The following is a 55,563-nucleotide window of genomic DNA, read 5'->3' as shown; positions in this document are numbered from 1 at the left end:
CAACTGCTTGTCCCTGCGATAGGAGAAAGGGCCAAGATCGACAAAGCGGTCGGGCGAGAATGCCAGCCCGGTCTCTTCATGCAGTTCGCGCACCGCCGCGCCTAGCGGCGTCTCACCGGGGTCCTGGAGTCCCTTGGGAATGTCCCAGTGCTGGGTGCCGGTGACGTGACAGAGAAGAATCACTCCCCGCTTCTTGATGATCAGTGTCCCGCAGGATGTTGCAATTCTCATTCGATTCGATCCATTGTCTTGCGCGCATGAAAAAAGGCTGCATGCCTGTCAGCATACAGCCTCTTGGATCGCGCCTGTGCGACGCGAATCAGCCTGTCGATCGATGGATCAATCGATCAGTGGCGGCGGGAACCAGTCACGCGTTCAGCGCCATAGCGTACCGCATCCTTCACCTTGTCCCATTTGCTGCCCGGATGGCTGCTTTCCCAGTCGGTGCGCAGCTGCGGTTCGACATCCGACCACTGATAGTTCTTGTAGCGGTCGCTGCCTGCCATCGTCGAGCCGTAGCGATATGCGGCATCGTAGTCTTCATAACGGCCGCCTGTCGTGCCATAAGCGCTCTGCCAGTGGCGGCGGAAGTCGGTGTCGTCATCGGTCATTGCGGCACCTGTCCGCGATGTACCCAGCTGCTCGACTTCAACATCGGTGCGCCGCACGGTATCGTTGATCTGCTCGGTGCGCTGCGACACTTCCTTGCCGACCACGACTTCCTCGACCACACGCGCGCTCTTGGAAACCACTGCTTCCTCGGCGGTCTCGCGCAGCTCGACAGAACCTTCCTTGAATGCGGCCAGATCCGCAGCGGTTGCCGGCTTGTCGACCGGATGACGCTCGACCTTGACATGCTCCTCGCGCAGCTGCACGGACTCGTGCACCGGAGTCTCGCGCACACGCTGGAATACGCGCACGCCGCCGCGTTGCACCTGGCGCTTGCCGACCTTGAGTTCTTCCTCGATCACCGGGATGCGCGATGACTCGGTCGTCGCCGCGGTCTTCGAAGTGCCAAGCGCGGCGGAAGACGCGGTAGACGTATAGGCGCTGCGCTCGCTCGTGATCTGATCACGGGTATAGCGCGGCGCGCTGGCATCGTATCCGCTCCAGCCCTGCTTCTTCCAGTGGCTGGTGCGCTCGTCGACATCGACCGCATTGAAGCGGTTCATGATGTCGGCGGCGCGGTCGGTTTCATCCTGGCTGTTGACATCAACGGTCAGCACATAGCTGCCTCGGCGCACCGATTCGGCATACACGTCATGGTGTTCCTTGTAGTCGTCATTGCCGCCGAACAGCGAACGGAAGAAGCCGCCGATGCCGCCGCCGGAGCCATGGGAAGTGTCTGTCGTCGTGTCGGCGGTATCGAGATCGTTCTCGGGATTGAGCTGTATCCGGGAGCGCGGGAAGCCTGCGCTTTCGAGCGCCTGGATCGTGCTCTGCGCGTCGGCATAATTGTCATACACGCCCACCACCGTATCGCCGCTTGTTTGCGAGCTGCTGCTGCCGGGACGGTAGATATGCTCGCCCTGGTTGGTGCGCCAGTGGTTTTCGATATAAGTCGCATCATCGTCGGAGCGCGGGTTCACGCCCATCAGAATGCCGCCTTCCTTCAGGCCGCTTTCATAATGCTTGACACGCTCTTCCGGAATGCCCCAGCCGATCAGCGCACCGAGCAGTCCGCCCGTTGCCGCACCGGCGCCGGCGCCCGCGGCTGCCGCTGCCAGCGGACCGGCGATCACGAGGCCCAGTCCGGGCAGGGCGAGGCTGGTGCCGGTAGCGGTGAGTGCCGCGAGGGTTGCGCCGAGCGTGCCGCCCAACGCGCCGCCGATGCCGGCGCCTTCGGCCGCCTTGTTGCCCAGCTCCGTGCTCGTGCCGCCGGAGAAGTGTTTCTTTCTTGCTTCGTCGGACATGACGATATTGATATCGTCCTTGGTATAGCCGCGCGAGGAAAGGCCCTGGTAGGCGCGCTCTGCGCTTTCTCGGTCGCGGAAGAGGCCCGTAACCATGCCCGAATTGTCTTTCGATGTGATTGCCATGTTGTATCTCCTTTTCAGGTTGCTTAGGTATCGTTCAACTGCCGATGGGGATTCGATATCGGAAATGACAGACTCGGACCGGGAAGTTATCGGCGAGCCGCCACTTATGTTTCGTCAACTGCCTGTCACCGCATGTGGACTGCACATCGACTGCAATTGCGAAACCCGCAGGAGTTGAAGCATGTGCAAGCAAATTAATTGAATCGCAAGGCTTTGTATGAAACGCAAAAGCCTTGTTAGTTCCGTATTTTCTTGACATAGTGGCATCCCCGCTTCGCCGAGGCCATGAGCCTTTCCAGCCTTGCCTGTTAAAAACCAAGGGGGTAACATCCTGTATCTTTATACAGTGATCTTGTAGCCATGCCCAAGCAGAATGCCGGTGCAAACCATGAGAGCCTGATGCCGCAGGCGCCGACACCGCACAAGGGACGCGGAGCGGTATCGAACCTGCAGGGACGGCACCAAGTGCTGCTGCGCACGGCCGTCGACGACGGATGGCGCAGCGAAGATGACGATGCACCGCCGGGCACGCCGGGTACGCGGATTTTCGAGGAGCAGGCAAAGACAATCCTGACACGCAATGCATCGCCCGACATTCCGTTCAACGTTTCACTCAATCCGTACCGCGGCTGCGAACATGGATGCATCTATTGCTTCGCCAGGCCTTCGCACAGCTATCTCGGCCTGTCGCCCGGTCTCGACTTCGAGACGCAAGTCTTCGCCAAGGCGAACGCGCCGGAACTGCTGCGGCGCGAGCTGGCGGCGTCTTCTTACGTGCCCGAGCCGATTGCCATCGGTGTCAACACCGATGCCTATCAGCCATGCGAACGGGATTTGAAACTCACGCGGCGCATCCTGGAAGTGCTGCAGGAATGCGAGCATCCGCTGGCGCTGATCACCAAGTCCTCGCTGGTGGAGCGCGATATCGACCTGCTGGCGCCGATGGCCGCAAAGCGCCAGGCAGTGGTGGCAATGACGATCACGACGCTGGACCCGGCAATTGCGCGCACGCTGGAGCCGCGCGCGACGGTGCCCGCCAGACGGCTGCGCACGATACGCACGCTGACAGATGCCGGCATCCCGGTGGGCGTCAGCATTGCGCCGGTGATTCCCTTCATTACCGAGCCCGACCTGGAACGCATTCTGATTGCCTCTGCCGAAGCGGGCGCCGTCAGCGCAAGTTACATCGTGCTGCGCCTGCCGTGGGAAGTGAATCCGCTGTTCCAGCAATGGCTGCAGGCGCATTTCCCGGAAAGGGCGCAACGCGTGCTGAACCGCATCAGGGACATGCGCGGCGGTAAGGATTACGACGCCGATTTCAGCACTCGCATGCGCGGCGAAGGCATATGGGCGGACATGATCCGGCAGCGCTTTGACAAGCTGCTCATGCGCCTCGGCCTGGACAAGCGGGCCGACGGCTTTGCCAGGCTGGATGATTCCGCCTTCAGGCGTCCCGTGACCGTCCCGCCACGCCGCCATGCTGCCGGCGGACGCGACGGCGGACAGCTCGACCTGTTTTGAATTCAGCCAGCAAGAAACGGCGGGCGTGAAGATGCGCAAGAGCGCCCGCTCCTGCTTCCGCAGCCGGAGGCATCCACGGCTGGACTACTGCACCGCGTGCGGCTCGCCTTCCAGGATCAATTCATACATCCCGGTATCGTCAGGCCCGAAATAGGCCTTTGCGAGATAGAAAGTCTGGCTGTTGATCGGAAAAGGTTCAGCAATCGGCGGCATGTGCGTCAATTCGTAGACACCGAAGTCGGTGCGGCTGCCGTTGGGCTGTTCATGGAAGACCTGTACTCTCATTGCGATAACCCGCTTCAACATCAATGTGCTGTAGAGTCGCCGCGCTGCCGACAGTTTCACTTCATCTGGAAATATCGACAATATGGCTTCCGGGGCCTGCAGGCATGCAGCGCACCGCATCGCCGACGCGGAGCACCCCGCCGTTCAATACGCGCGCTGTCACGCCGCCATGGCCGCGCATCGCGTTGTAGCCGCCGGGACCGAGCATGTCTTCCATGCGTGAACATGGATCACAGGAACCGGTGAGCGACAGTTTCACCTCGTCTCCCAGGCAAAGCACCAGCGGCGTGTCGTTGAACAGGCTGCGCGCCGCCATCAGATTCAGCCCGGCAATCACCAGGTTCCGGCGAAGCAATGCGGGATCGACGCATGCCATGCCGGCGAGCGAGGCAATGACTGGCAGATGCTCTGCCTGCAGCAGCGTGATCTGCCGCTTGCCGCCTTTCGAGCGGGCCGCGATGTGATCATCCTGCAAGCCGCGATCGGTAATCGCAAGAGCCTGTTCCAGCCGCCGTGTTTCGCCTCGCCTTGTTGGACGCACATAAATTCCCTCTATCCTTCCAGTGTGTGGAAAGCGGCTCGACAGTTCTCTCAGGTTCACGGTCATGGGACTTGTAGCGGGTATCGGAATGCCGAATGCAAGGGGCACCGACGAAGACAGTACCGATGCAAGGCAATGAGGTGCAACGTGGCAAGCGGCATTCTAATACGCTCTTACTCCACCGGCACGGTTTCCCATGCATTGACGCTGTCCTTGTGCGCATGGTGATAGGAGCGCCCGCCCAGCCACAGGCACAATGCGATCACCGCGAATGCAAGCTGCCCGGCGGCGAGCCACAGCACCGAATGCGACAGGAACGGCGCCACCACGCCCGATACCACGGCCGCCAGCATGGTTTGAGTAAAGGACTGGCATGATGCAGTCAGTCCGCGAATGTCAGGAAACAGATCGAGTACCAGCAGCGTCACTCCGGGCGCCACCACCGACATGCCGAATGCATAAAAGAACAGCGGCATCACCGACCATGGCAATGCCGGCGGCAGGAAGGCGTGATACGCCACATTGAAGATGCCGGCGCCGATCAGGAAGGCAAAGCCGAACAATACCTGGCGCCCTACCGCAATGCTGCCCGCGAGGCGGTTGACCGTCAGCGCGCCGAGGAAGATGCCGGCCACCGTGGGCACGAACTGCCATGCGAACTGGTCGGGGCCGAGCCCGAGATGCTGCGTCAGGAAGACCGGCGCCGCCGCCACATACAGGAACAGCCCGGCGAAATTGAAGGCCACCGTGCCGGCCTTCAGATGGAACAGCGGCGAGCCGAACACGCGCCGGTAATTTGTCATCAGCACATGCGGGCTGAACGGCTGGCGCAGGTGCGCCGGCAGACTTTCCGGCAGTCTTTTGTAGCAGGCCCAGATCAGCAGCGCGGTATAGAGGAACAGGAACAGGAAAATCGAACGCCAGTCGAGGATCTTGACAATCCAGCCGCCGAGAATGGGAGCAATCGCCGGCGCGACGGAAAAGATCATCGTGACCAGCGACAGCAGGCGCGCCGCATCCGGCCCGGAATACATGTCGCGGATGATGGCCCTGCCGATCACCACGCCCGCGCCGGCCGAAATACCCTGCAGCACCCGGAATGCCCACAGGTACTCGATGCTGTGCACCGCGGCGCAACCAAGAGAAGCGACGCAGAATACGGCAAGCGATCCAAGGATGATGTTGCGCCGTCCGAAGGCGTCGGAAAGCGCGCCGTGCCACAGGATCATCACCGCAAAGGAAAACATGTAGGCCGTCAGCGTCTGCTGCACCTGGAGCGGCGTGGTGTGCAGGCTGGCTTCGATGGCGGGGAATGCGGGGAGGTAAGTGTCGACGGAAAACGGGCCGAGCATCGCCAGCGCCGCCAGCAGGAATGCCAGCCCGCCCGATGCCGGCATCGGCAGCTGCGGCGATACTGGCCGGAGATCGTTGGCAACGGTGGTGGGGCCTTGGTCTGTTGTTCTCATGGCGGGGTACGGGAAAATTATTTTGCCGGTTGCGCCGGCAGTACTACGGGTGGACCCGAACCGGCGGCGCTTGGTTCTCTCCCTCGGCGGCTCCCTCTTCAGGAAGCCCAGTTGACGCGCTCGAACTTGCGGTGGAAAGCTTCCGGCATCGGCACCACGCGGCCTTGTTTATAGTTGAAGAAAACAAAGCCGGACTTCGCCATCGCGACCAGGACATTGTCGCGCGGACGCGTGATGCGGAAGGTAATGTCGCCGCCGTACTTGTTGAAATCCATGACGCCCACTTCGAACAGCAGCTGGTCGCGCGCGTGGGCCTCCGTCTTGTAGGTGGTGGCCAGATCGGTGACGATGATGCCGACGCCGTCGTCCTGGGTTTCCTCGATGCCGAAGTCGAACAGGAAGCGGGCGCGGGCCTCGGAGATCATGGAAATCATCGAGTCGTTGCCAAGATGATTGGCGCCGTTGATGTCGGTGACGCGAACGGTAAGGTGAGTGGAATAGTAATACTGGTCTTCGGGAAATTCGAGTTTGAGGCGGGCCATGATGAGTCGGAATCGGGAACGGCGCATGCTGCGCGGTGCCCGCATTGTACCCGCTCGATTGATGCATTGCAGCAAGGGGCGCGGTACGTTCCGGCACCTTTGGCTCCCAAGCATTGATCAGCGGCCGGAAGTCGCCTGCCCTTCTTCCACCTTCTGCTGCGCCGTGGTCGGCGCTTTCTTTCCCGGCGCAGGTGCTACCGGCTTCTTGCTGGCGTCGGCAATCAGGTGGCCGCATGGCACTTCCTCGCCCGGACCGGGATTGATCAGCGCAAGCAAGGATGCCAGCGGTGCGGCAAGCGTGCCGAGCGCCACAGCTGCGCCTGCCTTCATGGCCAGCACGCCCTTGTCGAGGCCGACATCCGGCTCCTTGAATGTTCCCTGGACATACAAGGGCGTGCGCAAGGAAATGATGCGGATCCCCTTGCTCTCGGGATTGATCTTCAGATCCATTTTTTCATTGTCGAAATTGATGGTGCCGTCGACGAGTATGGTGGCATCCTGGGTATCGACCACGAAGGTGCGCGACTCCATCAGTCCGTCCTTGATGCCGAAGTCGGCAGCCATGCAGTTGAGCTGCACCTGGCGGTCGCCGAATACCTTGGCGATCACGGCGCTGCCGACATTGAGGCCCATGGCTTCGAGGATGAACTTGCTGACGCTGCCCTGGGTGATCACCGATTTGACTTCGCCGTTGGAGGAGGCAAGCAGTGTCGCGATCGAGTTGCCCGAGGCCGTCATCTGCGCATTGCCGTTGAGTTCGCCAAGGCTGGCGCGCATCGACTGGACGCCGGGGAACATCTGCTTGAGCTTGAGTCCGCGCGCGGCGACCTGCATGCGCGCCTTGGCCGGATCGTTGCGGCCGTCGATATGCAGCTCGGTGGTCAGCTTGCCGCCGGCGACGCCGAAATTGAGCGGCGCGAGACCGAGCACGCCATCCTTCATCTCGACCTTGGTGTGCAGATTGTCGATCGGCAGGTTCTTGTCCTTGATGATTTTCTTGCCAGTGAAGGTGACCTGCACATCCATCTTCCGCCAGCGCTCGGTCTTGAACGGCGATACCGGCAGCACCTTGTCCGGCGGCTGCTTGACCTCGGAAGCGTTTTCCTTCTTGTCGTTCTCGTCGGTGCCGATCAGGGCGCCGAGGTCGCTGATGTTGAGATAGTTGGAGACGACTTCGCCGCTCAGCAACGGACGCGGCTGCTGCTGCTTGTATTCCAGCGTTCCGCCGATGTCGCTGTCACCCACCTTGCCCTTGAACTTCTCGTAGCGGAACACCATGGCGCCGGGGGTGAACTTGCCGACCACCCGGCCTTCGGTGGAAAACTTCGGCGTATTGGGCAGCAGCACGCCGCTCAACGGGAACAGGTCGGCCATGCTGGCCCCGAGCACCTTCATGTTGAGGTCGAGCTCGCTCAGGGTCGACGGGTCGGTGAGAGTGCCGTCCGCCGTGACCGTGGTCTCGCCCACCTTGACGACCGCACTCACCGGATAGCGCACATTCTTCTCGCGCAGCGACAGCAGCGAGCCGGCCTTGCCGTTGCCGGTCAGCTTTTCTCCGTTGAACTTGCCTGCCGCCTTCCATACCATGCTGCCGTCCTGGTCGGTTTCGATCTGCGTGTTCACATCGGCCTTCTTGCCCGGATCGACATAGCGAACCTCGGTGCCGGCGAGGTCTAGCCCGTCGACTGCAAACTGCCATGTCGACGGCTTGTTCTTGTCTTCTTCGTTCTTGGCGAAGGTCCAGTTGTTGCGGTCGCCGTCGTCATGTTCCAGCGCGACTTTCGCATCCTTGATGGTGGCCGCGTGCAGGCTGACGGTTTTCTTCAACAGCGCCACGGGATTGAGCTGGAAATCGACTTCGCCGACAGTAGCCATGTTCTTGCCCGTGGTGGCCCAGTCGGGATTGGAGAAAGTAATGTCCTTCGCATTGACATGCGGCCACGGGATGAATCGCTGCCAGCCTTCGACCGCCTTCGGCCTCTCCCAGCTCACCGACAGATCGCCGTTGATGGCGAACTCGCGGCCGGTCGCCGCGCTGACGCGCTCGTTGATCCATGGCTTAAAACGGTTCATGTCCATGTTGGCGAGCAGCACGAGCGCAAGCACCAGCAGCGCGATGATCGCTGCAATGCTTCCGCCGAGAATTTTCAATACGCGTCCCATGCCGATATGATCAACCGGTCAACAGATAGTTCGTCAGCTTGACACATCAGGGCACGGTGCTTGCATTCGCATGCACTCAGGAAAATCCGTCAGCTTGGGTCCGCGTTGATGCACCGGTAGCGTGATTTCATGTATCAATACAATGCGGATTCATGCCTGACGGAAGCTTTGCGCACCAGTGCGTTGCAGCGCAAGAGCGCACCGGTATGCCACCTAAGTGATCTGCTGTTGCAGGTGCGAGCGAGCATCAGGGCAGATCTTGTTTTTGCATGAAAGGAAGCCGCGATGTCAAAATCCCTCCGTACCCGCAGCATTGCCGAACATCTGTGCACACTGGCAAGCCTGCTCGAGGCCGAAGCCATGAAAGCCGGCGCACTCGGCGTGCATGTCGAAAAAAGCCTGAGCAGCGAAGCGTGCAAGGTGCGCGCGATGGCCGAACAGTTATGGGAGGTCGACAGTGTCATTGACGTCTCCGCATCCCGGGACGACGCGGCGATGGCTTCCCATTTCGGTCATGAAAGACGCCGCGGTCGGGTGGGACAGGTGAAACTGGTGAGCGGCTGACGTTGTCGCGCAGTGCCCGCTTCATCAGCTTGCAAATTGAGGTAGTGCGCACCTTGCATCATGGATGATGTGCGGCGCCTCCATCGATCCGGATTTTCAGCGTATCGAAATACGTCCGATAGAGCGAGGCCAGTTTTTTCGCCGCTGCTTGCTGTTGCGGGAAGTCAACTTGTGCGCTGCGGATGCGCTCGAGGAGCACGGGGCATAGCATCGCCGGTTCAACCAGCACCTGTTGCCGGCTATCCTCCCATGTGTCGGCATAAGCGGCATGTTTGGCGAAACCGCTCCCGGTATCGCTGCGGCACAAGGTAACGCGTGGCAGCGCGCAGGCCGCCGCTACGATGCGGCCATGCAAGCTGCTGCCGGCATAGGCGCGGCAATGCGCAAGCAGCGCGCAGATATCCCAGAGATGCAGCGAGGACATGATGCGCACGGCAGGGCTTTGCATGCGCATCGCCAGCCGCCGGTATGCGTCGATGCCGTCATGCCATGGCGCGGCGCCGGCACGGAACAGGACGACGCCGCAGCCGCTCTGCCGGATGAATTGATCGAGTTCCTCGGCAAGCGTGGAAAGCGTCGCGTCGTCGCCGAAATCGACACTGAACTGCAGCGCGAGATAGCCTTCTGGAAAAGCCTGCCGGTATTGCAGCACCTCACCGGCAGCGGCATGTATGCGCATCCGGCTGCCGAACAGTTCGGCCACCATCACCGCAGGATCGGGCACCAGTTCGGCCGCCAGCCCAAAGGATTGCAGATGGGCCAGGGTACGCCGGTCGCGCACCGAAATACCGTCCGCGCCGGCCATCTTTTCCCGCACTTCCACGCGCATCGCTGCGCCTAGCGCATCCAGTTCGGCGCCGCCAACGGCATTGTGCAGGATTGCGAGGGCGCGCGGAAACAGAGAGCGTCCCACCACATAGGGGGCGAAGGCCCGCAGCTTGAGGCGTTCCCGAGCCCATGCGGCTGTTGCCTGCGCATCGCCGTCGAAGCGGCGCACAAGCGCTTGCGCCTCATCGGCCGGCAAGGACATCACCGCCGCTTCCCAGGCACCGCAGGTCAGCAATTCGCCGCCGGCATGCACGATACGCACCGGCTGATCCCGGTAACGGATGGCGAGGTCCGCGATCGCATGCACCTTGTGTCCTCCAAGCGCCACAAGGTTGCGCTCGACCAATCCGGCATGGACGATATCGGTTCCTCCCGCCAGCGCTTCCCATACATGGGGGAAGATCAGGTCGCCGAAGTTGTGGCGGTCGAAGGCGCCGAAGATGATGGTGGGAATGTTGGAGTAGGCGCTGCCGCTCATCGCAGCCAGCTGGCCACGATCAAGCCTGCACCCACATAGATGGCCAGGCGGATGCCGGGTATGCCGCGGCCATGAACACGCGCCAGGTTCAGCATGGCGAGGCTGCCCCACAGCAGAAGTTCGCCGCCGCCGCGCACGATATCCATCGCATGCACGCCATTCATCAGCAGGTACAGCCCCTGCCCCGCGAGAAAACCGCAGGCGGCGGCCAGCAGGAAGCGGACTTCCTTGCGTTCAAGCAGTTCATTGATTGATTGGTGCGCCATGGCTGGAGTCGATGGTTTGCCTGGTTCGGCATCAGCATATGCCGTACATGAAGACACCATAGACGCCTGCGCCGACCTGCTCCATGAGGCAGCACAAGCACTCGTTCCGACTTGCTTGCGTCAGCGCGCATCCGCATGAACGCAAACCTCACCCTTGCGTCCGGGAAATCGGAAGGGCCGAGGTCGACTTGATTTCGCGCATCGCCAGGCTGGACCGTATCGACGTCACGCCCGGCAGCTTGCGCAGGACATGGGTGACGAATTCGCCATACGCCTCGAGATCCCGCGTGACGACCTGCAGGTAATAATCCGCTTCGCCGCTGACGTTGTGACACGACAATATCTCCGGAATCGACTGGATGGCGCGTTCGAATTGTGCGGGCTGCTCGCCGGTGTGATTGGCGAAGTTGATCTGGACAAAGGCGATCAGTCCGAAACCAAGCTTGCGCCGGTCAAGGTTGGCCTGGTACCCGGTGATATATCCGTCGTCTTCCAGGCGGCGCAGGCGGCGCCAGACCGGTGTCTCGCTCAAATGCAAATGTTCGGCCAGCCGTGCATTGGTCAGGCGGCCTTCCTTCTGCAACAGCTCCAGGATACGAAGATCGGTGCGATCCAGCTCTTGCTGAGATTCTTTTGCCATTTTTCTGTCTTCTGGTAGGAGATTCTTGCTGAAAATAGCAGGTGTGAAAAGAAAATGGCAAGAAAATTATTGCCGCTCGCAAGCATAATTTCCGTAATTGCTGCCCCTCCCCTTTACGGAAAACTTCCCATGGAACTTGCCATCCTGCCGCTGTATCTGTCCGCGCTCGCGGCCGTTTATCTTCTCCCTGGTCCCGACATGGCCCTGGTGATTGCGACCGGGGCCGCCCGCGGCAAGCGCCTGGCACTGGTGACCAGCCTGGGTATCGCGCTGTCGCGCGGATTGCATGTGCTGATGTCGGGCGCCGGACTCGCCGCGCTGATGGCGGCGCACCCCGTGCTGCTGGACATCGTACGCTGGGTCGGGGCGGCCTATCTGTTGTATCTGGCAGCGCAGGTATTGCGCTCGGATCTGCGCCTCGCGGCGGCGGAGCGCAGCGACAGCTCCGCAAGGTCCTGTTTCCTGCGCGGATTTCTCACCAACCTGATGAACCCCAAGGCGCTGCTGTTCTGCGGCCTGTTCCTGCCGCAGTTCGTCGCGCCCGCACAGGGGTCCGTACTGACGCAATTCCTGTGGCTAGGTACGATTCTGGTACTGGTCGGTTTCGCGTTCGACTGCATGTACGCACTGGCGGCCGCACGCATCGGGCGCGGCATGCAAGGCAGGGCTTCGCCGCTGAAGAAGTGGCTGCTGCCGACGGTGCTGGTGCTGATGGCGGGGAGACTGCTGGCGAGCTGAAAGCGGAACCGGGTGCATCAATATCTGACATACCCATATCGATGCACATCATGCCTGTATCGATGCCCGCATCAGGCAGTCTCGGCTAGTCCGTGAACAGCCAATGCCAGGGCTCGTACACGAAACCCTTGTCATTATTGCGGGGATAGGACATCACGAAACCGAAGCGGCCGGCATGCACGGTGAGCCATCGGAAAGCATCGGTTTGCTCGAATGGCTCTTCCCTTTCCTCGCAACCCGGCGTGTTGATATCCACCGCACGCCCGGTGTGGTGCTCGCTGTAGCCCGGCGGCGCGCTCAATGTGAATATCTTCGCAAGCGGCATGCCGCGCTCGATCTTGGCGCGCACGATATCGGCCTGGCTGGCAAGATCGCGGAATGCCGAGACGATATACAGCTCGATGCCATCCCGCCCCGCCGCCTGGCGCATTGCCTGCCAGGCCCGCGCAGCCGCCGGAATCAGCATGTGCCCGAGGCCGTCGCCTCCGGTTTCGGCCAATGCCAGTTCGGTGGCTTGCGGGTGAAACGGCAAGCCGGTTTGCGCCGCCCGCTCCGGCGAAATGCCGAGCGCGGCAAGGATTTCAGTTGTATTGCTGTCAAGCCGGATATTTTGCATTTGTAGACGATGGTGTATCAATAAGTGCGACCTTGGTCAGAGCGATGCCTGCGGCAAGCGGTTCCTGCGGGAAGGAGACAGGTACGCGTTGCGCCGCCCGAGCGGCGCAACGCCGGGCCGGAGTAAACTATGGACATCTTCCGCATGATTCCAGATTACGATGTCCAACCCGTCCAACGATCCACGTCCCGTTCCCCCCGTCGAGCCTGCGCTCGAAGACTGCTGCGGCAATGGCTGCGACCCGTGCATATTCGACATTCACTATGCCGCAATGGACCGCTACCGCGCAGAACTCGCCGCATGGGAAGCGCGCCATCCGCAGCAGGCCGGATAAGCCCTGGGGCATTGCTCGACATTCTTATGGATTCGGCCCGAAAAATGGTTCATTTTTCGGGCCGCTGATCTCACCCTCTCCCTTTGGGAGAGGGCCGGGGTGAGGGGATCCGGACCAAGATATTTTCGGGCCGGATCTATAGGTCAGGTCAAGTCCGGGGCATGCCGGATTTCGATCGTGGTATGCACCACTTCCTCATGGACACCGATGCGCTTGCGCACCTCATCCGGCGTCAGTGCAGGATTGTCGGTAGCCAGGCTTAGCGCACAGGAGTAATGTTCCCGCCCGACCCGCCATACATGCAGGTCGGTAATGCGGATGCGCTCGCCGTCGCGATCCGTCTCCACCGCCTCGCGGATTTCCTGCACCACCGGGTGGTCCATCTCGCGGTCCAGCAGGACCTTGCCGGTTTCATGGATCAGGTTCTTCGCCCATACCGCAACCAGTACCGCGCCGACCACGCCCATTGCCGGATCCAGCCATGCCCAGCCGTACAGCCAGCCGCCGGCAAGTGCCACGATAGCCAGCACCGATGTTGCGGCATCGGTGATCACATGCACATACGCGGCTTTCAGGTTCAGGTCGGCATGATGTCCCTGCTGCTCGCCGTGCGAATGCGGGTGATGTGCATGGTGATGGTGGTCATGATGATGATGATGATCATGTCCATGACTATGACCATGACCGTGATGATGATGGGCTCCGCCGAGGATGAATGCACACACGATATTGACAAACAGGCCGAGCACGCCGACCAGCATCGCTTCCTGATAATGAATGGCCTGCGGCGACAACAGCCTCTCGACGGAACCTGCCACCATCAGGGCGGCAATGACGATCAGCAGCACGGCGCTCGTAAATCCGGCGAGTACCTCGACCTTCCAGGTACCGAAGGCGAATCTCGGATCCTGCGCATATCGCCGCGCCGCCGCGTAGGCAAAGGTGCTCAGCCCGATAGCCAGCGCATGCGAACTCATGTGCCAGCCGTCCGCCAGCAAGGCCATCGAATTGAACCACCAACCGGCGCCGATCTCGGCAAGCATCGCGAATGCCGTAATCCACATGACGATGCGCGTGCCTCGTTCCGCTGCGGGATTTCCGCCGCCGTAGACATGGACATGCACGTTGTCGCCCGTGAGCGCTGCGCCAGGTGTGGAATGGCTTGAATGCTCCGCGTGGCTTGAATGATTCGATTGACCCGGATGGGGGTGCTGCATGCCTCTTCCTTTACGATGTTTGCGCATGGCGGGTGTCCGCCGCGGTGTCTGTTGGGGTCCCTGCTGCGGTCATTTGCCGGGGGTCAGAAACCAAGGCTCTTGCCCGCGCCCAGCAGCGTCGCGACGCCGAGCACGGCAAAGATTGCGGCGGCAATGCCATGCACCAGGCGTACCGGCATGCGGTCGGCGATGCGGTCACCCATCAGCACGGCCGGGACATTGGCCAGCATCATGCCGAGCGTCGTGCCGGCAACCACGGCGAACAGGGCATTGTATTGGGCGGCCAGCGCCACTGTCGCCACCTGGGTCTTGTCGCCCATCTCGGCCAGGAAAAATGCGATCAGCGTGGCGATGAAGACACCCGACCTCGGCAGCTGCGCATCTTCCTCTTCGAACTTATCGGGGATCAGCGTCCACGCCGCCATTGCCAGAAAGGAAACGCCGAGCACCCAGCGCAGGGTTTCCGGCGCCAGGAGCGAGGTGATCCATGCGCCCAGCGCGCCGGCGAAGCCGTGGTTGACCAGTGTAGCCGCAAGGATGCCGAGAATGATGGGAACAGGCCTGCGGAATTTTGCGGCGAGGATGAATGCGAGAAGTTGGGTCTTGTCGCCGATTTCTGCCAGTGCGACGATGCCTGTGGAGACGAGGAATGCTTCCATGTAATTTTAATATTCCCTGGCCGGACATGATCCATTGACCATAAGCCCGTCCGGCCAACGGAAGGCATATGGTCAAAGGTCTTGCCAAGCGATGGAACCGCTTGCGCCATGGTCTGTGGACCAAGTGTGTTGACGCAAGCCCCTTCAGTAGCGAAGGGAGGCTACTCCCCAATGACGGTGCGGATGATACTCGACAATATTGCGGTTGTCTATGAAACGCCCCGATCGCATCGGCTGTTTCCGAACAGGCAATACCGCGCCGGGGTTCGTGTCGGATGATCGAGAACCGCCATCCCGCGCCGCAGGAAACCCTCATAGGCCGATTGCCTACCGATCCGATTGAACAATTCAAATGGCAAGGCAAACTTTAGCCAATTAATATGAATTTAAAGTCCCGACAGGTTTCCAACGCTTGGGAATACCAGAGTTTACGGTACTAGAAGGTGCTGAACGAATGGAGGTCTTTATGCAAGGCAATTCCGATGATGCGAAACACAGGCATTCATTGCGCCGTGTGAAGCTTGCGGTGGGCCTGCTGATCAATGTAGGCGGCATGCTTGCAGTTGCGCAAAATTTATTGTCCTGAGAAGTACGCGGAAGCGGCAGCGCCGACCCGGGGCTGCCGCTCCAGCCAAATCGCCGCGCCTGTGCCTGATGACACGCGCGGCGATCTGTTTTTCATGCCGCCTGCGGCATCGTTTCGGTAACGATGCGCATCTGGCCTTCCAGCGTCTTGTGCACCGGGCACTTGTTGGCGATATCCGTCAGCCTTTGCTGTTCTTCTTCGCTCAGCTTGCCGATGTAACGAATCCGGCGCGTGAATACATAAGCATCGCCCTGATGCCCATGCTCGATGCGCACGTCGATATCCTGCAGATCCATGTTCTTGCGGTTGGCATACATGCGAACCGTGATCGCGGTGCATGCGGCGAGGGAGGCGGCAAGAAGATCATGCGGCTCTGGGCCGGTCTCTTCGCCGCCGTACATGCGCGGCGCATCGGTGAGAATGCGGTGCTGTCCGATCTCGATCACGTGCTGCAGCGGACCTTCGCCGCGGTGTACCTTGATTTCCATGCTTCCCTCTTTTGAGTGTGAAACGCTGAGGCGAACTCTGTTCGGAGCACGATGACCGGCATGCGGCCATCGTACCACTTCACGACCTGCGGCGACTCTAGAGCGGATTGCAGATGGGTGTACGGTCGCCTCGGTCTGCCTCGGTCTGCCTTGGGCGCATGGCAGCGTTGTTCGTCGCCAAGGTGGCCCGCCACACGGCGCCCCCGTTGCCCCGCATCCCAGGGCAGACCGATTCTTCCATACACCCACCTACATTCTGCTCTAGTCAAACAGCTTGTTTGCGGTCTTGGCAATCAGCTGGCCCTGGTGGCGAGCCCCTTCCAGCTCGATTTCCGAAGGCTGGCGCTGGCCCTGGCCGCCGGCGATGGTGGTGGCGCCGTATGGGCTGCCGCCGACGATCTCGTCCAGCGTCATCTGGCCCTGGTGGCTGTAAGGAAGACCGACCACGGTCATGCCGAAATGCAGGAGGTTGGTGATGATGGAGAACAGCGTGGTTTCCTGGCCGCCATGCTGGGTCGCGGTCGATGTGAACGCGCCGCCCACCTTGCCGTTCAATGCGCCCTTGGCCCACAGGCCGCCCGCCTGGTCGAGGAAGCTCGCCATCTGCGAAGGCATGCGTCCGAAACGTGTCGGTGCGCCGATGACGATGGCATCGTAGTTGGCCAGTTCGGCAACGGTCGCGACCGGCGCAGTCTGGTCGAGCTTGAAATGGGCATTCTTGGCGATGTCCTGCGGTACTGTTTCCGGAACGCGCTTGATATCCACGCTGGCGCCGGTACTGCGAGCTCCTTCGGCAACTGCATTTGCCAGCGTTTCGATGTGACCGTAAGTCGAGTAATACAGGACAAGCACTTTTGACATGGTAGATCTCCGTGATAGGTGAATCAGGTTGGTTGAATTGTTGTTGGAATGGTTTCCGGCGCACTGCGCCCCGGCGGATCGGGATTGCAAGAATAACAAAGTTCGTCGGACCGGTCCGGGAGGCGCTATCCGGGCGCGCTCATGCAGATCCTGTGGCGCTCCTACGCGAACGCATACACATCCATGGCCAGCACGCCATATTCATAGCTGCTGTGAAGACGTTCGCCCCGGGCGCCGGCACCGGCCGCACCCATGGCCGCAAACAGCGGCAGCAGATGATCATCCGCAGGATGGTTGCGCTCCGCATGGGGCGCCTTGCGCCGGTAGTCGAGCAATGCCTGACGCCGTTCCTCATGCAGCTGGCCGTGGAGCCTCTCATGCATCCAGGCTCCGAACTCGCTGACCCATGGCTGCACCGGCGCATCCATGCCCTGCCCGCGGAATTCGTAGAGGTTGTGCGTCAGTGAACCGGAACCGATTACCAGCACGCCTTCTTCACGCAACCCGGACAGCGCACGGCCCAAGCTTTCATGCGCGGCGGGTGTGCCGCCGCGCAGAATCGAGACTTGCAGCACCGGAATGTCGGCATCCGGATACATCAGCCGCAGCGGCACCCACGCTCCATGGTCGAGACCGCGATCCGGACTGCGCCGCACGCCATGGCCAGCCTGCTCCAGCAGCGCGGCAACCCGCGCCGCCACGTCGGGCTCTCCAGGCGCGGGATACCGGATGTCGAACAGCGCGGCAGGAAATCCGCCGAAATCATGAATGGTTTCGGGCCGCGCGGCGAAACTGACGGCGGGATTGCCGATCGTTTCCCAATGCGCCGAAAAAACCACGACTGCCGTGGGACGCGGCAACGACTCTCCCAATTCCATCAGGAAGCGGCGTGCCGGACTGTCCTGAATGGCGAGCATCGGCGAGCCGTGCGAAATGAACAATGAGGGCAAAGTTGTCATGGTGATCCTCCTGGCAGACCTACGTTCCGGCCGTCATGCCTCTTGCGATGAATATTCAATGTTTTCACTATATTCAATCACGAGAGGTAAATAAATACCGGTTCGCTTGCCAAATTGTTTCTTATTGGTTGACAATGCGGCATGGACATTTTCGCAAGCATGAAAGCCTTTGTTACGGTGGTCGACGCCGGCAGCTTTGCCGCCGCCGCCGAGCGCATGCAGATATCGCGCGCCATGGCGTCAAAGCATGTCGCGACGCTGGAAGATCATCTCGGCACGCGCCTTTTGAATCGCACCACCCGCCGCCTGAGCCTCACCGAAGCCGGAACGGTTTTCTACGAGCGCAGTGTCCAGATCATGGCGGACCTCAGCGAAGCCGAACAGGTGGCCGGCTACATGGCGGCCGCACCGCGCGGGGTGCTGAAGATCGCCATGCCCCTTTCCTTCGGTCAGCACCGGCTGGGTCCCTTGATCGCCGGTTACGTGCGCACCTATCCGCAGGTCAAGCTCGATATTGCGCTGAGCGATCGCAAGGTCGACCTGGTGGATGAAGGCTTCGATCTCGCGATTCGCATCGGCATGACGCTCGAGCCTGGCCTGATCGCCCGCAAGCTGGGCGATGAACGAATCATCATCTGCGGCGCACCTTCGTATCTGGAACAGCATGGCATTCCGCGCACTCCGAAGGAACTGGCCGGACATGCCTGCCTCGGCTATGCGCTGGGACAGGGAGGCGATGAATGGCGACTGGAAGGACCCGGCGGCCCCGTCAGCGTGCGCTGCAGCGGGCCGATCAGGGCCGACAACGGCGACATGCTGCGCGAGGCCGCCGTTAATGGCGCCGGGCTGATCTTCCAGCCGCGCTTCATCGTCGGCGCAGACCTGCAGGCAGGCCGGCTCAAGCAGGTGCTTGAGGAATACCAGTCGGGCGAAATGGGCATTTATGCAGTGTATTCAAGCCGCAAGCATCTTTCCGCCAAGGTGCGCAGTTTCGTCGACTTTCTCGCTGCGGGACTGGGACTTGCCACGCCGCCGGCGTGACACGCTCCGGCATGATCATCCGCACCCGTGGCAGGTGAATGAAATGGCAAGTTTGTGACGGGCGAACAACAGGCTGTTCTCGACGGATTTCCTAGTGGAAACGAAATGCCGGTTTTGGGATAATGCCAGAAGAGTCATTGCGCAATGGCTTCCGGCAGCAGCGGCCGCCACGATACCAGAGCGGATGGCCGTTCCGGTCTAACGACGAATCAGGTGCGCTCATGGCACTTGTTGATCTGGTGGTGTGAGGCAGTCTGCCGATTTTCCGTACTCCTGAAGCAGGATTGTTGCCGTGACCCGGCCTTCCCTCGCATTTGTTGAAACCTTTCCACACATAGGCGCTTCATGTTCAAGAACCTCACCATCAAAACACGACTGGTCGGCGTCATTGCATTTCTTTCGCTGCAATTGATCGTCGGCGGCGTGATTGGCATCGTCAGCCTCAGTCAGGCCAACAATTCCATGCGCTCCATGTACGACGACCGCTTGGTGGCACTGGGCCAGCTCGACCGCATCATCCGTTACATCAACGACAACAATTCGGCGGTTGCCAAGGCGCTTACCGGCGAGCAGAGCGGCGTGGAGCAGGCACTCAAGGAGATCGCCGATCGCAGCAAGCAGATCGACACGGAGTGGGGCGCCTACATGCAGACCTACCTGACCCCGGAAGAAAAAAAGATCGCGGAAGAATTCGCTGCCGCCCGCAAGAACTACATGGCGGAAGGGCTGAAGCCGGCGACCGAGGCCCTGCAGGTGCTCGATACGCAGGCGGGCGTCGCGGCGCTGCACGGACCGATGAGCAAGCTGTTCATGCCGGTGCGCGACAGTATCGACCGGCTGATCAAGCTGCAGCTTGAAGTCGCGAAAGCGGATTATGAGCATTCCCAGAACATCTACCACTGGGTGCGCAATTCCTGCATCGCCGGCATCCTGTTCGGCGTCGTGCTCGCCGCCCTGGTCGGCGCATGGCTGGTGCAGGCCATTACCAAGCCCCTGAATGTCGCGGTCAAGGTAGCGGCCGGCGTGGCCGACGGCGACCTGACCCAGCAGATCGAGGTCAGGTCCAATGACGAGACCGGGCAGCTCATGCGCGCATTGAAGAACATGAACGACAGCCTGGTGCAGATCGTCAGCCAGGTCCGCACCAGCACCGAGACCATCGGCACCGCATCAACCGAAATTGCCGCCGGCAACCAGGATCTGTCGGCGCGCACCGAGCAGCAGGCCAGCTCGCTGGAAGAAACCGCGTCTTCCCTGGAAGAGCTGACATCCACCGTCAAGCAGAACGCCGACAATGCGCGCCAGGCCGACCAGCTGGCGCAGTCCGCCTCCGAAGTGGCCAACCGCGGCGGCATGGTGGTGTCCCAGGTCGTCGAAACCATGGGCTCGATCAACGAATCGTCGAAGAAGATTTCCGACATCATCAGCGTCATCGACGGCATCGCCTTCCAGACCAACATCCTGGCGCTGAATGCGGCGGTCGAAGCGGCGCGCGCCGGCGAACAGGGCCGCGGCTTCGCGGTCGTCGCATCGGAAGTCCGCAACCTTGCGCAGCGCTCCGCGGCGGCGGCCAAGGAAATCAAGTCCCTGATCGATGATTCGGTGCAGAAGGTCGATGCCGGCAGCCGGCTGGTCGGACAAGCGGGTTCGACCATGAATGAAATCGTGCAGAGCATCCAGCGCGTGACCGACATCATGGGTGAAATCACCGCGGCCACGCAGGAGCAGACTTCGGGCCTCGATCAGATCAACCAGGCGGTCAGCCAGATGGACCAGGTGACGCAGCAGAACGCTGCCCTGGTGGAAGAGGCAGCGGCAGCAGCCGAATCGATGCGCGAACAGGCGGGCGGACTGGCGCAGGCGGTTGGCGTGTTCAAGCTTGACGGCATGCACATGGCCGCGGCGGTGTCCGTGCCCGCTTTCCGCGCGGCGGCGCCCGCTGCCCGGCCCGCGGCAAACTCGCTGGCTGTCGCCAAGTCAGCAGCGCCGGTCAGGATCAAGGCTTCGGCTCCGGCTCCGGCTCCGAAGATCTCGGCCGCCGATGGCTGGGAAGAGTTTTAATACCACTCCCGCGTCACCACAAGCAGGGACGGTGACGGGCGAGCGCAGCGCCGCATGCGCAGGTCGGCCGTCGGGGCAATGTATCCATGCATTCCCGACGGATCGATGCCAACGTCCGACAGCATACATACTCCCGGTTATTGATTTCAATCAATAGCAGCGAACCGCACGCTTGCGGCGGCTTCGCTACACTTTGCTTATTCGAGCGGGAGACAACGAAAGCTTGCTCGATATCACCGCCCGGCCGGAACACCATACCAATACTGAGTCCGGGCATTTCACAATGCACATGCACGAGGATTGTTATGGCGACTGGTACTGTCAAGTGGTTCAACGACGCTAAAGGCTTTGGCTTCATCACTCCGGATCAAGGCGGCGAAGACCTGTTCGCGCACTTCTCCGCGATCAATTCATCCGGATTCAAGACGCTGAAGGAAGGCCAGCAGGTCAGCTTCGAAGTGACTCAGGGCCCCAAGGGCAAGCAAGCGTCGAACATCGTGGCCTCGCACTGATTGCCGTTGATTCCTTGGCGGATCCTTTCCGCCTGGTGCCGGAGCAGCTTCGATGGCGAAGCCTGATCCGGCAAGCATGGAAACCGCCCGACTCGTTTCCGCATTTAAATTCCCGCAGTCCCAGGCAGCCTTGAAGAAGCCGGCTCCATTCGCTTCGGCATGCCCGCACCGCGCCGCACTGATATCCGCCTGTCGACCCGTCACGGACTAGCCACACTCCCGCGACGGTCTGCCGCGGCACCGGCAAATTGACCCCGAGCACAGCAGAGGACCGCGCATTGGACTATCATGACGTCCCCTTCTCCGCAGCGGTAGCGACATGAACGATATGCCCGAAACCAACAATGATGCCGATCCGGCGACGCCGATTTACGAAGCCCGGCTTTGGCGCGACGACGGCTGGACCGCGCGCGTGATCAAGAACGAGGACGACGACGGCTGGGCGGTTGAAATGATCAAGGATGGCGAGACTGAGCCGGCGCTGGTCGGGCCGTGGACCATGGGCCGCGACAAGAAGAATCCGAAACCGCTCGATACTTCCGCATTCAACACGCTGGTCAAGACTGCCTCGGAAGTGCTGCGCAGGCATGAACAGCAATTGCATGCCTTGCTGCACAAGAGCATCACGGTGAGCACGGCCTCGGGCAACATCAATGTGCTGCTTGATATCGTGCCCGACGAAGACGACCCCTATGCGGTACTGCGCGCCTGTGAAGAATACGGCGACACCATTGCCGAAGTGCGTGTAGCGCCGACGTTCAAGCTAACCCGCGCCAGCGCCGAAGCATGGATAGAGAGCGGTTACCGAAAGCCGGGACGAAGCTGACTTGGGGCCTGTTCACACCCCATGCGGAGTGCGATTTGTGAACAGTCCTTAAAATTCGCCGGAAAACCCGCGGCTCGGCTTGATGCCGGCGCTGCGGTGCCAAATCCGCCTCATGCGCCTCACGTTTAGATGTGGTTCTTGTACCTGGCTCAAGTCCCGCCTCCGCTTTTTGAATAGACTCGAGCTAGAGCGGATTGCGGATGAGTGTACGGAAGCATCGGTTTGCCTTGGGATGCAGGGCAAGGCGGGAGAAGCGCCGTGTGGCGGGCCACACCAGCGACGACCAACGCCGCCATGCGCCCAAGACAAGCCGAGGCGACCGACCATCCATCCGTAATCCGCTCTAGGCTGTGTTTGCCAACTGTCGCGAGCGATTCGGAATTGTGCTGATGAGCGGGAGCGCACGCGTATCGACGTCCGCCAGGCACCGTCGGACCGATCCGGACCGTGCAGCAGCTTCGCAAACACGGTTTAGTGGTGTGAAGGCGAATGGTCGGGCGCCTCGTCTAGCCTGGACGCATGGCAGCGTTGGTCGTCGCTGGTGTGGCCCGGCGTATGGCGCTCCTCCCGCCCCGTCCGGCACTCCACGATAAATCGATCCTTCCAACCACCCACCCGCGACCGCTCCAGGCTGTGATCCATGTCGACAGGCGATGTTTTTAATGGAAACGAAGGAACTACTTCGTCCGGCATGCCACCCACCATAAAAGGAAAACATTCTCCATGGCATTTGCTCAAAACATTACCTTCTTCATTACCGAATATGTATTGCCCATGATGGCGTCTCTGCTTAAGTAATCCCCAACCCAAGTCGTGACATAACCAAAGGGTCGATCGGTTCTTTCGGCCGGCAAGGCCGGACTGCGCTCGTTCACCGGAAAAAGACGCGGACCCATGTTATGGAAAGGCTTGGGACTGGAATCAGCCATCTTCGGCTGGCGGGCGCACGCCGCCCGATAGAGCCCCTACGTTCCTGTCGGACGCCGCACACCCATTGCTTCACACACCTGCACCAGACGCTCGGGAAACCACTCGGGGTTGAACTCGACGGTATTCCGCGGGAACAGCATCACGACCGTGGAGCCAAGCAGGAAGCGCCCCATTTCCTGTCCGCGTTCGATGCGGATGTCCTGCTGCTCGTAGCGCCATTCGCGGATATCCGGAAGGCGCGGTGGATTGATCACGCCATGCCAGGTCGTTGCCATGCTGCCGACGATGGTTGCGCCCACCAGCACCAGTACGAAAGGCCCATCCTGCCCTTCGAAAACGCAGACAACCCGTTCATTGCGGGCAAACAGATTCGGCACGCCGCGCGCAGTGGTCGGATTGACCGAGAACAGATCCCCTGGCACATAAATCATCCGCGTCAGGCGGCCGCTGCAGGGCATGTGGATGCGGTGATAGTCCTTGGGGCTCAGATAAAGCGTGCAGAAGTCGCCATCCTCGAACTGGGCCGCCAGTTCGGGGTCGCCGCCGACCAGCGCCAGCGTCGAATAGTCATGTCCCTTGGCCTGGAAGATCCTGTCCTTGTGGATGCGGCCGAACTGGCTGACGGCGCCGTCGACCGGACACAGGAAATCCGTCGCCGCAACAGGCCGTGCGCCTTCGCGCAGCGGCCGGGTGAAAAACTCGTTGAAGCTAGCGTAGCTGCGAATGTCGGGATTCACGGCCTCCTGCATGTTGACGCCATAGAAGTTGACGAAGCCGCGGATCAGCGCGGTGGTCATTCCGCCGGCACGGGCACCGGCGATCTTGCCCGCAAGGATGGTAAGCGCCTGTTTCGGCAGGAGATATTGATGGAGAACTGCGAGTCGGTTGCGCACGTTGAGTTCAGTGTTTGATCATGGAAATGTTCGTGATTGTACCGGTGTCCGGGAGCACTTACGACTTTTGCTCAACGGGAACGCCGCTGTCGGTGATCGCTCAAGCGGATACGGATGGAACCATCGCCGGCTTACATGCCACATACGGAACATTTCGCCGCATGGCAATCTTTATCGCCAGTTGGAAATTAAGACCAAGGCAATTTAATTTCTGCACGCTGAAGTCGCCATGTTTATTTGACCCAGATTATTTAGAAAGAATGCCATGTACCGTGTCCATTCAGTTCGCACGCCCTCCACACATGCACCGAGCATTGATGAAGCATCAAAGGCACCCGGCATGGCACCATCGGAAACGAGCGCTGTGCGGCAGCGCGATTCCACTTCTCCGCGCCATTTCCATCACACCGCATCGAGTGTCGCCCAATTCAACGCATGGCGCCGATCATCCACCGCAAGCCATGCTGGCAACCTCAGCAACGGTAGCGCCAGAAGCAACGTTAGCCGCAGAACCACCCCTGGCTCCACCCACGGATACGATGAACCGGCGCATGGCACCAGAGTGCCTGGCCGAGGGCAGAGCCGGGCGCCTGCGCAGCCCGACACCATGCCCTTGCCGGCGAATTTCACGCCGCAAAATGGATATCAGATTCCCCCGCGCGGAATTCAGATGTCACACCATCAGGGTAATCGAACGGTGGGTAACAGGTTGGATAGCGCGCTGAATGATGCAACCAAGGGCTTGAAAAGAATAAAAAAAGATATCTTTCCCGCCAAGACATTGGGGATCAATCGTGCCAATTTGAAAAAAACCTGGAATAACGTCGACCGCTTTTGTTATGTAACCATCACAAGTGTGACAACCGCTTCCGTCATTTTGACCTTCCCTCTGTCCGGTCCGGCTCTCGCTCTGGGCGTGGCTACGGGGGTGGCATACGGCGCCACCTCCTGGGCCCTTCGCAAGATTGTATTGGGCAGCATCAGCTGATCTTCCGGCGGATAAGACGCCTTCGACGAAACCCGGCCTGCGCAAGCATCCCGCCTTCTATCGCGCCGCTTCCTGCAGCAACCGGGTCAGGAGATACAGGCGCGGCACGATGGAATCGATCGCGATGTATTCATCGCGCGCATGATAGCCGGCGCCGGCAAGGCCCAGGCTTTCGAGCACGGCCGCCTTGCCGGTCAGGCCCGCATAACCGGCGTCGGTCGCACCCCCGGTGCCCGGGATCAGCGTCAGCTTGCGGTCGATTTCGGCATAGATGACCTCGGCCTTGCGGGCGAGCTGCTGCGCCGCCGGCGTCGCCATGTACGGCGGGCGGCCGCGCTCGATGCGAACGATTGTTTCCGTGTCGGGTATCTGGCGCTGCTTCACTCTTTCCTGCAGGGCTTCCTGCATGCGTTCAATGCCGTCGGGCGCGGTCAGCCGCATGTCGGCCATGGCTTGCGCCTGCTCCGGTATCTGGTTGCGTACCACGCCGGCCTTGGCGCTGGTCCAGTTGAGCTGCGTGCCGGGAACGGAACGGGCGATGTCTTCCGTCTGCAGGATCTGGTGCGCAAGTTCGACCAGCGCGTTGCGCCCCATTTCCGGCGCCGCGCCCGCATGCGACGCCCGTCCGCGCACCTGCATCATCACGCTGGCCGTGCCCGCGGCGCTAAGCAGGACGCCCTCGGGCATGTCGGGCGTCGGTTCGCAGGAGAGCACAACGTCATGTTCGCCGGCCAGGGCTGCGATCAGCGAGCCGGAACCGCGCGACCCTGTTTCTTCATCGGCGTTGAAGAGCACGGTCAGGCGGGCGTAATCCTGCAGCTTCAGATCCTTCATGATTTTCAGCGCATGCAGGACCAGGCTGATGCCTCCCTTGTCGTCGGCAATGCCCGGCCCGTAGATGCGATTGCCTTCGATGCGATAAGGCTGGGTCTTGAGCGTGCCCACCGGGTAGACGGTATCCATATGGGCCATGAGCATCAGGCGCCTGCTGCCGCTGCCGTTGAAGGTGCCGATCACGATGTCTGCCGGCCCCTCGCTGCCCTTGCGCCGTTCCACGCTGGCGCCAAGCTGGCGCAGGCGCCTTTCCACGTAGTCCGCCATCCGCGCCAGCCCCGCGGCATCGTAACTGGGCGACTCGATCTGCACCATGTCCTGAAGGCTGGCAACAAGAGCCGCCTGCTCCCTGCGCGCTGCGTCGAGCAGGCGCATGTCCGGTTCCGCCGCCGTCGCGGGAGGCATTGCGAATGCGAACAGCAGCGGCAGAGCCAGTAACAGCGGCCTTACCGCGGCCTGGATTCGGGTGCCTGATCTAGGCATGAAGTCTCCTCGTTGTAGGTATCGTTACAGAGACGATTATAGGGCTGCCATCGGCCCAAGTGCCAACCTGCGTCAGATGACCGGCAATGCACGGGTTGCTTGATCTTCTTCAAGGGAGCGTCTCCCCGCCCAGCCCGTGCCGGGAAGCTCACCCCCTCATCGCCGATCGGGAGTTTGCATGAAAGGAAGCGTGGTTTGCAGTTGCCTCGCGTTTGTCGCAAAGGCCTGGTATGCGATTGCGCAGCGCGCTTGCAGGGAATAGCAGTGGCAGGCGGGGTGTATGAAACGGCGCAGCAGGCGAACCTGAAAGGGTGGTCATGGCAGCGACGGTCGCGACGGCGACGGCGGCGTTCCGGCCATGGTGCGCCATGATGGTGTTGAGCGCGCCGGCGGAACAGCTGGCCGCCAGGCCGGCATGGCGGCATGGCGGATCTCGAAGGAATGACCTTCGGGCCGAAGCTGGCCAACGCGCGGTTCGGTCATCGTCGCGGCGGATGACAATTTTCCGACCGCCGATTCGGCAACCGACCGCAACCAGATCCTGGTATTCGAGGCCATTCCGAAATAAGCGGGCGTGCCCCGCTCACCCTATCCGGCCGGCGCGTCGAGCGCCGGCCGACATCACTCCGCGTCCGGCTGGTTTTCCGGCGCAGCCTGCGCGAAGGCATCCAGCGTCATCGCATGATCGTAGATGCGGCAGATGGTGGGATAGTCATCAAGCGCGATGTTGAAACGTCGCGCATTCCATACCTGCGGCACCAGGCACAGGTCGGCCAGCGTGGGCTGGTCGCCGCATGCCAGCTTGCCGGTACGAGGATCGGCGGCAAGGCGCGCTTCCAGCGACGCGAAACCGGCAGTCACCCAGTGACGATACCATTGCTGCTTGGCCTCGTCCGATACGCCCAGCGTGCCGGTCAGGTATTTGAGCACGCGCAGGTTGTTGAGTGGATGGATGTCGCAGGCGATCTGCAGTGCCAGCGCGCGCGCATGCGCCCGGTCGGCCGGCGCGGCCGGCAACAGCGGCGGCTCCGGGTGCATCTCGTTGAGGTATTCGACGATGGCCAGCGACTGCTGCAGCAGATGGCCATCGTCCTCCAGCGCCGGCACCAGTCCGTCCGGATGAATCGCGCGATAGGCGGGCGCCAGCTGCTCGCCGCCGTTTCGCACCAGATGCACCGGCGCATACTCGCAAGGCAAGCCCTTGAGGTTCAAGGCAATCCGCACGCGGAACGATGCCGAACTGCGGAAATAAGTGTAGAGCTTCAAGCGCCCTCCTTACTTGACGGAATGAGCGGGAAGAACCACGCCGCTGCAGGCGCCGAAGCCGACGCGGTAGCCCTGGCCCTGGCACCAGCCGCGCAGCGTGAGTTCGTCGCCGTCTTCGATGAAGGCACGCTTTTCGCCGGTCTTGAGCGTGATCGGATCACGGCCGTTGAAGGTCATTTCCAGCAGCGAGCCGAGGGAATCCGGCGTGGGGCCGCTGATGGTGCCGGAGCCCATCAGGTCGCCGACGCGCGTGTTGCAGCCCGACACGGTGTGGTGCGCCAGCTGCTGCGCCATGGTCCAGTACATGTACTTGAAATTGGTGCGCGCGATGGTGGTCGGCTCTGCCGCGCCCTGCGGCCTGAGCTGCGCTTCGAGCTGGATATCGAACGCATGTTCGCCGCCATGCTGCAGGTAGGCCAGCGGCTGCGGGTCCTGCTTCGGCTGCGCGGTGCGGAACGGCGCCAGCGCATCCATCGTCACTACCCACGGCGAAATGGTGGTGGCGAAGGTCTTGGCGTTGAAGGGACCGAGCGGCACGTATTCCCAGGCCTGGAAGTCGCGCGCGCTCCAGTCGTTGAGCAGCACCATGCCGAAGATATGCTTCTCCGCCTCTTCGCAGGGAATCGGCTCGCCCAGCGCATTGGGCACGCCGACGATAAAGCCGGTTTCGAGTTCGAGATCGAGCTTGCGGCAGGCGCCGAAGACCGGACGATCCTGGTCGGGCGGCTTGATCTGGCCGTTGGGACGGCGCACCGGCGTGCCGCTGACGATCACCGAGGAGGCGCGGCCGTTGTAGCCGATCGGGATCTCCGACCAGTTCGGCAGCAGCGCATTCTTCGGATCGCGGAACAGCATGCCGACATTGGTTGCATGCTCCTTGGATGAATAGAAGTCGGTATAGCCGGGAATATCGACCGGCAGCAGCATCGTTGCTTCAGCCTGCGGCACCAGCGCCGTGGCGCGCAATGCGGCATTGCCCTGCAGTGTCTGGTTCGATGCGGACAGCAAGGCGCTGATCTGCTCGCGGACGCTGCGCCAGGCTGCCGGACCTTCGGCGATGAAGTCATTCAGGCTGGCACGGGCGAAGATGTCCGCCTTGCATTTGAGCGCGCCTTCGGCCGACAGCAGCGCCAGGTCGAGGATGCTGTCGCCGATGGCCACGCCGACGCGCGGCGCGCCGTTCTTCGTGCTGAACACGCCATAGGGCAGGTTCTGGATGGGAAATTCGGCATCGGCGCTGTTGGCGCTTTCCACCCAACTCTTGAGGTCGGGCGCGGTTGTCATGTCTTGTTGGCTCATTTTGCGTTCGGATTGAAGTTTTTCTTGATGGTCTGCCAGCACTGGAAATATTCATTCTGCAGCTGCGAGGTCTCCAGCGCAAATTGCGTGGGCTTGATCACGGCCGGCGTCTCGAACATGAAAGCCATGGTGTCGGCCACCTTGTTGGGCTTGCTGGTGTCGATGCGCGAAGCCTTTTCGTAGGTTTCGCCGTCCGGACCGTGGCCCGACATGCAGTTGTGCAGGCTGGCGCCGCCCGGTACGAAGCCCTCCGCCTTGGCATCATACTCGCCATGGATGAGGCCCATGAACTCGCTGGCGAAATTGCGGTGGAACCATGGTGGGCGGAAAGTGTTTTCCGCGGCCAGCCAGCGAGGCGGGAAGATGACGAAGTCGATGGTGTCGACGCCCGGCGTGTCGCTCGGCGCCTGCAGCACCAGGAAGATCGAGGGATCGGGATGGTCGTAGCTGATCGAGCCGATGGTATTGAAGCGGCGCAGGTCGTACTTGTACGGCGCATAGTTGCCGTGCCATGCAACCACGTCCAGCGGCGAATGGCCGATGGCGGCGCTCCACAGGCGGCCGCTGAACTTGGCCAGCAGCTCGAAGTCACCCTCCACGTCTTCATAGGCGGCCTGCGGCGTCAGGAAGTCGCGCGGATTGGCGAGGCCGTTGGAGCCGATCACGCCGAGGTCGGGCAGGCGGAACAGCGCCCCGAAGTTTTCGCAGATATAGCCGCGCGCCTCGCCGTCGGGCAGCGCAACGCGGAAGCGCACGCCGCGCGGAATCACCGCGATTTCCTGCGGTTCGATTTCCACCATGCCCATTTCGGTGGCGAGCTGCAGGCGACCCTGCTGCGGCACGATCAGCAGTTCGCCGTCGGCGTTATAGAAGAAGCGGCCTTCCATCGACTTGTTGGCTGCGTACAGATGGATGGCGCAGCCGGTCATGGCTTCCGGCGAGCCGTTGCCGCCCATGGTGACCCAACCCTGGATAAAGTCGGTCGGTGCGGTCGGCATCGGCAGCGGATTCCAGCGCAGCTGGTTGGGCGGTGTCGGCGGCACGGCCGCGAAATCGGACACGATGGCACTTGATTCCACCAGCTTGAACGGCTTGTGCATTGCCGCCGGGCGGATGCGGTACAGCCAGGAGCGGCGGTTGTGGCTGCGCGGCGCGGTGAAGGCGGTGCCCGAGATCTGTTCGGCGTAAAGTCCGTAGGGCGCCTGCTGCGGCGAATTCTGTCCGACCGGCAAGGCGCCGGGCAAGGCTTCGGTTGCAAATTCATTGGCGAAGCCGGACTGATAAAGATGCTTGGTGATCGACAGGCCGGGTGCCTTGGCGAGATCGCTGATGGTCGTCATGACATTGCTCCAGTGCAAATTTCGTGCGTAGTGTGCGCAGTATGCGCAATGTGGATACTGCGACGTTTCGTGCGGATAGCGGCTGCCGGATCGCAGCAAATGAAAAATAACAGCTGCCACTATAGGACTTCCCGCATTGAATTAAAATGCAAATACCAAAATTTGGCATATTTAGCAAATCAATAATGCGCAGTCCCTCCGATATCGACCTCAATCTCCTGGTGGTGTTTCATGAGCTGTTCCAGCAGCGGCAGGTCTCCCTGGCGGCCGAGCGGCTCGGCTTGTCGCAGCCGACCATCAGCAATGCGCTGGCGCGCCTGCGCAAGACCTTCGATGATGAACTGTTCGTGCGCACCGCCCAGGGCATGCAGCCAACGCCCTATGCGCAGGAAATCGCCGAGCCGATCGCCAATGCGCTGGCAGACGTGACTCTGGCGCTGAACCGGCAGCAGGAATTCGATCCGCTGACCAGCGAGCGCCAGTTCGTCATCGCCATGACCGATGTCGGGGAAATCCATTTCATGCCGACCCTGCTGGAACGCTGCGGCACCATCGCGCCGCATGTCAGGATCGGATCGGTGCGCGTCAACGCGGTCGACTGGCGCGAAGGCATCGAGACCGGCCAGATCGACCTCGTCATCGGCGCCTTCACCGATGCCTCGGAAAGCCTGTACCACCGCAGCCTGTTCAGCCAGAAATACGTGACCATGTTCCGCAAGGACCATGCGTTTGCGAAAGGGAATGTCGGCATGGCGGAATTCCTCGCGGCCAGGCACCTGATCGTTTCATCGATGGAAAATCCCTATGACCTGATCAATGAAAGGCTGGAGAAGGCGGGCGTGTCGCGCAGCGCGCAATTTCACGTGCCGCATTTCACCTCGGTGCCCTATATCGTCAGCAGCACCGACATGGTGGTGACGGTGCCCGAAAAGCTGGCGCAGCGCGCCGCCGGTCCGTTCGGCCTGGCTTTCATGCGCCCCCCGCTGCGCCTGCCGCCGCTGCAGACCAACATCTTCTGGCATCGCCGCTTCAACCAGGACAGCGGCAACCAGTGGCTGCGCGGCGTGATTGCCAGCACGTTCAGGGAATAGCCGGCAAGCCTGCCGCAAGGCAGGAGCTTCAGTCAGCTTCGTTCGACAGCGCTCTGTCGAGATAGAAAGCTTCGCTGCCGCGAGCGCAGGGCTGCCCCGGCCCTATGAGGCATCCAGGCCCTGCTCCCGCGCAATCCGCATCGCCTCCTCCAGCACCTTCTGGTCGCCGATATGATTGGCAAGCAATAGAATCAATGCCGCATTCACGGCCTGGCTCTGCTCCGGCGCCAGGTCGCGATGCATGTCGATCAGCCGCTCGTAGAAATCATCCGGACGATCAAGGTTGGCTGCGGTATTCAGTGCACTGCCGGGCATGGCACTCCTTCGTCAAGTTCAGTCGGGACGGCGGTTTGCGTCGCGCGCGCCAGCGCCTGCCGCACGAGATCGAAGTCGAGCCTTCTCCATCGCGCGCAGACATGCTGATCCGGCCGAATCAGGTAGAACGTTCCCGGGTGGCAGTCATAACGCTGCTTCAGCAAGCCCTGCCGGTCTTCCAGGACGGTCACGCCATCGATGGCCGGCATGCTCATTCCGGAAGGCACAATCAACAGCGGCTTCACCGGAATATCGCCCTGCCCGAGCATCCGCAAGGAATCCAGGGTGCCGTCATCGATGCAGCCATGCCCGGCGAAGTACATGCCGGCGAACGCGCCGCCGATGCAACTCGTCAGCCAGCGCGGCTCGGTCCCGGCGAGAACCGGCGCGTCCGCCAGCGGCGCCCCCGGCACCATCGCGCCCGCGAATGCCTCCGCATCCGGCGTATTGAGCGGACTGCTGGCCAAAACCGACGGCACCGACAGCCTGCCGCTGTTGACGATGCGGCGGGCAAACTCGTGCTTCTTCGACAGCCTCAGCACCGCATCCCTGAAGGTCTTGCTGATTTCGCTCTTGGGCGTGATGAAATCGGTGGAACGCGTTGAGTTGAGAATGTTTTCGTCGGCCGCCTCCTGCCGCTCGTGGGCATAGCTGTCGAGCAGCGAAGACGGCGCCCCGCCCTTCAACACCAGCGCCAGTTTCCAGGCAAGGTTGTCGGCATCCTGCACGCCGCTGTTGGCGCCTCGCGCGCCGAACGGCGATACGCCGTGCGCGGCATCGCCGGCGAACAGGATGCGGCCGTGGCGGAAACGTTCCATGCGCAGGCAGGAGAAGGTATACACGCTGACCCATTCAAGCTCGAAGTCGGCGTCCTGGCCAAGCAGCGCGCGGATGCGGGGAATGACTTTTTCAGGCTTCTTTTCCTCGGCCGGATCCGCATCCCAGCCCAGCTGGAAATCGATGCGCCAGACATTATCCGGCTGACGATGCAGCAGCACCGACTGGTTCGGATGAAACGGCGGGTCGAACCAGAACCAGCGCTCCGCCGGAAACTCTGCCTTCATCTTCACGTCGGCGATCAGGAAGCGGTCGTGGAAGGTGCGCCCCTTGCTCTCCAGGCCGCACAAGCCGCGAACCGCGCTGCGTGCACCGTCGCAGGCCACCAGGTAGTCGCAGGCCAGCGTGTACCGGCCGTCCGGGGTATCGACCGCGATCACGACGCCGTCGGCTTCCTGCGCCAGGCCGGCGACTCTGTTTTTCCAGCGGATATCGAGGTTGGGCAGTTCGAGCGCGCGTTCGTAGAGATAGCCCTCGACATAGTATTGCTGCAGGTTGATGAAGGCGGGACGCCGGTGGCCGGACTCGGGAAGCAGATCGAAGGAATAGACCTGCTCGTCGCGGAAGAACACCCGGCCCACATTCCACGAGACGCCCTTGTCCACCATGCGCTGGCCGCAACCGAGGCGATCGAAGATTTCAAGGGTGCGCTTGGCGAAGCAGATGGCGCGCGAACCTGTCGACAGCATGCAGTCGTCATCGAGCAGGACCACCGGCACTCCCTGCTGCGCGAGGTCGATGGCGGCAGACAGCCCAACCGGTCCGGCGCCGACGACAACGACCGGATGGCGCACCGGCGTGCCGGCATCCTGGTCCGGTGAACGCCGGTAACGATAAGTCGCCTGCTGATAGTTGGCGTCCATTGCTGCTCCCGAAGTATGTCGATGCAGAATCAGTCCTGGAGTGAATGCCACATTTCCTTGTCACGCTCGGCGGTCCAGATGCGCGGATGCTTGATGCCGCTGGCTTCATCCACCGCACGCGTCACATCGAACGGCAGGCAATGCTCGTAGATGAACACATGCCCGAACTTCGGATCCATCTTGCTGCGCGTATGCGCCATCGCCGCCTTCAGGTCCTTGCCCTGCGCCACCGCTTCCTTCGCGCAGTCGAGCAGCGTGCTCACGAAGTCCTTCGTGTAATCAATGCCCTTGTTGACCTCGTCCGGATTCATCAGCGCCGGTCCGCGTCCCGGCACCAGCTTTTCCGCGCCCAGCGCGCGCAATGCCTCCAGCGTCTGCGGCCATTCCTCCAGCTGCGCATCGCCGGTATAGGCGGCGGCATCGTACTCGACCAGGTCGCCCGAGAAGCAGATCTTCTGCGACGGAATCCAGGCAATGGTGTCGCCCTTGGTATGGCCCATGCCGATATGCATGAGCCTGACTTCCAGCCTGCCCATGAAGATGGTCATTTCCTTCTCGAACACCATGGTCGGCCACGACAGCCCCGGCACCGACTCGACGCCGGCGAACAGGCGCGGGAAGCGCTCGATCTCGGACTTCATGTCGTGTTCGCCGCGCTCGACGATGAGTTCATAGGTGCCGCGCGAAGCGATGATCTGCTCGGCGCCTTCCTTGAAGTAGGCCGAGGCGCCGAGCACGCGCACCGCATGGTAGTGCGACAGCACCACGTACTTGATGGGCAGGTCCGTGACTTCGCGGATGTGCCGGATGAGCGACTGCGCCATGATGGGCGTGGCGGTGGTGTCGATCACCATGACGCTGTCGTCGCCGATGATGACGCCGGAGTTGGGATCGCCCTCGGCAGTGTAGGCGTAGGCATTGTCGGACAGCTTGACGAAGCTAGTTTTCTTTTCCGTCAGGTCGGCCTGCGAGGCGAATTTCTTTTCCGTCATGATGGTCTCCTTGGCGTGATGGAAAGGGAATGGCGGAATCTGCGTCCGCAATCCACTGTTCCTACAATGTTTCAACTCTCTGCGTGCGCCTTGCCTGGCGCCGATGCACGTTCGTTATTATCAAACGCGCTCAATAGCGATGAAGTTTGTTTTAGTTAAAAACGTATGTCAATAGCTAACAGGAAACAGCCTGGATGAATTTCAGGAAACGATGCACGATGTTGGCGCTCCTCATCCAGAGAAACCGCCCGGGCCCGGCGGCCTCAGCGAAGCGCGATGGAATGGTGTTTAATGCAAGTCTTCCCGTACTTGAACAGGCATACCATGGAATTTCACTTGTTCGGGCCTGATGCCCTGCTTGCCTATGCCGCCTATTTCGTTGGCACCGTCAGTCCAGGGCCAAGCAATCTGTCGATCATGTCGATCGCCATGCATTCCGGCCGCAAGCCGGCTGTCATCTTCGCCGCCGGCGTGGTGTCGGGTTCGATGTTCTGGGCGCTGCTGGCCGCGCTCGGCCTGTCGGCGCTACTGTTGAGCTATTCGAACCTGCTGTTCTTCATCAAGCTGCTCGGAGGCGCCTACCTGCTCTGGCTGGCGGCGAAATCCGCGCGCGCCGCATGCCGTCCCGCGCTTGACAGTGATTCGTCCGATTCCCGGGAAGCCGCGCTGCGCGGTGACGCATCCAGCGGAAAACGCCTTTATCTGAAAGGACTCGGCCTTCACCTGACCAATCCCAAGGCCATCCTGACCTGGCTCTCCATCGTTTCGCTGGCATTGCCCGCAGGGGCAGGCACTGCCCACGCGCTGGCGATCGTCGGCGGATGCGTCTGCATCGGCATCCTGGTGTTCGGCGGCTATGCCCTGCTCTTCTCGACAGCGTCCGCCCGGCGCATCTATCTGCGGGTACGCCGCTGGTTCGAGGGCGTACTCGCATTGGTATTCGCATTCGCCGGCATCAAGCTGCTGCTGTCAAGAAGCTAGAGCGTTTTCGCCCTGACCGGTACACAGGCGCCGGCTTGTCGCCGGCACCGCCACTGCTGCATCAATCCATCGTCATGTTCGCGCTGCGTGCCACCTTGCCCAGCCTTTCATATTCCGACTGGCTCAACGCGCCGAGTTCCTTGTCCGACGAACCTCGCGGCGCAAAGCCGGCCTGGGTCAGCTTTTCCTTCACCTGCGGCATTGCGAGCGCTTCGACATAGGCGCGGTTGATCTTCTGCACGACGGACGCAGGCATGCCGGCCGGACCGTACACGCCGAACCACGGCTCTACCGCATAACCGGCGAGGCCGGCTTCGGCCATGGTCGGCACGTCCGGCAAGGAGGGCGACCGGCTCTTGCCCGCGACGGCAAGCGCCCGCAGCTTGCCGGCCTGAATATGCGGAAGCGACGCGGGAAGATTTTCAAACATCATCGGCAAGTGGCCGCCCAGCATGTCGTTGATTGCCGGCGCGCTGCCCTTGTAGGCCACATGGCTGATGCTGGTCCCCGTCATCTGCGCAAACAGCACGCCAGCCAGGTGCATCGATGTGCCGACGCCGGCCGTGCCGTAATTGAAGCCGGGCTGCTTCTTCAGGTAATCGACCAGTTCGCTCACATTCCTTGCCGGCACGGCAGGCGCGACCTGCAGCACGATGGTCGACGTGCCAAGCAGGCTGATCGGCGTGAAATCCTTGCGCGGGTCGAAGGACATCGCCTTGTACACATGCGGATTGAGCGCATTGGTGGAAATGGCGCCCATGCCGATCGTGTAGCCGTCCGCAGCTGCCTTGGCGACCGTATCCATGCCGATATTACCGCCCGCGCCGGGTTTGTTTTCAATGATGACCGGCTTGCCGAGTTTCTCCGCCACTTTTTCCCCGACCACGCGTGCAACAAGGTCGGTGGTGCCTCCGGCGGCATAGGGAACGATGAAGCGGATCGGCTTTTCGGGAAATTCCGCATGAGCGGCGGTGGCGAGGGTCGCCAGTGCGAGAGAGGAAAACAATTGAAGCAGGCGCGCAGGCTTGCGGCATGGTGTCGTCATAGATCGGTCTCCATCGTTGTTGTGAATTGCGCACGGGCTTGACTTGCCCGGGTCGCTTGCCCGATTGTAGGCGCAACCGCGAATTCCGGCTTGCACCGCAGGCCGGCGTCGGTCCGGTCCGCTTTCGCGGCCCCTGGCTTCCGTTCCCCGCGTCACCCTCTGATGGAATGCGCCCAATGGAATCCGAGACTCGGCGGGGATGCGAACAGGAATCTTGCCGGTGCCTGAACGCGATCGCACTGAAGGGTTTCAGCTATAGGTGTCGGCATCGAACGTGTTGGACTGCTGCAGATGTTTGATGACAGTAAACAGGCCCTGGTGATTTTCAGCATCGAACCTCGATAGTGCATGCGATTCCGTTCCGGTGTGCTTGCCATTCCGCTATGCGGAGACGATCTGGAATTGACGCAGTCTGACTAGCTGGGCGCTTCGCCGTTCCGCGTGCCGATAGGCGAGCCGTCCTGTCTTCGCGTACTGCCTCCATAGTGATATGCGCGTCGGTGACGCTACTTTCATTCTTCGGCATGGCCAATGCCTTCGTCTCTCGGTATTGCGTCATGTCAAACATGAAACGCGGATTTTTTACCGGCGCAATGTAAAGATGGACGAGCATGGCTTGCATGAGAGCTGACTGGATGGAACGAAGTGAACGCACTGTCATGCCCAAACCGCTTTTGATCAACGATGGTCGAGCTGGCCCGCTCCTTGCTCCTGTCGTACATGTCTCCTCCCCTATCCTGATAGGGATTTATTCCGCGGCCCCACGGGGCTGCGGTTTTTTTTATGAGGCTCCATTTCCGAGCCGGATCAATCCGGCGCTCACGGACGCCGGTAAAATGCTTTTCCGACATAGAACGCCAACTGAAACATGGAACGCAACGGACCAGGCTATCCACCACGCATCACGCCGCTGACCCACGAGCGAGCCTACCTCGACTCGCGCACCGAGGACGAACAAATGACGCCGACCGAAAACGGCGGCTGGGATGTCGAGCGGCGCTGCTTTGAGCGGGTCGGCAATTATCAGCAGCTCAACAAGTACGATTACGACGACAAGCGATTGCTGATGATTCCGCTCTGGCGGCTGTTTCTTGACGCGTTTACCGCAGCGGTTGAAAACGGCTATGTCAACGAGTCGAACTGGAAGCAGGCATTCCGCTTCAGGGAAGACTGGCTCGCACTGGCAACCGACCTGAAACGCGCAGGCACCGAGTGGATGAATGAACGCCATCAGCGCGCACTCACTATTGCAATGCTGGGCGGCCGGCCCGAGCATCCCGGGTTCGCCTCCTATCGCGACTGCGGTGAATTCCTTGCCACGCAAATCGAAACGCAATCCGATCTGCCGCGCCTGAAGCTCGTATAGCAGGCGGCCGAGACATGACGGACGATCCGGCAAATTGATACATGGAAGAACAGTTCCATTACTTAACATAATTTCTTCAGTCCTTCGCCTCGCCGCTTGCAATTCGTGCATCGACTGCATCCGGGCAAAGCGGCAATCCCCTGCACTCCAACATGCCTGCGGCAATCCGGCGGCAATCCCGCAGCGATAAGGCGGCGATAAGGCCGTCATGCACGGCTTTCATTCGTACCGTGTGTTTCCAGCGGAGAACGATTTTTGCTTTTGCGCATCCAACAGGCATTGCTTCCCTGGCGTCGCCGACGCGCTCCAGTCCGCTTACGCCGGCCCACGAGCCAGGCGATGGCGCACTTGATGACAGGCGCACAAGCCTTTTCGACATATCATGATCAAAACCACCACGCCCGTCGCACTTCTTCGAACCGGCAAAACTGCATCCGGAGAAGCCGGCGCGTCATGGAAAAAGAAGCACGCGCGCTTCGAGGCGTTCAGTTTTTCGGCGCTGGTATTCAGCGCCCTTCTCGCGATTGCCGGATGCATCACGTTCGGCCTGCAGGCGAACCGCATCCTCGATGGCCATGATGAACACCGCAGGGCGGCGGAGGCCTCGGCCACGGCGCTCAACATCTTGAGCAATATCCAGAACATGAAAGCGGGACAGCAGCACTTCATGCTGACAGGCGACGTGAGTTTCATGGGGCCTTTCGAGCAGGGCGGCCTGGAGCTGCGGAAAAACATCGCCATCCTCGACCGCATGGTGCCGCAGGACGACGGCGCAGCCAAGGCGTTGATTGCCAGGCTGCGCATGCTGACCCACTCCCAACTCGGAGGCTCGCCCGCTGCCGTGCCGAATGCGCTGCCGCCGGCGGTCAGCACGCAGGAGCTGGTGGAGAACTCCGCGCACCTGCGCACGCTGCAGCACATCATCCAGGATCTCAATGCCGGCTTCCGCCAGCGGCAGCTGGCGCAGGACAAGGCGACAGATCAGGTGGTGCGCGAGGCCAAGGGATTGTTTGCGCTGTGGGTGCTGTCGATCGCGGCGGGATTCTGCCTCGCGTTCTGGTATGGAGCCGAAGGCCGCCGGCTGCTCAGGCGCGAGGCGCAGCGGCTGGCGCTGGATGCCAGCCATGACCAGCTGACCGGCTTGCCCAACCGCCGCTTCCTGACGGAGTGGACCAGGAATGCGATGGCCGACAGCGTGCGCCACCGGCAGCCGCTGGCGGCGCTGTTCATCGACCTCGACGGCTTCTCCGACATCAACAACACCCTCGGTCACGACGCGGGCGATGCGGCACTGGTCTGGGCCAGCGAAATGATCCGCTCGCAGATACGCGGCGCCGACTGTCTCGCGCGGCTCGGCGGCGACGAATTCGTCATCATCGCCGGCGGCCTGGCACCGGCGCAGCTGGAAGGCCTGGCGCAGCGGCTGCTGCAGGCCTTCGCCGGCGGCCGCCCCATTGCCCAGCTGCCGCTTGGCGCACTCGGGCTGAGCATAGGGATCGCGCAGCTCTCGCTGGATGATCCGGATATCGAACGGCTGCTGGCCGACGCCGACCAGGCGATGTACGAGGCCAAGCGCGCGGGAAAGCGATGCTACCGGATGGCGGCGGACGGACATTCGCCCGCTGCGCAGAAGGCGGCGTAGGCAAGGCCTCGCGACGCCGCTTGCCTTCGTTACTCGTTGGCCAGCTTCCCGACGAAGAGTACCTGGAATTGCTGCCGTCGCTCGAGATGGCGGAAATCCCCATCAAGGACATAATCCACCGGCAGGGAGAACCGATCGAACTTGATGCCGCTGTGGCGGAAGAACTGGTCGCCGTCCCGGGAAAATCCCTGGTTGCAGCCATGAAAGACCACATGCAGCCGGTAGCGCTGTCCCTGCGCGCAGCGCGCCGGCGCACAAGCCCGGTGCCTTTCCCGCCGGTCGTGTCGGTCCCGCCTGTCGGGTGCTTGTTCCGGCGCATGAAAGGAACCCCTTGTCCGAAGCGGGGTCTGGCACATCATGTACTGCACACGGGAGGCCCCATGGCTGCCGGCTCGGAAATCATCCTTGACATCTGGAGCGACTACGTCTGTCCATTCTGCTACCTGGAACTGCCGGCGATCGAAGCCGTGCAGCGGGAATACGGGACGCGGCTGGCGGCAAACTGGCATGCGTTCGAATTGCGGCCGGATCCGGTTCCCACGCTCGATCCGGATGGCGAATACCTGCATACCACCTGGAACCGCTCCGTTTATCCGATGGCCGCCGAACGCGGCATGGCATTGCGCCTGCCGCCGGTGCAGCCGCGCAGCCGCCAGGCCTTCGAGGCGGTATTCTTCGCGCGCGAGCAGGGTCGCTTCGATGCCATGCACCTGGCCTTGTTCCGCGCCTTCTTCGAGGATGGCAGGGATATCGGCAGAACGGATGTGCTGGCGGCGCTGGCAGGCGACTGCGGTCTGGATGGCGATGCCTTGCTGGAGGCTCTTGCGCAGGAACGTTATACGGCTGCGGTGGTGGACGATGAATCGCAGGCGCGCAGGCTTGGCATCACCGGCGTGCCCCTGACGCTGGTGCGCGCCGCCGGAGCGCCGCTGGCATCGGCCGTCCCGGTGCATGGCGCGGTGCCGGTCGAGACCTTGCGCGCGGCAGTGCGGCACGTGGAGCAATTGTCTGGATGAACCCGGCCATGGACGAGCGGCCGCGGCTGGCATGCCTGCCGCGGGAAGTGTTGGCGTTTCCCGGGTATCAGGCGGGCAGCAGCGCAGCCGGCTTCCGCACGAGTTCATTCCCGCTGTCGCCGTCCAGCCTGAACACGCTGACCAGCCGCGACAGGTTGTCCGCCTGTTCCCGGAGCGATTCGGCGGTGGCCGCCGCCTCTTCGACCAGTGCCGCGTTCTGCTGCGTCACCTGATCCATCTGCCCGACGGCCTGATGCACCTGGCCTAGCCCCGCGCTCTGCTCCTGCGACGCCGTACTGATGTCTGCCATGATGTCATTGACCTGCTTGACGCTGCGGACGATCTCTTCCATCGTGCTTCCGGCCACGCCGACGAGTCGGCTGCCGGTATCGACCTTGTCGACGGAATCCGCGATGAGCAGCTTGATTTCCTTGGCCGCCGCGGCGGACCGCTGCGCGAGCGTACGCACTTCCGCCGCGACTACCGCGAAGCCGCGGCCCTGTTCGCCGGCACGGGCGGCTTCGACCGCCGCATTGAGCGCAAGAATATTGGTCTGGAAGGCAATGCCGTCGATTACGCCGGTGATGTCGGCGATCTTGCTGGCGGAATCATTGATCAGGCCCATGGTGGCAACCACCTGCGACACGACTTCCCCGCCCTTGACGGCCACGCCGGAGGCCGACAGCGCCAGCTCGTTGGCCTGGCGCGCATTGTCGGCATTCTGCCTTACCGTCGCGGTCAGTTCCTCCATCGAGGACGACGTCTTTTCCAGGGAAGCGGCCTGCTGCTCGGTGCGCGAAGACAGGTCCAGGTTGCCCGACGCGATTTCCGCGGATGCCGCGGTAATCAGTTCGGTGCCGCTGCGCACATCCGAGACGATGCGCACCAGGCTGCGCTGCATTTCCCGCATCGCATGCATGACGCTGGACTGATCGCCGCCGCGGACATGGATCGCCGCGGTCAGGTCGCCGAGGGCGATACTCCTGGCAATCCGGCTGAGATCGCCCGGCTCCCCGCCCAGTTGCCCGAGCAGGCCCCTGGTCAGCACGGTGCCTGTAATGATGCTGAGCAGCAGCGTGACGGCGGCTGCCACGAAGATGATGAATTCCGCATGTTCCACCCGCGCTTCGGCTTCCTCGCTTCCGCGCGCCACCACCTGCTGCAGCGATTTCACGACGGCATCGATATCCGAGACGATCTGCCGGCGCAGCGGACTGCATTCCTTGACGAGGAACTCCCCGAACTCCTGCATCTTGGCCGCCTCGCGATACTGGCGCGGACGCTTGAGCTCCTCGGCCATCGTCAGCAGCCCCTGCCGCACCTTCTGGAATTGCGCATCGCCGGCGAACAGGGGCGTCATTTCGTTCAATGCTTGCAGGTAGATCGCCTTCTGCTGGTCGAGCATATCGAGCTCGCTCCTGGCGTGCGCATCATCCGTGTAAATGAAGGCATTGCGTGCTGCCAGTCCGGTCTGGCCAAGCGCTTCGCGAGCCACATACAGGCGTTCCAGCTTCTCGCTCCTGAGCCTGTTCTGATCCTCGACGAAACTGCCGATCTCATGCAGGCGGATCAGGGAAAACACTGAAAGCGCAAGGATCAGGAAGGCGACAGCGCCGAATCCGATCGTGAATTTGATGCCGATTTTCATGGTCCCTGGCTTTTTCATGGTTCCTGTGACTTTTCCGTAATGGTGCTGATGGAGGTGGCCACGCATCGGACCGGGTGAATCCGAATTGCGACCAGCAAGCTTTCGCCGTGGCATTTTCGAGGCCTTCAAGGCGCAGCGGGGTAATTTGCCGGGAATCGTACACAAGTTTCAACCAGGAAAGATGTTCACAATGCACGCGTATATGTCTTTCCGTCCACAGGTGGATAACAAGTCCGTGAATTGTTGACGTTCTGTACAGGATCGATACCGCATTGGCATGGTGCTGGGATCCGCAGACCCGGAGGCCCGGAGTCACGCGCGGCCAGGCAATAAAAAATCGCCTCGATACGCAGGTATCGAGGCGATTTCCACTTCCTGAGCATGTGCCGGAGTCGGTGCGGCACCGCGGCTTCCCGCAGTGCCTTTAAGCCCGGTGACACCCTCTTTAATGAATACTCTGGCCTGTCGTGCCTGAGTTGCCGGTTCCGGACTGAGCGCTGCCCTGGGTCACCTTCGCCGCCATTTCATCCTTGGTGCGCTGTGCTTCCTGCTTGGCGGCCTCGGTGAGACGCTGGGCCGATTCCTTCACCGTCTGCATCTGCGTCGACGCGATTTCCTTCGCCTTGCCCATCAGGTTGTCGCGCACGCCGCCGAGCAATTCGTTTTCCTTGCGTGTCACGGCCAGCATGGAACCCAGGCCTGCGCCAAGCGCAATGCCGAGCGCGCCGATCAGCAGCGGCTGCTCATCCTTCATGGTATCGACGCGGTGCTTCGCGCGGTAATACTGGGTTTTCGTGGTGTGGCTCATGTCGTTCAGGCGCGACTTTGCATCTGCCGTGGTTGACTGCAGCCTGGTGCGGGCGGTATCGCTTGCCTGCTTGACACGGTCGGTGACGCGGTTGAGCGTTCCCGTCGAAGACATGCCGGAGCCCGTCGATGAACCGGCGCCATACGATGTGTCGGCCGCATAGGCTGAGTCGACGCCATATGGACGCTCCGCATCCAGGGATGCATCCGTTCCGTAACCGAGTCCGGAGGTGTCCGACCTGTAAGTCTGGTAGCGTTGACTGGAGCGCTTCGCCGGCGAAGCCTGCAGGAAACGCTGAAGCAGGAAACCGGCGATGACGGTGCCCGCCAGAAAGGCGCCCCTCGAGCCGCTCAGCTGGCTGGCGGCGCTCTGCAGCATCGAGGCCTGTGATGCACTCTGATCGCCGTAAGTTGAAGTATCGTAGCCGCGCAGGGAGTCGTAGCGTTCCGAAGTCGCGGTTTCATAGGGCAAGGATTCACGCTGGCGTGCGCCCTGCGTCGACGCGCGGGAAGTACGCGACGTGTTGCTGCCAAGATCGGAGCTGGTGCCGCCATACAGGCCGGTGGCATCCATGCCGGCCCTGCCCGACGCGCCGACGCTGTCTCCCGGCGTGCTGGATGCGATGGACGGCTGCGAGGATGCATCAATCAGATGCTCGCCCGGTCCTGGCGCTACTCCACTCGCGATCGGAGTGGTCGTCTCTTTGTTTTGATCTGTCTGATTCTGATCTTTCATTTCTCGCTCCTTGTTAATGATAGGGGCCGGATCCTGCGAACCATGAGTCCGGCTCACCGGCGACCAGAACATTGCTCGTAGAACATATGCCTGGTCATCCACCAGAAATAAGAAATGCAAGTTGAAGATTAGTTCTATGACAATGTGTATCTATCGCTGTTTCGTTTGTTTGGCTTGCCTGTCTTGCCTGTATGTATTGCCTGTGTTCAGGCATCCGCGCTGCCAGGCTGCACGGATAACTTGGCGGCATGCGTGGCCGCGCCGAAATGATGGATTCATGTCCCGGCCAACATCACTTTGATAGCCGGTTCTTGCGGGCGGTCATTTTCATTGGCGGCGCGCGGGGGGATGGTTTATCGGTTGCATCCAACCTATCCCTCCCGCGCTCCACTTTCTACCGCGCGAGCGCCATCATTCCTGCGCCTTGAAACCGGTAGCCTTCACCACCTTTTCCCAGCGCGGCAAATCCTCGCGCAGCAGCCGGTCGAAGTCCTGGCGGCTGGAGCCCGCGACACGGAAGCCCGCGCCCTGCAGCTTCTCCTTCACCTCGGGCGCCTGCATGGCCTTCACGACTTCGCCGTTGAGCTTGTCGAGGATGTCGTTGGGTGTCTTTGCCGGCGCATACACGCCGAACCATGCGCCGAATTCCACCGACGGATATCCCTGCTCCTTGGCCGTGGCCACATCGGGCAGCATGGTCGAGCGGGCCGGGCCCGAGGTGGCCAGCGCGCGCAGCTTGCCGCCCTTGACATGCGAGGACACCAGCGCGAGCGTGCCGAACAGGCCCTGCGTGTCGCCGGCGATCACGCCGCTCATCGCATCGCCCGTGCTTTTGTAATGCACCGCTTCCATCTTGAGCTGCGTGGCATCGGCCAGCATGGCAATGCCGAAATGGCCGGGCGTGCCGGCGCCGAAGGTGCCCATGAACAGATTCTTCTGCGCCTTGCCCCATTCCACGTATTCCTTCAGGTTCTTCGCGGGAATCGTTGCCGGCACCACGAAGGCGAAGTCCGATGTCACGACATGGCTGATGGGCGCGAAGTCCTTGACCGGATCGAAGCCGAGCTTGGTATAGGTGCTGGGGGAAATGGCCATCTCGCCGACGGTGCCGAGAAACAGCGTGTAGCCGTCCGGCGCCGCCTTGGCCGCCTCGCGCGCCGCGATCAGCCCGGCGGCGCCGGTCTTGTTGTCGACCACGAAGCCCTGGCCGGTCGCTTCCTGCAGTTTCTGCGCGACGATGCGCGCCACCAGGTCCGGCCCCGTGCCGCTGGGGAAGCCCACCACCAGGCGCACCGGGCGGGTCGGATAGGACTGCGCCAGCGCGGCGCTCATGTGAGCGGCGCCCGCCGCCAGCAGCACGGCCGCGGCGGCAAGTCGGATCAGGCCGGCGCGTGCCGGCAATGTGGCGAATACGGGTGTGCGATGCATGTTGGTCTCCTGAATGTATGTCTGTGTTCTCTTATGCAATGACTGTCGTGCCGGTGCTGCGTTCAAAGCACCAGGTGCACGTCGATGATGGCCGCGCCCGCCGTGCGCGCGCCCATGCCGATGGCGATCATCGAATTGAGATGGCGCCAGCGCGCCGCGCCGGTCTGGAAGGTGATCGCCGTCCTGAAATAGTATTCGTCCGGGGCCACCTCCTCCCCCGCCGCGAGGCGCTGCATGACCTCGGCGGGACCATGGCGGAAGCCGTCGCTGCGGATCTCGACCTGCGCGCCGTCGTCGTCCTGGATCACGTAGTGCGCGGCAATGTCGAGCGTGCCGTCCGCGCGCTGCAGCTGCCAGTCGACGCCGCCGGCCACGACCTTGCCGTTGAATTCCTCGCCGTTCACCGTGCCGCCGGTAATGGTCACGTAGCGCCGCTCGCCGCAGGCGGTCGTGCCCAGCGAGACGACGGGAGCCACCTTCGCGGTGATGCGGCACAGGAAACGGGTGGATGGGCTTTGTACGGCGATGTTGCTCATGTCGGTTCCGCTTTCTTCAAGTTCGGTGTGATTCACGCGGCGGCGCTGCGCCAAACCATTGCACCGCGCCGCCGCCAGTTAATGCTGTCCTGCCTTGTGCCTTATCTCCTGCCTTACTCGCAGACGAAGTTCGAGGCATCCTCGACATTGCCCGTTCCCTTGTAGCGCGCGGATTGCGGATAGGGGCAAAGCGGACGGCTGCGGCCGGGGAAAGCCGTAGTGCCGCGCGCCGCCACGCTGGCCGGCGCCACGCCCTTTTCCACCCAGTTGACGATGGCGGCCAGGCCGTCGTAGGCATCAGTGGCCGGTCCGCCCGAGCAATGCGTCATGCCCGGCACCAGGAACAGGCGAGCGAAGGATTGCGCCTTGTCCATGCCGCCGGCGCTTGCCGCGACGCGCTGGTAGTAATCGACGGTATCGTTCGACGAGAAGATCGGATCGCTCACGCCGTGGAAGAGCAGCATCTTGCCGCCGCGGCCGGTATAGGGCGAAAGATCGGTGGTGCGGTAAGTGTCGTAGATGGACGAATAGGCGGCCAGGCGTTGAGGATCGCGGTCGAAGTCGAAATTCAGGATGTTGAACCCGGCATCGTAGGGTGTCAGGAATTCATAGGCCATCGCATTCTGGATCAGCGTGATGAAACGCGAGTTCGGCGTCGCGGTGGCGGAGGTCCCGAGCTTCCAGTTGCGCCAGTCGGCGGCACGGATGCCGGCATCCCACGGCCAGGATGCATAGAGCGCGTTGCCGGCGGAATTGCGCGGTCCGGCGAATCCTTTCTTGAGGGCGGCCACCTGCTCGCCCGACAGGCAGCTGTCGTTCTTGTCGCCGCTGCACTGCAGCACCGCCGGATCGAACTGGCACGCGCTCGGATTCTGCACCATGCCGTCGCTCACGCCATCCCTGGCGTCGCAGGCCGCCAGCACGCCGTTCGACACCAGCGCCAGGTCGCTTTCGCTGAAGGCGCGGCTGAGAATCGGATTGCCCGAGGCATCGCGCGGGGCGATCGCATGATAGGCCTGGGATTCCCAGGCGGCCGACATCGAGGCGCCGCTGGCCACGCGCATGGCCGGCGCGCTGGCAACGATGCCGTCGAAATAGCTCGGGAAGCGCTGCGAGAACATCATGCCCTGCCGGCCGCCGCCGGAGCAGCCCATGAAATAGGAATGGTCGGGGGTGCGTCCGTAATAAAGGTTGATCATCTGCTTGGCGATCTGGGCGGTGCGGTCGTAGGCGTTGTAGGCGTGGTCGACGCGGCCGCGCTCATCCTTGCCGTAGACCGAGGCGTCGGTGCCCTGGTGGCCGCCGTCGGTGCTGACCACGGCGAAGCCGCGCGACAGCGCAAAGGCATTCGTGCCTTCCAGCGCGGCGAGCGCGCCGGTATTGGTGCCGAGCGCGGGATTTACCACGCCGTCGTTGCCGCCGCCGCCCTGGAACAGGAACTGGCCGCTCCATGTCTTCGGCAGGCGCAGCTCGAAACCGATGTGGCGGTCGACGCCGTCCGAACCCTTGTAGGCGTCGGCGGCGCCAGTGACCACGCAATGCGCCGGCAGGAAGGCGCCGCTGGTGACATTGGCCGGCCGTGTGCTGTCGGCGGCAACCTCGCGAACGCTGCGGATACTTACATTGGGCAACTGCACTTTCTCCATGCCCGAGCAGCCGGTGCTGCCGAGAAGCGCGCTGGCCACCGCCGGCGCATCATCATTGCCGCCGCAGGCGGCGCAGAGAAGTCCGACGCTGCCCAGTACGGCCAGCGTCATCGGTTTCGGCAGCATCCGCGAAAGTCGTTTTCCCATCATTGTCTCCTTGTCATTTTTTTCATGTTTGACTGCTGGGGTGCCCGAGGCCCGTGCCTCGCTCGGACGGGTCCTGGAGTCTTGAGCAACACTTGGGCGATCCCCGGCGATGCTGGGCAATACTTGGTGAGATTTAGCGATACCGGGCATTACCCGGCCATGTCCACGCGAAGCCTCGCAGGCTGCACCCATGCGGATCAATGTCCGCAAGCCGCGGCCTTCCCGGTATTTCCCCGCTGAAACCGGGCCTTGTGCTGGAACCGGAATTTCATTACTGTCTCCATATTGTTCGAGTCCGATCCGCAAGCTTTTCCGAAACCCGGAATGCGCAGGCCGGCCGCAATGATGTCTTTAATGTGTTCGAAGCTTTTATCTGGATGATAAAAGCCCAACCGGAAATCGCATGTCCTCCCGAAGGAGGACAGACTGAAATGACAGGCACAACATGAACGTCTGGACCGTAGCCGAAGCTGGCTCGCCCTCCGATATCGCGTCCGATACCGTGTCAGATATCGCGCTTTACTCGCTGTCGAAAATCATTTCGCATATCGGCGCGCAGGACTTCACCAGCAGCGTGTTGCGCGAAATCAACCGCGGCCTCGCCGCCGGCTCATGGAGCGTGTACCGCACCTGCGGACGGCGCGTGCCGGTCTGCTATCTGTCCAACAGCTACAAGCGGCGCGACACCACCGGCAGCTGCTTTCTGGCCTACCGCGACGGCCTCTACCGCGAAGACCGCACCTTCGACGCGCTGGAGGGCAGCAAGGGCAAGGACATCCGCATCCTGCACCTGACCGCCGCGGACGTGCGCAACCCCGAGCACCGCCGCATCATTTACGAACACCACCGGCTGCGCGAACGGCTGTCGGCGGCCCGGCTCGCGGCCGATGGTTCCATCCTGTCGGTCAATCTCTACCGGCACGACGACCAGCCTGCCTACCGGGAGCGCGACCTGCAACTCTTCGAGCACCTGGCGCGCGGGCTGTTCGCTTCGGTGGAACGGCAGATCGCACTGCAGCCAATCGCGGACGGCAGCACCGCCGCGCCTGCCACCGCCGGTGTCGAACTGCCGGAGGACGCGCACAGGGAAGCGCTGCGCCATTTCGCGCCCGACATGCCGCCCCGGGAAGTGGAAGTGTCGCTGCGGCTGCTCAGGGGCATGAGCCACGACGGCATCGCCTGCGATCTCGGCATCGGCGCCACCACGGTCAAGACCTATCGCAACCGGGCTTTCGCCCGGCTGGGCATTCACCACAACAATGAATTGTTCGCCCTGGCCCTGAAGCATCGCGACGTCTCGCCACGTCGTTGATCAGCGCGCCCATGCCCATCAACTATGCAAGGCGGCTGACCGGCCCGCAGCGCAGCGCCGAGGCCAACCGGCATCTCGGCTATGCGCTGGCCTTCATTGCGGGCGCGACCAATGCCGGCGGCTTTCTCGCCGTGCATCAATACACATCGCACATGACCGGCATCGTATCGGCGGCTGCCGACAGCCTTGCGCTGGGCGACTACCTGCCCGCCTTTGCCGGCGCCGGCGCGCTGTTGTCCTTCGTCTCCGGCGCCGCCGTGACCGCGATCATGGTGAATTACGCACGCCGCCACCGCATGGCCAGCGAATATGCGTTGCCGCTGCTGCTGGAAGCCATCCTGCTGCTATGCTTCGGCGTGCTCGGCGCCCGTCTGGCCGGTATCGAAGGCTTGTTCGTGCCGGTGACGGTCATGCTGCTGTGCTTCATCATGGGCCTGCAGAACGCGGTGATGACCAAGCTTTCCCGCGCCGAAATCCGCACCACGCATCTGACGGGCACCGTAACGGATATCGGCATCGAACTCGGCAAGCTTGTCTACTGGAACATCGATGCTTCGAATGACAAGGCCAGGGTCGTCGCAAACCGGACGCGGCTGCGACAACTCCTGCTGCTGGTCCTGGCCTTTTTTATCGGCGGCGTCGTTGGCGCGGTTGGATTCAAGCATGTCGGCTATCTCTCGACCGTGCCGCTCGCCGTGATGCTGTGGGCACTCGCCATCGTCCCCACGCTGGATGACCTGCGGGTTTTCATGCGCAGGTCATTGCGAAAATGAGTTTTCAGCGGCGCGCCATGCCATGATCCTGCGCCGCACATGACTGTGCATGCTTGTCCCGGTCAGGCCATGGCATGTGGCGATCTCAGTGGTGCAGGCCTGTGCCGGCGGACTGCTCGCTCATGGAAGCCGGCAGCGGCCGATAAGCCCGTTCCGCCGCAGCGGTATCGTTGAACTGCTGGAACCGTGCCACCTTGCCGTCCCGGATGGTGAAGACATGCACCCATGGATTGGTATAGCTGCGCCCGGTCGCCCGCACCAGCCATTGCGAATCACCGCATACCACCACCTTGTCATTCTCGGCAATGAATTCCCGGGGTTCGAACTGCATCGCTTCCTGCGACTGCGCCAGCATGCCGAAATACCGCATCACTTCCTGCTTGCCGCGATAGGTGCCCGAGAAAGGCAGATATTCGCTTTCCACCCCGATCCATTCGATGTCGTCGGCAAAATTCTGCATCAAGCCTTCGATATCCTGCGCCTGGAATTTCTGGTAACCCTGCATCACGAGCTGCTTGTTTTCCTGAATCGTCATGATCGTCTCCATGCTTCAAGAGCCCGTTTGAAAACTGCCGCAACGGATGAGGACCGGCGAGTCCGGTCGGCGGAGCTTCGCGCGACATGGTCGCAAGGCACGCCGGTTCCCTGGCCTACAGCCTTGCCGGAGATTTTCAAACGGGCTCTTACTGCCCCTTCCTCCCTGATCGTTTGCAGTTCAACATAGGGCGGCAGCGGGAAGTGCGATTGTCGAAGATCAAAGCATCCGCAATCAGGACAAGCCGGGCATCAGGAATGTCGCGGGCGGAAATAAATGCCAGGAGAGGAAGGGGCCGCCAGACGATGCGGCGACGCATGTCCGGCGATGGAGGCTTGGCCGCCACGCGCAAGCGGGCGGTATCGACGCGCAAAGGCAGACCTGCCGGTCCGGCGCGCAGCGCCGTCCGGTCGCTCGTCCACCAATCGCGCTCGGTCCGTCAAGGCTTGAGCTGCACGCGAATCTCACCGGCCGGATGCGCCGCGCTATGGACATTGATATACAGGTTGCCGGCCTTGTAATCGGCGAATTGCGCTTCGGTCAGCCGTGCATTGGCCGGTACGGAAAACGCTTTGTCCGAGGTTTTTGTCAGTGGAACGATGACCGGCCCGTTTTCGCCTTTCGATCCGCGATGAATATGCGCGGCCGTGGCATTCATGTCGTCGATCAACACCGACCCGCTGACAGTCCGGTCATCCGCCACCGTAATGGTGCTGCGCCCGGAAGCCCGTGTCGTCACCGGCGGCACTTCATTCTCGCCCTTGAGTTCCAGCGTCGTCTTCGGCCCGCCAATGCCCATCTTGCCCATCATCCCGCTCATCGTATCGCAGCCGCCCATCAGGCCGAGGCTCATGACCAATGCGAGGGAAGACACACACCGAACAGATTTCTTTTTTGAAAGGTTCATGGTTTTTCTCCTTGAGGTGTGAAGGAATGTGCTGACGGGAGAGGTCTTGGCACATATGACATTTTCACCGCAACCAATGCCCGTGTAACTCAAGGTTATGCAGCAATGAGGGGAGAGATATTGATTTAGCGGGGTGAATTGATTTTCATCAATTAGTCTATATCCCCTTTTAACCTCTTGGACACTTTAAAACCAGGTGGCAATAGATGCCTTGGACGAACCAGCCCTCTCCCGCCGTCGTGCATTAAGGCATAGAGGGCAAACCCATTTCATTTCATTTGTGACTTGCTGGACAAGTAACCTGTCATTGAGCTGCTTAACAGATTTATCGCGATCTTTTAGCGCTGCAGTATGCGGCTCCAAAGGAAGCCTGAAGCCTTTCAGGAATTCCGTATCCACCATGTATTCAAAGGTCTTTTCTGAAGAAATAATTTGAAGTATTCGGATTTCTTCATCATCCACAGATCCAGTACCTGAAATCTCTTCGGCCAACCTCGGCGAAGTCTGGATAAACGATTGAACGCCGTGCTTCTGGCAGTATGCCGGTTTCACTGATGTGCTCCTATTGGCAGTACCGAGGAGGTGTCAGTAAAGCTCAATCGTATTGCTCGTGGGAGCAAGGTGCTAATGAAAACATGAATGGGCTCATACGACACTACTTTCCAAGGCAAATGGATCTTTACCGCATTGCCTCCAGCGAAATTGCCATGGCAGGATATAGCCTGAGGCCGGGCATTAGTAACCGCCTTTCAAGGACGCCCTAATTGCATCCAATAGATAACGGCAAGCTGAATCTTCATCGGCAAAGTATTCAATACCGGTTTTAACACCACGTTCAGAATAATAGACAATCCACCGTCCATTCTCAAAATCCAAGCACAGCTTTTCGCTCGGCGATCCGCCATCTAAAGAATAGTGCGAGCCAGATATCTTCTCCCTCTTAAGGATAACGTAAAGTTCATTTCTATCCATTTTTTACACCTACTTCACTTTAGTTAGGACTCCGCTCTTTTCCAAGTCAATTGCTTTTTGTGGAACTTCATATTGGGTTTCTTTTCCAGCATACCAAAACCATTGCGCTGACTCGCAGGCTTTGACTTCTAGTGGACTAATAAATTTGTGAACTGAATAGCCAGGATCTGGACCGCATAACGAAACCAGCTGAGGATCGGCCCGACCCTCCTACCGTCATACTGCTCTTATTTTTCCACAAACTTTTTCATTGCCTCTTCTGCAGCTATAACGGCTTCACCGGCAGGAAGAGAGAGCGGCCAATATTCGATGACTAATCTTGACACGCAGCTTAAATCGGAAGACAGAATTGATTCAGGGCGATCTTCTACCTGTTTTAAATAAGCAGTTAGATTCACACGAACAAACCTTAAGTGTTCGGGATCAATTCCTGAATCACGAGGCAAAGAGTCAATTTGTTGAAGTGCAAGACGAAGCTTGGACTCGAGGATCTCGATTTCATTCATACAGCTTATGGTTTGCTAACTAATCGGCGCAAGGCGGGCAGCAAGCACCACCTCATCGTTGATGCGGCAGGCACACCGTTGAACATCCGGACTGGTGCGAGCCGTCATGACTCGACTCAGATCATGCCACTGCTCGACGACGTGTCGTTCCTTGGTGGCCGGCGTGGGCAGCCGTTGTGCAAACCAAATTGGGTGCAGACTGATCGTGCGTATGACTGTGCATCCGTCATCGCCCCCGGTGTACCGAGGTGAACGGTATGCATGTGCAGCATCTGCGCTGCCTGCTTCTGCGTCTGGAAGACTTGTTCCGTTCCGTCGTCTTCCCAGTTGAATCCGCGTAGAGTAAAACCGACTATAAGCCGGATTTTCTTTTTAGCCAATTCTTCCTCGAGGTATCAAGACTTTCTTGATTTGCTCCCCCCGCAAGATAGGGATCTGACGACTGGATAGGATCATCTTCCCATCCACAGACATCACAAATCTCATAGCTGCCAGGTTCGTCTATAGTGCTTTCGCCACAACAAGGGCAAGGATAAAATTCTTCAACGATATGATTCATTGTCTGCTCCAATAACCTATTCCATCCTTTGGTCTAAACATAGTCTTTGGGGCGCCGTTTTCTCCTTTTACCAAGAACGTATTACTCTTCGCATCATAGATTAAGGTCTCTTTCCCACGCATTTTGATTAGTGCATCCGTTGGTGGACTACTAGCAAATGCATGAGCCGCATCGACATATTTCTTTGAGTTGGCTAGCTCCGGAAATTCATCTTTATGCTTATTCCAATGTGCATAAGCATTCTCAGCAGAAGACTGTTTTTTTGTTGTGGACCAAATTGGAGTTTGTTTTGCTTTATCACAAATGCAACGCAATCCGAGGGGATCAACCCAGCTTAGAGGATTCGGTGCATATTGGTAGACGTTATTCCCACCCGCCAACCCAATCGGATCCTGCCCAACAAACCGCCCGCAATCCGGATCGTAATACCGGAACCGATTGTAATGCAGCCCCGTCTCGGCATCGTAGTACTGTCCCTGGAACCGCAGCGGCTGCACTTCCTCGAACGACTGTTTTTGCGCCGATTCAGCGTCCTGCTCAAATACCTCCGGCACTTCCACCCGCAACACATTACCCCACGCCCGGTACGTCGCCGCCCAACGTAGCTGCCCCTGTTCATCCGTCATCTCCCTCGGCGTGCCAAGATGATCGGTATGCATGTGCAGCACCTGCGCCGCCTGCTTCCGCGTCTGCTTGACTTTTTCCGCCTCATCATCTTGCTTGATGACCCGATTCACCTGCGCCAGCGGCACGAACGATTCCGGCTGGTACAAATACGTCCGCGCATGACCGCCCCGCACTTCTTCCAGCAGCCGGTTGCCATCCCACACGAAATGCGTAATGCCAAACGCATCCTTCTTGTACAGCCGCCGCCCGAACGGGTCGTAGCCATACGTCACCGTCTGCACCGTTGGCTGGTCGGTATGTGCCTGCCGGGTGGTAGTGGCCCTGACCAGCTGATGCTCGCCATTCCCCTGCAGCGCAATCTCGGTATGCCGGCCGATCTTCTTGCCGGTCAGATCGCCATGCACGTCGTAGGCGTAGCGCTTGTCCTCGAACACGGTGACGCGGTTGTTCTCGATGCGCCCACCCTGGTTCTGCAGGCCGTCATCGAGCAGGTTGTGCGCCGGGTCGAAGTCGAAGCGCTCCTGCGTGGTCGGATGCACCGCCGACAGGATGCGGCCTAGCGCATCGTAGTGGTAGGCGGTGCGCCCCAGACGGGCGTCGTCGATGGCGATCAGCTCGCCGCTCTTGTCATAGTCGTAGCGGCGGGTAATGAGGCTGCCGTCGAGCTCCGGGCTGTCCAGCGCCTGCCACGCTCGGCGCTGCTCCGCGAGGCTGCCGCTCACTTGCTGCCCGGTCAGCCGGCCCAGCCTGTCGTACTGGAACAGGCTCTTCAGTGGGCCCTGGCTGCGGCTGATTTCCCGGTGCAAACCGTCGCGCTCGATGTCGCAGATGACTTGTCCATCCAGGTTGACCTGGTGCAAGTGCCCGGAACCGTAGAACAGCTGGTTGAGCTGGCGGCCATCCGGCAATACCGTCTGGATGCGGTTGCCCAGCGCATCATAGGCATGCGTGATGCGGCTGGCATGATGGCGGGCGGTGGTGGCTTCGGCAATGAGCTGACCGATGGCGTCGTACTGCAATTCGACCTCGGCTTGCGCATTGCTGGCCTGCACCAGGCGGCCCAGCTTGTCGTAGCGGTAGCGGGTGCGCAGCTGTTCGGCCATCGAGGGGCCGGTGATGCGCGAGACGATCTTTTCCAGCAGCCGGCCGGCGGCATCGCGCTGGTAATGGGTGTCGATGCGGGCGTCGGCATGGCGGCGCGCGCCTGTCACGCCGGCTCCCGCAGGACTGCCGTGTTCCTCCCGGGCCACCGGCAGGCCGGCGGCATCATAGCGGTAACGCGTCAGGCGGCCGTCGAAGCCGGTTTCCTCATGCAGCCGATCAAGGACGTCGTAGCTGAACGCATACACCGCGCCGTTCTCGTTGATCAGCTGCGCCAGCCGCCTGGCGGCGTCGTAGCGGTAGTGCAGCGTGTGGCCCAGCGCATCGGTGCGGCTGGTCGGCAATCCCTCGGCGTCCAGTGCATAGACGGTGCGGCGGCCGGCGGCATCGGTCTGCGCCACCAGCCTGCCGGCACGGTCGTATTCGAGTTGTTCCTCGCTGCCGTCGGGCCGGGTGACGGCGAGCAGGCGGCCGGCGGCGTCGTAGCGGTAGGAAGTGCTCTGGCCGAGCGCATCGGTGAGCTTGCTCAGCTGGCCCCAGCCATCGTAGTCGTAGCGGGTGGTCTGGCGGGAGCAGTCGGTATGGCGGATGACTTGCCCGGCCTCGTTGTAGGCCAGCGTGCGGCTGCGGCCGGCGGCATCGGTGATGACGACCGGCAAGCCGTGGGCGCCGTAGCGGTAGGCGGTGCGCTGGCCGAGGGCGTCGGTGATGCTGGCCAGATTGCCTGCCTCGTCATGGCGCAGCGCGGTGATGCCGCCCATGGCGTCGGTGATGAGCGAGGGCTTGCCGTGCTGCGGGTCGTAGGCAATCCTGGTGATGGCGCCGTCGGGCTGCTCGACGGCAATGAGACGGCCGAGCGCGTCATGCCGATAGCCGGTGCGGCGGCCGGCGGCATCGGTGAGCTCGACCGG

The 55,563-nt window shown here is 61.4% G+C and carries 53 protein-coding genes, 2 pseudogenes and 1 riboswitch (1 of these 56 only partly in view); of the genes and pseudogenes, 18 read left to right on the top strand and 37 right to left on the bottom strand.

Translation table 11 applies throughout. The features are described from left to right. Positions 1–231: the 5' portion of an NUDIX hydrolase gene (locus FH061_RS23555; RefSeq protein WP_151638278.1), read on the bottom strand. 192 nt of this gene lie to the left of the window's left edge; 231 of the gene's 423 nt are visible here — the first part of the coding sequence; it begins with the start codon at positions 229–231; its stop codon lies off the left edge, out of view. Between the two features lie 116 nt (positions 232–347). After that, positions 348–2,039 carry a YsnF/AvaK domain-containing protein gene (locus tag FH061_RS23550; RefSeq protein WP_225984837.1) on the bottom strand — a complete coding sequence of 564 codons (1,692 nt, stop codon included), beginning with the start codon at positions 2,037–2,039 and terminating at the stop codon, positions 348–350. A 360-nt stretch (positions 2,040–2,399) separates the two neighbouring features. On the opposite strand from FH061_RS23550, the gene FH061_RS23545 reads away from it, so the two are divergent. Then, entirely contained in the window at positions 2,400–3,560 is a 1,161-nt protein-coding gene (locus FH061_RS23545) for a PA0069 family radical SAM protein (RefSeq protein WP_192805221.1), read from the top strand. Between the two features lie 84 nt (positions 3,561–3,644). Here FH061_RS23545 and FH061_RS23540 read toward each other — a convergent pair whose 3' ends face one another. From FH061_RS23540 to FH061_RS23520, 5 genes are all read right to left on the bottom strand, one after another. Continuing rightward, the gene (locus FH061_RS23540) at positions 3,645–3,845 is read right to left on the bottom strand and encodes a hypothetical protein (RefSeq protein ID WP_151638277.1); all 201 of its coding nucleotides are present in this window, start codon (positions 3,843–3,845) and stop codon (positions 3,645–3,647) included. Between the two features lie 61 nt (positions 3,846–3,906). Further along, positions 3,907–4,452, bottom strand: a complete 546-nt coding sequence (locus FH061_RS23535) for an MOSC domain-containing protein (RefSeq protein ID WP_151638276.1) — start codon at positions 4,450–4,452, stop codon at positions 3,907–3,909. A 107-nt stretch (positions 4,453–4,559) separates the two neighbouring features. Next, the gene (locus FH061_RS23530; RefSeq protein ID WP_404822501.1) at positions 4,560–5,852 is read right to left on the bottom strand and encodes a multidrug effflux MFS transporter; all 1,293 of its coding nucleotides are present in this window, start codon (positions 5,850–5,852) and stop codon (positions 4,560–4,562) included. Between the two features lie 98 nt (positions 5,853–5,950). Next, complete coding sequence (locus FH061_RS23525) at positions 5,951–6,394, bottom strand: thioesterase family protein (protein ID WP_151638275.1); 444 nt, start codon at positions 6,392–6,394, stop codon at positions 5,951–5,953. A gap of 117 nt (positions 6,395–6,511) precedes the next feature. Continuing rightward, the gene (locus FH061_RS23520; RefSeq protein WP_225984836.1) at positions 6,512–8,557 is read right to left on the bottom strand and encodes an AsmA family protein; all 2,046 of its coding nucleotides are present in this window, start codon (positions 8,555–8,557) and stop codon (positions 6,512–6,514) included. A gap of 285 nt (positions 8,558–8,842) precedes the next feature. Here FH061_RS23520 and FH061_RS23515 point away from each other — a divergent pair, with 285 nt between their 5' ends. Continuing rightward, positions 8,843–9,121, top strand: a complete 279-nt coding sequence (locus tag FH061_RS23515; protein WP_151638273.1) for a hypothetical protein — start codon at positions 8,843–8,845, stop codon at positions 9,119–9,121. A gap of 58 nt (positions 9,122–9,179) precedes the next feature. Here FH061_RS23515 and FH061_RS23510 read toward each other — a convergent pair whose 3' ends face one another. The 3 genes from FH061_RS23510 to FH061_RS23500 form a co-directional block, all read right to left on the bottom strand. Continuing rightward, complete coding sequence (locus FH061_RS23510; protein ID WP_151638272.1) at positions 9,180–10,427, bottom strand: polysaccharide pyruvyl transferase family protein; 1,248 nt, start codon at positions 10,425–10,427, stop codon at positions 9,180–9,182. Next, positions 10,424–10,693 (bottom strand): hypothetical protein, encoded by a 270-nt coding sequence (locus tag FH061_RS23505; protein ID WP_151638271.1) that lies wholly within the window; start codon positions 10,691–10,693, stop codon positions 10,424–10,426. Before FH061_RS23505 ends, FH061_RS23510 begins: the two co-directional genes overlap by 4 nt. A 148-nt stretch (positions 10,694–10,841) precedes the next feature. After that, positions 10,842–11,333 carry an Lrp/AsnC family transcriptional regulator gene (locus FH061_RS23500; RefSeq protein WP_151638270.1) on the bottom strand — a complete coding sequence of 164 codons (492 nt, stop codon included), beginning with the start codon at positions 11,331–11,333 and terminating at the stop codon, positions 10,842–10,844. Between the two features lie 129 nt (positions 11,334–11,462). On the opposite strand from FH061_RS23500, the gene FH061_RS23495 reads away from it, so the two are divergent. Beyond that, positions 11,463–12,071 carry a LysE family translocator gene (locus tag FH061_RS23495; protein WP_151638269.1) on the top strand — a complete coding sequence of 203 codons (609 nt, stop codon included), beginning with the start codon at positions 11,463–11,465 and terminating at the stop codon, positions 12,069–12,071. Between the two features lie 85 nt (positions 12,072–12,156). On the opposite strand, the gene FH061_RS23490 is transcribed toward FH061_RS23495, so the two are convergent. Beyond that, positions 12,157–12,687, bottom strand: coding sequence for a M15 family metallopeptidase (locus FH061_RS23490; RefSeq protein WP_151638268.1), 531 nt, complete (start codon positions 12,685–12,687; stop codon positions 12,157–12,159). Positions 12,688–12,847: 160 nt separating this feature from the next. On the opposite strand from FH061_RS23490, the gene FH061_RS23485 reads away from it, so the two are divergent. After that, positions 12,848–13,021: an oxidoreductase-like domain-containing protein gene (locus FH061_RS23485; RefSeq protein ID WP_151638267.1), complete on the top strand. Its 174-nt coding sequence runs from the start codon at positions 12,848–12,850 to the stop codon at positions 13,019–13,021. Between the two features lie 143 nt (positions 13,022–13,164). On the opposite strand, the gene dmeF is transcribed toward FH061_RS23485, so the two are convergent. From dmeF to FH061_RS23460, 5 genes are all read right to left on the bottom strand, one after another. Further along, positions 13,165–14,238: a CDF family Co(II)/Ni(II) efflux transporter DmeF gene (gene dmeF, locus FH061_RS23480; RefSeq protein WP_151638266.1), complete on the bottom strand. Its 1,074-nt coding sequence runs from the start codon at positions 14,236–14,238 to the stop codon at positions 13,165–13,167. A gap of 83 nt (positions 14,239–14,321) precedes the next feature. After that, complete coding sequence (locus FH061_RS23475) at positions 14,322–14,897, bottom strand: TMEM165/GDT1 family protein (protein WP_151638265.1); 576 nt, start codon at positions 14,895–14,897, stop codon at positions 14,322–14,324. 11 nt (positions 14,898–14,908) lie between these two features. Beyond that, a riboswitch (yybP-ykoY riboswitch) is annotated at positions 14,909–15,079 on the bottom strand. Between the two features lie 496 nt (positions 15,080–15,575). Continuing rightward, the gene (locus tag FH061_RS23470; protein ID WP_151638264.1) at positions 15,576–15,971 is read right to left on the bottom strand and encodes an OsmC family protein; all 396 of its coding nucleotides are present in this window, start codon (positions 15,969–15,971) and stop codon (positions 15,576–15,578) included. A 261-nt stretch (positions 15,972–16,232) separates the two neighbouring features. Beyond that, positions 16,233–16,832 carry an NAD(P)H:quinone oxidoreductase gene (gene wrbA, locus FH061_RS23465; protein WP_151638263.1) on the bottom strand — a complete coding sequence of 200 codons (600 nt, stop codon included), beginning with the start codon at positions 16,830–16,832 and terminating at the stop codon, positions 16,233–16,235. 161 nt (positions 16,833–16,993) lie between these two features. Next, positions 16,994–17,791 (bottom strand): dioxygenase family protein, encoded by a 798-nt coding sequence (locus FH061_RS23460; RefSeq protein WP_151638262.1) that lies wholly within the window; start codon positions 17,789–17,791, stop codon positions 16,994–16,996. A 159-nt stretch (positions 17,792–17,950) separates the two neighbouring features. Between FH061_RS23460 and FH061_RS23455 the strand changes: the two genes are divergently transcribed. The 4 genes from FH061_RS23455 (at position 17,951) to FH061_RS23440 (ending at position 22,231) form a co-directional block, all read left to right on the top strand. Beyond that, positions 17,951–18,832 (top strand): LysR family transcriptional regulator, encoded by an 882-nt coding sequence (locus FH061_RS23455; protein WP_264158750.1) that lies wholly within the window; start codon positions 17,951–17,953, stop codon positions 18,830–18,832. A 345-nt stretch (positions 18,833–19,177) separates the two neighbouring features. Continuing rightward, positions 19,178–20,893 (top strand): methyl-accepting chemotaxis protein, encoded by a 1,716-nt coding sequence (locus FH061_RS23450; protein ID WP_151638260.1) that lies wholly within the window; start codon positions 19,178–19,180, stop codon positions 20,891–20,893. 305 nt (positions 20,894–21,198) lie between these two features. Continuing rightward, positions 21,199–21,405, top strand: coding sequence for a cold-shock protein (locus FH061_RS23445; RefSeq protein WP_151638259.1), 207 nt, complete (start codon positions 21,199–21,201; stop codon positions 21,403–21,405). Positions 21,406–21,724: 319 nt separating this feature from the next. After that, entirely contained in the window at positions 21,725–22,231 is a 507-nt protein-coding gene (locus FH061_RS23440) for a hypothetical protein (protein ID WP_151638258.1), read from the top strand. A gap of 965 nt (positions 22,232–23,196) precedes the next feature. Here FH061_RS23440 and asd read toward each other — a convergent pair. After that, a complete protein-coding gene (gene asd, locus FH061_RS23435) occupies positions 23,197–24,054 on the bottom strand; it encodes an archaetidylserine decarboxylase (protein ID WP_151638257.1) in 858 nt (285 codons plus the stop codon). A gap of 670 nt (positions 24,055–24,724) precedes the next feature. Here asd and FH061_RS23430 point away from each other — a divergent pair. After that, positions 24,725–25,042, top strand: coding sequence for a hypothetical protein (locus FH061_RS23430; RefSeq protein WP_151638256.1), 318 nt, complete (start codon positions 24,725–24,727; stop codon positions 25,040–25,042). A 57-nt stretch (positions 25,043–25,099) separates the two neighbouring features. Here the strand turns inward: FH061_RS23430 and FH061_RS23425 are convergent, their stop codons facing one another. From FH061_RS23425 to hmgA, 4 genes are all read right to left on the bottom strand, one after another. Further along, positions 25,100–26,359 carry a glutamate carboxypeptidase gene (locus FH061_RS23425; RefSeq protein ID WP_151638255.1) on the bottom strand — a complete coding sequence of 420 codons (1,260 nt, stop codon included), beginning with the start codon at positions 26,357–26,359 and terminating at the stop codon, positions 25,100–25,102. A 621-nt stretch (positions 26,360–26,980) separates the two neighbouring features. Further along, a complete protein-coding gene (maiA, locus tag FH061_RS23420; protein ID WP_151638254.1) occupies positions 26,981–27,625 on the bottom strand; it encodes a maleylacetoacetate isomerase in 645 nt (214 codons plus the stop codon). A gap of 9 nt (positions 27,626–27,634) precedes the next feature. After that, positions 27,635–28,924 carry a fumarylacetoacetase gene (gene fahA / locus FH061_RS23415; protein ID WP_151638253.1) on the bottom strand — a complete coding sequence of 430 codons (1,290 nt, stop codon included), beginning with the start codon at positions 28,922–28,924 and terminating at the stop codon, positions 27,635–27,637. Then, positions 28,921–30,264 (bottom strand): homogentisate 1,2-dioxygenase, encoded by a 1,344-nt coding sequence (gene hmgA / locus FH061_RS23410; RefSeq protein ID WP_151638252.1) that lies wholly within the window; start codon positions 30,262–30,264, stop codon positions 28,921–28,923. The genes fahA and hmgA overlap by 4 nt, the downstream gene beginning before the upstream one ends. Before the next feature lie 185 nt (positions 30,265–30,449). Between hmgA and FH061_RS23405 the strand changes: the two genes are divergently transcribed. Further along, positions 30,450–31,355: a LysR family transcriptional regulator gene (locus FH061_RS23405; RefSeq protein ID WP_151638251.1), complete on the top strand. Its 906-nt coding sequence runs from the start codon at positions 30,450–30,452 to the stop codon at positions 31,353–31,355. A gap of 102 nt (positions 31,356–31,457) precedes the next feature. Here the strand turns inward: FH061_RS23405 and FH061_RS23400 are convergent, their stop codons facing one another. Genes FH061_RS23400 through FH061_RS23390 form a run of 3 tightly spaced genes read right to left on the bottom strand, consistent with a single transcriptional unit; the run spans position 31,458 to position 34,362 of the window. After that, the gene (locus tag FH061_RS23400) at positions 31,458–31,670 is read right to left on the bottom strand and encodes a DUF2783 domain-containing protein (protein WP_151638250.1); all 213 of its coding nucleotides are present in this window, start codon (positions 31,668–31,670) and stop codon (positions 31,458–31,460) included. Next, on the bottom strand, positions 31,652–33,370 hold the full coding sequence (locus FH061_RS23395; protein ID WP_151638249.1) for an FAD-dependent oxidoreductase: 1,719 nt from the start codon (positions 33,368–33,370) through the stop codon (positions 31,652–31,654). Before FH061_RS23395 ends, FH061_RS23400 begins: the two co-directional genes overlap by 19 nt. A 29-nt stretch (positions 33,371–33,399) precedes the next feature. After that, positions 33,400–34,362 (bottom strand): MBL fold metallo-hydrolase, encoded by a 963-nt coding sequence (locus FH061_RS23390; RefSeq protein ID WP_151638248.1) that lies wholly within the window; start codon positions 34,360–34,362, stop codon positions 33,400–33,402. A gap of 324 nt (positions 34,363–34,686) precedes the next feature. Between FH061_RS23390 and FH061_RS23385 the strand changes: the two genes are divergently transcribed. Further along, positions 34,687–35,343: a LysE family translocator gene (locus FH061_RS23385; RefSeq protein ID WP_151638247.1), complete on the top strand. Its 657-nt coding sequence runs from the start codon at positions 34,687–34,689 to the stop codon at positions 35,341–35,343. 61 nt (positions 35,344–35,404) lie between these two features. Here the strand turns inward: FH061_RS23385 and FH061_RS23380 are convergent, their stop codons facing one another. Next, positions 35,405–36,388, bottom strand: coding sequence for a Bug family tripartite tricarboxylate transporter substrate binding protein (locus tag FH061_RS23380; RefSeq protein WP_151638246.1), 984 nt, complete (start codon positions 36,386–36,388; stop codon positions 35,405–35,407). An 868-nt stretch (positions 36,389–37,256) separates the two neighbouring features. Between FH061_RS23380 and FH061_RS23375 the strand changes: the two genes are divergently transcribed. From FH061_RS23375 to FH061_RS31205, 3 genes are all read left to right on the top strand, one after another. After that, entirely contained in the window at positions 37,257–37,754 is a 498-nt protein-coding gene (locus FH061_RS23375) for a hypothetical protein (protein ID WP_151638245.1), read from the top strand. 382 nt (positions 37,755–38,136) lie between these two features. Beyond that, positions 38,137–39,396 (top strand): GGDEF domain-containing protein, encoded by a 1,260-nt coding sequence (locus FH061_RS23370; protein ID WP_151638244.1) that lies wholly within the window; start codon positions 38,137–38,139, stop codon positions 39,394–39,396. 20 nt (positions 39,397–39,416) lie between these two features. Continuing rightward, positions 39,417–40,412 (top strand): DsbA family oxidoreductase, encoded by a 996-nt coding sequence (locus FH061_RS31205; protein ID WP_225984835.1) that lies wholly within the window; start codon positions 39,417–39,419, stop codon positions 40,410–40,412. 67 nt (positions 40,413–40,479) lie between these two features. Here FH061_RS31205 and FH061_RS23360 read toward each other — a convergent pair whose 3' ends face one another. From FH061_RS23360 to FH061_RS23340, 5 genes are all read right to left on the bottom strand, one after another. Continuing rightward, positions 40,480–42,060, bottom strand: coding sequence for a methyl-accepting chemotaxis protein (locus FH061_RS23360; RefSeq protein ID WP_225984834.1), 1,581 nt, complete (start codon positions 42,058–42,060; stop codon positions 40,480–40,482). Positions 42,061–42,505: 445 nt separating this feature from the next. Continuing rightward, the gene (locus FH061_RS23355) at positions 42,506–43,603 is read right to left on the bottom strand and encodes a hypothetical protein (protein ID WP_151638242.1); all 1,098 of its coding nucleotides are present in this window, start codon (positions 43,601–43,603) and stop codon (positions 42,506–42,508) included. Positions 43,604–44,014: 411 nt separating this feature from the next. Further along, complete coding sequence (locus FH061_RS23350) at positions 44,015–45,031, bottom strand: Bug family tripartite tricarboxylate transporter substrate binding protein (protein ID WP_151638241.1); 1,017 nt, start codon at positions 45,029–45,031, stop codon at positions 44,015–44,017. Between the two features lie 62 nt (positions 45,032–45,093). Next, the gene (locus tag FH061_RS23345) at positions 45,094–45,603 is read right to left on the bottom strand and encodes a DUF3237 domain-containing protein (protein WP_225984833.1); all 510 of its coding nucleotides are present in this window, start codon (positions 45,601–45,603) and stop codon (positions 45,094–45,096) included. A 77-nt stretch (positions 45,604–45,680) separates the two neighbouring features. Then, entirely contained in the window at positions 45,681–47,363 is a 1,683-nt protein-coding gene (locus tag FH061_RS23340; protein WP_151638240.1) for a tannase/feruloyl esterase family alpha/beta hydrolase, read from the bottom strand. A 442-nt stretch (positions 47,364–47,805) separates the two neighbouring features. On the opposite strand from FH061_RS23340, the gene FH061_RS23335 reads away from it, so the two are divergent. Both FH061_RS23335 and FH061_RS23330 read left to right on the top strand, forming a co-directional pair. Then, positions 47,806–48,672 (top strand): helix-turn-helix transcriptional regulator, encoded by an 867-nt coding sequence (locus tag FH061_RS23335; protein ID WP_151638239.1) that lies wholly within the window; start codon positions 47,806–47,808, stop codon positions 48,670–48,672. An 11-nt stretch (positions 48,673–48,683) separates the two neighbouring features. Next, positions 48,684–49,430 (top strand): annotated as a pseudogene (locus FH061_RS23330) (YoaK family protein); the annotation flags it as partial. A gap of 100 nt (positions 49,431–49,530) precedes the next feature. Here FH061_RS23330 and FH061_RS23325 read toward each other — a convergent pair. The 3 genes from FH061_RS23325 to FH061_RS23315 form a co-directional block, all read right to left on the bottom strand. Then, the gene (locus tag FH061_RS23325) at positions 49,531–49,980 is read right to left on the bottom strand and encodes a nuclear transport factor 2 family protein (protein WP_192805220.1); all 450 of its coding nucleotides are present in this window, start codon (positions 49,978–49,980) and stop codon (positions 49,531–49,533) included. Positions 49,981–50,419: 439 nt separating this feature from the next. After that, on the bottom strand, positions 50,420–50,887 hold the full coding sequence (locus tag FH061_RS23320) for a CHRD domain-containing protein (RefSeq protein WP_151638236.1): 468 nt from the start codon (positions 50,885–50,887) through the stop codon (positions 50,420–50,422). Positions 50,888–51,073: 186 nt separating this feature from the next. Continuing rightward, on the bottom strand, positions 51,074–51,439 hold the full coding sequence (locus tag FH061_RS23315; protein ID WP_151638235.1) for a hypothetical protein: 366 nt from the start codon (positions 51,437–51,439) through the stop codon (positions 51,074–51,076). A 50-nt stretch (positions 51,440–51,489) separates the two neighbouring features. Between FH061_RS23315 and FH061_RS32005 the strand changes: the two are divergent. After that, positions 51,490–51,591 (top strand): annotated as a pseudogene (locus tag FH061_RS32005) (IS30 family transposase); the annotation flags it as partial. A gap of 31 nt (positions 51,592–51,622) precedes the next feature. Here the strand turns inward: FH061_RS32005 and FH061_RS23310 are convergent. Then, on the bottom strand, positions 51,623–51,859 hold the full coding sequence (locus tag FH061_RS23310) for a hypothetical protein (protein ID WP_151638234.1): 237 nt from the start codon (positions 51,857–51,859) through the stop codon (positions 51,623–51,625). A gap of 227 nt (positions 51,860–52,086) precedes the next feature. Next, a complete protein-coding gene (locus tag FH061_RS23305) occupies positions 52,087–52,365 on the bottom strand; it encodes a hypothetical protein (protein ID WP_151638233.1) in 279 nt (92 codons plus the stop codon). On the opposite strand from FH061_RS23305, the gene FH061_RS31865 reads away from it, so the two are divergent. Further along, entirely contained in the window at positions 52,315–52,617 is a 303-nt protein-coding gene (locus tag FH061_RS31865; protein WP_404822500.1) for a transposase, read from the top strand. The two genes, FH061_RS23305 and FH061_RS31865, sit on opposite strands and share 51 nt — an antisense overlap. Positions 52,618–52,717: 100 nt before the next feature. Here FH061_RS31865 and FH061_RS23295 read toward each other — a convergent pair whose 3' ends face one another. After that, positions 52,718–52,924: a CPCC family cysteine-rich protein gene (locus tag FH061_RS23295; RefSeq protein ID WP_151638232.1), complete on the bottom strand. Its 207-nt coding sequence runs from the start codon at positions 52,922–52,924 to the stop codon at positions 52,718–52,720. Next, positions 52,921–55,563 (bottom strand): RHS repeat-associated core domain-containing protein (locus FH061_RS23290; RefSeq protein ID WP_192805218.1); only part of this gene is annotated, 2,643 nt, incomplete at its 5' end. The genes FH061_RS23295 and FH061_RS23290, both read right to left, overlap by 4 nt.

This window comes from Noviherbaspirillum aerium (assembly GCF_008929045.1).
Classification (GTDB): Bacteria; Pseudomonadota; Gammaproteobacteria; order Burkholderiales; family Burkholderiaceae_D; genus Noviherbaspirillum; species Noviherbaspirillum aerium.
This window is presented reverse-complemented; position numbering and strand designations above follow the sequence as displayed.

What these genes read in the sequence shown, in the direction of transcription:
- FH061_RS23545 (WP_192805221.1), top strand. Translation starts at nt 2,400, where the DNA reads ATGCCCAAGCAGAATGCCGGTGCAAACCATGAGAGCCTGATGCCGCAG.
- FH061_RS23380 (WP_151638246.1), bottom strand. Translation starts at nt 36,388, where the DNA reads ATGACGACACCATGCCGCAAGCCTGCGCGCCTGCTTCAATTGTTTTCC.
- fahA (WP_151638253.1), bottom strand. Translation starts at nt 28,924, where the DNA reads ATGAGCCAACAAGACATGACAACCGCGCCCGACCTCAAGAGTTGGGTG.
- FH061_RS23385 (WP_151638247.1), top strand. Translation starts at nt 34,687, where the DNA reads ATGGAATTTCACTTGTTCGGGCCTGATGCCCTGCTTGCCTATGCCGCC.
- FH061_RS23405 (WP_151638251.1), top strand. Translation starts at nt 30,450, where the DNA reads ATGCGCAGTCCCTCCGATATCGACCTCAATCTCCTGGTGGTGTTTCAT.
- FH061_RS23400 (WP_151638250.1), bottom strand. Translation starts at nt 31,670, where the DNA reads ATGCCCGGCAGTGCACTGAATACCGCAGCCAACCTTGATCGTCCGGAT.
- FH061_RS23325 (WP_192805220.1), bottom strand. Translation starts at nt 49,980, where the DNA reads ATGACGATTCAGGAAAACAAGCAGCTCGTGATGCAGGGTTACCAGAAA.
- FH061_RS23370 (WP_151638244.1), top strand. Translation starts at nt 38,137, where the DNA reads ATGATCAAAACCACCACGCCCGTCGCACTTCTTCGAACCGGCAAAACT.
- dmeF (WP_151638266.1), bottom strand. Translation starts at nt 14,238, where the DNA reads ATGCAGCACCCCCATCCGGGTCAATCGAATCATTCAAGCCACGCGGAG.
- FH061_RS23495 (WP_151638269.1), top strand. Translation starts at nt 11,463, where the DNA reads ATGGAACTTGCCATCCTGCCGCTGTATCTGTCCGCGCTCGCGGCCGTT.
- FH061_RS23350 (WP_151638241.1), bottom strand. Translation starts at nt 45,031, where the DNA reads ATGCATCGCACACCCGTATTCGCCACATTGCCGGCACGCGCCGGCCTG.
- FH061_RS23540 (WP_151638277.1), bottom strand. Translation starts at nt 3,845, where the DNA reads ATGAGAGTACAGGTCTTCCATGAACAGCCCAACGGCAGCCGCACCGAC.
- FH061_RS23485 (WP_151638267.1), top strand. Translation starts at nt 12,848, where the DNA reads ATGTCCAACCCGTCCAACGATCCACGTCCCGTTCCCCCCGTCGAGCCT.
- FH061_RS23475 (WP_151638265.1), bottom strand. Translation starts at nt 14,897, where the DNA reads ATGGAAGCATTCCTCGTCTCCACAGGCATCGTCGCACTGGCAGAAATC.
- FH061_RS23355 (WP_151638242.1), bottom strand. Translation starts at nt 43,603, where the DNA reads ATGAAAGATCAGAATCAGACAGATCAAAACAAAGAGACGACCACTCCG.
- FH061_RS23515 (WP_151638273.1), top strand. Translation starts at nt 8,843, where the DNA reads ATGTCAAAATCCCTCCGTACCCGCAGCATTGCCGAACATCTGTGCACA.
- FH061_RS23500 (WP_151638270.1), bottom strand. Translation starts at nt 11,333, where the DNA reads ATGGCAAAAGAATCTCAGCAAGAGCTGGATCGCACCGATCTTCGTATC.
- FH061_RS23535 (WP_151638276.1), bottom strand. Translation starts at nt 4,452, where the DNA reads ATGACCGTGAACCTGAGAGAACTGTCGAGCCGCTTTCCACACACTGGA.
- FH061_RS23460 (WP_151638262.1), bottom strand. Translation starts at nt 17,791, where the DNA reads ATGACAACTTTGCCCTCATTGTTCATTTCGCACGGCTCGCCGATGCTC.
- FH061_RS23450 (WP_151638260.1), top strand. Translation starts at nt 19,178, where the DNA reads ATGTTCAAGAACCTCACCATCAAAACACGACTGGTCGGCGTCATTGCA.
- FH061_RS23525 (WP_151638275.1), bottom strand. Translation starts at nt 6,394, where the DNA reads ATGGCCCGCCTCAAACTCGAATTTCCCGAAGACCAGTATTACTATTCC.
- FH061_RS23490 (WP_151638268.1), bottom strand. Translation starts at nt 12,687, where the DNA reads ATGCAAAATATCCGGCTTGACAGCAATACAACTGAAATCCTTGCCGCG.
- FH061_RS23340 (WP_151638240.1), bottom strand. Translation starts at nt 47,363, where the DNA reads ATGATGGGAAAACGACTTTCGCGGATGCTGCCGAAACCGATGACGCTG.
- hmgA (WP_151638252.1), bottom strand. Translation starts at nt 30,264, where the DNA reads ATGACGACCATCAGCGATCTCGCCAAGGCACCCGGCCTGTCGATCACC.
- FH061_RS23530 (WP_404822501.1), bottom strand. Translation starts at nt 5,852, where the DNA reads ATGAGAACAACAGACCAAGGCCCCACCACCGTTGCCAACGATCTCCGG.
- wrbA (WP_151638263.1), bottom strand. Translation starts at nt 16,832, where the DNA reads ATGTCAAAAGTGCTTGTCCTGTATTACTCGACTTACGGTCACATCGAA.
- FH061_RS23395 (WP_151638249.1), bottom strand. Translation starts at nt 33,370, where the DNA reads ATGGACGCCAACTATCAGCAGGCGACTTATCGTTACCGGCGTTCACCG.
- FH061_RS23295 (WP_151638232.1), bottom strand. Translation starts at nt 52,924, where the DNA reads ATGAATCATATCGTTGAAGAATTTTATCCTTGCCCTTGTTGTGGCGAA.
- FH061_RS23430 (WP_151638256.1), top strand. Translation starts at nt 24,725, where the DNA reads ATGTCACACCATCAGGGTAATCGAACGGTGGGTAACAGGTTGGATAGC.
- FH061_RS23505 (WP_151638271.1), bottom strand. Translation starts at nt 10,693, where the DNA reads ATGGCGCACCAATCAATCAATGAACTGCTTGAACGCAAGGAAGTCCGC.
- FH061_RS23520 (WP_225984836.1), bottom strand. Translation starts at nt 8,557, where the DNA reads ATGGGACGCGTATTGAAAATTCTCGGCGGAAGCATTGCAGCGATCATC.
- FH061_RS23390 (WP_151638248.1), bottom strand. Translation starts at nt 34,362, where the DNA reads ATGACGGAAAAGAAATTCGCCTCGCAGGCCGACCTGACGGAAAAGAAA.
- FH061_RS23375 (WP_151638245.1), top strand. Translation starts at nt 37,257, where the DNA reads ATGGAACGCAACGGACCAGGCTATCCACCACGCATCACGCCGCTGACC.
- FH061_RS23440 (WP_151638258.1), top strand. Translation starts at nt 21,725, where the DNA reads ATGAACGATATGCCCGAAACCAACAATGATGCCGATCCGGCGACGCCG.
- FH061_RS23305 (WP_151638233.1), bottom strand. Translation starts at nt 52,365, where the DNA reads ATGAATGAAATCGAGATCCTCGAGTCCAAGCTTCGTCTTGCACTTCAA.
- FH061_RS23455 (WP_264158750.1), top strand. Translation starts at nt 17,951, where the DNA reads ATGAAAGCCTTTGTTACGGTGGTCGACGCCGGCAGCTTTGCCGCCGCC.
- FH061_RS23320 (WP_151638236.1), bottom strand. Translation starts at nt 50,887, where the DNA reads ATGAACCTTTCAAAAAAGAAATCTGTTCGGTGTGTGTCTTCCCTCGCA.
- FH061_RS23445 (WP_151638259.1), top strand. Translation starts at nt 21,199, where the DNA reads ATGGCGACTGGTACTGTCAAGTGGTTCAACGACGCTAAAGGCTTTGGC.
- FH061_RS23335 (WP_151638239.1), top strand. Translation starts at nt 47,806, where the DNA reads ATGAACGTCTGGACCGTAGCCGAAGCTGGCTCGCCCTCCGATATCGCG.
- FH061_RS23310 (WP_151638234.1), bottom strand. Translation starts at nt 51,859, where the DNA reads ATGGATAGAAATGAACTTTACGTTATCCTTAAGAGGGAGAAGATATCT.
- FH061_RS23470 (WP_151638264.1), bottom strand. Translation starts at nt 15,971, where the DNA reads ATGGAAATCAAGGTACACCGCGGCGAAGGTCCGCTGCAGCACGTGATC.
- FH061_RS23360 (WP_225984834.1), bottom strand. Translation starts at nt 42,060, where the DNA reads ATGAAAATCGGCATCAAATTCACGATCGGATTCGGCGCTGTCGCCTTC.
- FH061_RS23550 (WP_225984837.1), bottom strand. Translation starts at nt 2,039, where the DNA reads ATGGCAATCACATCGAAAGACAATTCGGGCATGGTTACGGGCCTCTTC.
- FH061_RS23425 (WP_151638255.1), bottom strand. Translation starts at nt 26,359, where the DNA reads ATGCCTAGATCAGGCACCCGAATCCAGGCCGCGGTAAGGCCGCTGTTA.
- FH061_RS23510 (WP_151638272.1), bottom strand. Translation starts at nt 10,427, where the DNA reads ATGAGCGGCAGCGCCTACTCCAACATTCCCACCATCATCTTCGGCGCC.